Source organism: Kitasatospora sp. NPDC042419 (assembly GCF_056437345.1).
In genome coordinates, this window is sequence record NZ_JBWKAW010000018.1 from 170,157 (window position 1) to 213,034 (window position 42,878).

A 42,878-nucleotide genomic window follows, 5' to 3' on the forward strand; every position below is an offset into this window, starting at 1 on the left:
GAGGGCCGTGCCACCCATGGACCCCTGAACACCAGCGTTGCCGAGCAGCGTGAAGGCGGCAGTAGCCTCCTCGATGCTCATCGACGCCATTTTTGCTGTAGTGGCGCCGTACTTGAACGACTCGCCGAGCATGTCGACGTCCACGTTTCCGGCGTTGGCTGCGGCCACCAGGATGTCTGTCGCGCGGGCGGCCTCGGTGGCCTGCAACCCGTACCCGGTCATGATGTTGCTGACGATGTCGGCCGTGCGCCCCAGCTCCAGACCGGACGCCGCAGCGCCGTTCAGGATGGCCGGGACGGCCTGCATGATCTCGGTCGTCTTGAAACCGGCCTGCGCCAGGAAGCCCATTGCGTCCGCCGCGTCGGTCGCGGAGAACTTCGTGGTGGCGCCCAGTTCCTTGGCCTGGTCACGGAGTTGGGTGAACTCCTCCCCGGTGGCGCCGCTCAGCGCCTTGACCCGGGTCATGCCGTACTCAAAGTCGGCCGACGTCTTGATGACGGCCGTGCCGGCTGCCAGCAGAGGAACCGTCAAGTTCTTGCTGAGCGTGGTTCCCACGCTGGTGAGCGACGACCCCGCCCGGGACAGCCCGGAGGATAGCGACTGTGCCATGGTCGCGGAGGCCGCTTCACCGGCCCGCCGCGCCTGTTCGGTCACGTCACTGAGGAGTCGGTCCCCACGGGCCGTCAGCTCGATGTATGCGGACCCTGCGCGTATGCCCGCAGACATGTCTCACCGCCCTACGTCAGGCGCGGAGTTGGCCGCGCGCCCATCTTCTCGGCGAGGGCCTTGAAGCCCTTGCCCTTCCGCTCCTCGGCGGGCATCTCGACGCCGGGCCGCTTGATCGGCTCCGGCGGAGGTACCGGGTTGCGCTTGACCCCGTTGGCGACCAGCAGGCCGCCGAGCAGGTAGTTCGTTCCCCGAAGGTGATCCACGACAGACGCCATCAGGTGACGGTCCGTCGTCCACTCGGACTCCTCCGCACCGACCACCGCGCGGGCGTAACAGCCCTCGCGCGGAAGTCGGTTGACCAGGGCGCCGAGCCGACGCCACGTCAGTCCGGTCGTCCCCACATCGGCCACGTCCAGGCCGTAGTACCGGCGGAAGTCCGCGTCAAGGTCGTCCCCGTGCTGGTCGATCAGCCCAGCAAGGGCGATCATTCCCCCAGGGTGACGCCCTGGTCCTCGGCGTACTGGCGGATGATCAGCATGAGGTCAGTCGACCGGCCGCCCGCCTCGATGAACGGGGCATACCGGTCGGCCAGGAGTGCCCGACCGGCGCCCGGCAGATCCTCGGCCCGAAGCGCCTCGTGCACGGCGTCCGACCAGAACGCCGGAGCGGGCACCTCGTACACCTCGCCGTCCAGGTGCTCGAACTCGATCACGGAAGTCTCGTTGGCGGTCGCCTTGGCGCGGATGGCCTCCAGGCGGAAACGGGCCTTGTTCGGCTTGCTCATGTGACGCTCTCTCAATCTCTCGCGAAGTCAGAAAGGGGACCGGGCAATCCCTCACGTGAGGGATTGCCCGGAGGGCGACGCCTAGCGCGTCACGGGTTGGTCGGCGGGGTGCCGCCGAACGCGAGCGCCGCAATGTCGGCGTCGTGGATCTCCCACGTGCCGAGCGGGGTGTTCGCGTCCACGCCGAGGGCCTTGACGGTCATGCCCCACGAAATGGCCTCGCTGTTGGTGAACTTGGGGCTCTCGACCTCGCTCACCTGCGACTTGTCCATATGGAGCACCCACAGGGACTCACCGTCGTGCAGCACGAACAGCGCGGCGAACGGCTTGCGCTTCTCGGCGGCCTTGATCTCGAACCGGACCGACTTGCCGTCAGTGCTCTTGATGCTGCCGGGAGCCAGGCCGTAGAACGACTCAAGGACGGCGGGTCGGGACTCCAGGGCGGAGAACTTGAGGGTGAGGTCACGGCCGGTCACCAGCGTGCGAACTACGCCCGCCTGCCAGGACTTGATGTCCTCGGTGTCCTCGGAGAACTCGTGCTCCACGCCGTCTTCACTGAACAGGCCGAGCGTGGTCCAGTTCTCAAGCGCCTGAGTGTCGGCGAGCTGAACGCCGGTCAGCGCGGGCATGGGGGTCCGGGGCGGTGCCACGTACAGCGTGCCGGTCGTGGCTACCCGGAGGGTGTCCTTAGTCAGGTCGGGGGTCGGCACTGCCGGTCTCCTCGCGTATGGGGCGGAGGCTGACGCCATAGGTCGCCGTCCACCGGTGAAGGGATGTGTCCGCCTCGTCCCGGGCGTGGTGAGCCCCCATCACGACGTAGACCCGGGTAACCCCGAGGTTCTGCGGCGGGAGGCTCATCAACACGCCCTCGGCGGTTCTGAGTGCGTCGTGCGCGGTGGCACGATCGGGGCCGAGCGCCCGGAGGCCCAGGAGGGCCGTCTCAAGGGCGGGCCACTTCATGTACCCGCCGACGCGCTCAACGGCGACGAACGGGCGGGCGATCTTCTCGGGGAAGTCCACCCCGCAGTCCAGTCCGGCCGCGCGAAGGTGGGCGAGGACGAACGCCTCGGCGTCGGGGAACTTGACCACGGGTCAGCTCCCGTCGCCGAATGCCGACACGGCCCGACGGAGCGGGTGTTGGGCAACGTCCTTGTAGGTGCCCAGCTCAACAAAGGTCGAGTGCCGGGCAGTTGCCACGACCCAGACCGCGCGCCGGCCGACCCGGACGCTCACGGAGCCCGCGAGGGCGCCGGACCGACGGGGCATCAGGGATCGTGCTGCGGCTGCGGCATGCTCGCCGCGCTGGCGCAACATCTCCTTGACGTCGGCCGATTCGCTGAGCTGCCGGATAGCGTCGGGGGAGATTTCCACCATGAGGTCAGGCATGGGTCACCCCTCCGTTCTGGCAAGGCGGGCGGTGTTCGCCCAGCGCTTGCCGTACATGCCGGTTCGGGGCAGTGATGGCCCCTTGACGTCGAACTCCACCCCGTTGACCCGGACCCGCTCACGGCCCGTCAGGGCCACGTCCGGGGTCAGCACAAGCTGAAACCCGGCGCTCTGTGCGTCGCGCCCGGACTCCTCGACCTCACGGCCCGAGGGGTGGATCAGGCGGCAGGCAATCGGAGTTGGGTCCGGACGCCAGGAGGGGACCGGCTTGCCGTATCGGTCAAGCTCGGCCCCCTCGGTCCGGCGGAGAATCACGCCGGAGTCGGACAGCAGGTGTCGGCCTATCAGGTCGCCTCGCCCCCCTCGTCCGTAGGCACCACCCATGCCACGTCCTCGGGCCTCGGCCCGGCGTAGATGCTGGTGCTGGCGTACAGGGCGGCGCCGAGCGCCTGGCGGAGGAACTTGACCTCCTCGGGCGTCAGCGACATTCCTGCCTGCGCCTCGCGCGTCCGGCGGTAGGAGTAGTCACCCACCGATTCGGACGCGATCCCCGCGGGGTTGTCGAGCGACCGGAGGACCAGCCGACACACCATCATCTTGACGATGTGCGGGGCCGGTTCGGGGATCGGCCGTCCGGCCGCCAGCCGGACTACCGCCTCGGCGTCCTCCAGGAGGGCCGAGGCCCGGTCGATCTCGTCCCCCGTCAGTCCACCGGGGCGGCGGGCCGACAGGTCGTCAATCGTGGCGAGCAACGGCCCTCCTCGGGTCACCCACCGGCCTTGGTGGTCTCCTTGGTCACGGTGGCCTTGACCGACCGGCACATGACGGCCTTGCCCTTGAGCGCCTCCAGCGTCTCGGCGCCGGTCAGCTTGGCGTACTCGGCCGCCGGAATGTCCGTCACCATGCCCAGGCCCGCGTAGGTGTTGACGATCGAGCGCTCACGCCGGGCGTTCGCGTCGTAGTCCTTCTGGACAGTCAGCGCAACGCCACCGTAGGACTTGGACGAGCCCACCGGGCCGCCGGACGGGATCGCCGGGGCACGCGAGATCAGAATGAACGCGGACGGGTGGAACGCGATCATCTCGGACTCGCCGAGGTGCTGCACGGTGACGATGCGGAAGCCGTACAGGGCGCCCAGGAGGGCGCTCCGCAGGGCCTCGCCGGTGCCGGACTCGTCAAGCTTGGTCAGGTGGTCGTCACCCAGGAGCGCGGCCTCAACGGCCGTGCCGATGGCCAGGATTCGGCCGGCGGCCGGGACGCCCTCGGAGTTGAGAGCCTTCCGGAGCTGGACGATTGCGGCGCGGATCGCAGCGCCGTCGCTGGTGACGGCGCCGTCAGCGTCCGTGGTCAGCTTGGCGGTCTTGACGGCCGGGGACTGCGCGGACACGTACTTGGCGAGAGCCAGTTCGATGTGATCGGCCACGGCCACGGTCTGAGGGTCGATCACCTGCGCGCCGTAGCTCGCAACGTCGAGATCGAGCTCAGCCGGAGTCAGACCCACAGCATGGTAGACCTCACGGTCTAGCGTGACGTCGATCGAGTACTCGTTCAGCTTGTCGAGCTGAATCGACGCATCGGCACGGTGCGCCTTGAGCGACAGCTCACGCGCCTTGAGCTTGGACGGGCGCTTGAAGTTGACGCGGTCACCCTCGGCGCCGGTGTAGTTCGCGCCGCCGTCACGGGTCACCAGACCGGTAAGGACGATCTCCTCGTTCAGCAGGCCGAGCGCCTGCGATGCCCACGCCTCGGGCTTGAGAGTGCCGGTCTTCGACTGCTCCATAGTGCTCCCCTATCGGGTAGTTGGTGTGTCAGTACTTGCGGAGCCTGCGGATTGCGGCCGCGAGCTTCCGGGGGTCGACGGCCGCGCCGTCGTCCGGCACGCCACCGCCGCCACCACCGGCCACCGGGGCCGGGCGGGTCCGGAGCTTCGGGCGAGCACCGAGCAGCGCCGCGAGCGCCGTGGCGTCCGCGCGCATCTCGTCCTCGGTCGCGCCCTGAATGCGCGTCATCGCATCGGCGGGCAGACCCGTCTCATCGGCGAGGGTTCGCAGTAGGGCCGAGCGCTCCAGCTCGGCCGCCTTGCGCTCCGCAGCGGCAGCACGGTCGGTTGCGCGCTGTAGGTCCGTCTTGGCCGCCTCCTCGGCGTCGGCATGGGCCTTGAGAATCGGCTCGGCCTCGGCCAGGCGGGCAGTCAGCTCGGCCACCTGCGCGGCGAGCTGATCAGAGTTCGGCAATCCCTCACGTGAGGGATTGCCCGGAGTCTCCTCGGGGGCCTCCTCGGTCGGCGCGCTCTCCACGCGCTCACCCTCGGGAGTCTCGGGGGTGTCAGTCACTCGCTCTCCTTGAAGTAGAGTTCCGGGCGCTCATAGGCCCGGCGGAAGTCGTGGCGGCCCACATCGCCGTAGAGGTCGGCCCACTCGCGCGCCTGGCTCGCCGATCGGGTGCCCGGGAACGCGGGCTCGGTCGAGCACTTGCAATGGCCGTGGAACCAATTGCCCGCCCGGCGTTCGGTCTTGTACTTGATCCCGCGACTCGCCTGCATGGCGCACCATGAGCACGGGCGACCCCGGGTCTTGACCTGGTAGCCCTGGCACCGCCTGTCGTTCCAGACGGCGTCAAGGACAGTACCCCGGCCGCCCCACAGGGCCTCTTTGACGGCCTGTCCGGCCGCCATGGTGATGCCCGTCTCCGGGGTCGTGGCCAGGGCGAACGCCTGTAGGGTCGGGGTCGCGCCGGGCGACGACCACCGGAGAGCATCCGGGACCACTAGCGAGGCGTCGATGCCCTCAGCCATCGTGAACCGACCGTAGTACCGGGCGCCGAGGTCGGCGGACTTGTCGAACGCCTTGCCCGTCAACTCATCGACGATGTCCCCGAATTCGACCAGGGCGCGAGGGTCTTCAAGGTCGAGCTTGAAGCCCTCGCGGACCACGGCCTGAGCGAGGGCGGCGCCAATGCGGGCCTGTCCCTCGTACTGAGCGCTGGTCAGAACCGCTCCGGCGTCAGTGATCGCCATCCGGCACCCCCGCACTCACCAGCCGTCCGGCGGAAGGGCCGGGGCCTTGGAACATCAGGTCGGCCACCGTGTCCAGCGCCGCCTGTTCGTCGCGCATCCGGCCCCAGCGTCCGACGTCGGCCGCCGTGGCGCCGGGCCACATCTCCCAAGCCGCCTGCTGCGGAAGACCCAGCATCGTGACCCCCTTGCCCAGCGCATCCACGGTCTGAGCCAGCGAACGGGCCTCGGTGTCGCGCCAGAGGATCACGGCGTCCGTGGCCTCGGCTGACGCCTTGTCACCGACCAGGCCGGCGGCCAGGCGGAAGACCTTCCCCCACGCCTCTCCAAAGAGGGCCTGACGCTCCGCCACACGGGCCCGCAGCCCGTTCTCACTGGCGGCCAGCGCCTCGGCGGAGATGTTGGTCATGCCCCCCAGCAGCATCGCCGGGGGCACCTGGGAAACCGCGCTGAGATGCTGGATGTGCATCTCGACGGACTTGAGATAGCCCGTCAGATCGGTGGCGCCGAACTCGCCGAACTTCACCGACTCGTCGGCCGCCACCCACAGTTCGCCGGGGTGGGACTTGAACGGGTTGATCGGGTTGCCGTCGATGTCCTCGGGGAGCGTCATCCCGGCCGCCCACTTCTGACGGTGGGCGGCGGCGGTCTGCGCGACCGCAAGTGACACCTTCGTGTCGTTCAGCGCGTCCTGAGTGGATATCAGCGGCCATACCTCGCCCTGTTCGACCGCAGAGGCGAACGGCGAGTCAGCCCACTGATTCCGGAAGGGCACCACCGGGACAACGCCCAAGTTGTGGGTGACGGTGCTGAGTTCGGCTACCTCGGGCTCCGACTCCTCGCCGTCGTCACCGGCCTCGGCCACCCATACGTCCTTGATGGCCGTCTCGTCGTAGAGCCGCCACACCTTGCCCAGGACGCCATTGCGGCTTTCCGGGCGCAGGTAGCGGCCAGCGGCGGACAGCCATTCGGCGTCGGGTTCCTCGGCCACGCCGGTCATGACCAGCGGGGAGTGCGGGCGGATGGACGGCCCGGCGTCCCCCGGCTCCACGGCGACATACGAGACGCCGTAAGTCAGGGAGGCTCGGTGAGCGAGGCTCTGACGGCTCGCCATGTCGTTTCGGGCCCAGTGCGGCCAGGCCGGAGAGGACTCCTGTCCCTCGGCGTCGCGGTAGCCCTCGACGTAGAGCCGCTGTGCCACGGTGCCAACGACCAGCGGCAGCCAGTTGGTTACCGCCCGCTGCACCAGCTCCGCGTATTCACGCTGGCTCTTCTTCGGCATGTAGCTGGGGGCGTGCTGCCCCCGCATGTAGCGGTCGACCCTGCGAAGGTCGTTCCACTCGGATTCGCGCTGTGCCATGACGGCGGACAGCACCGAACGGCTGTCAGCCATCAGCACCTCTAAAAGACGTAGACCTTGCCCGAACGGGCCTTGCGCTTCTCCATGACCCCGGCGTCAACCGCCTTGCGAGCCATGGCGCGAGAGAGCAGCAGCGCATGTGTCGCGTCGACCTTGCGCACGCTGTCCTTGTTCTCCTTCACCGGGAAGGCGCCCCAACTGTTCGGCCGGCGCTTGGCGTTCTTGAGATGCCGGATCAGCGCGGCCTCGGGGCCAATGGTCAACTTCCGCTCGGCAAAGGCCGATGCGGTCGATTCCGCGGTGTAGGTCAGATCCTTCATCTGCGCCGCCATGTCCCAAGCGGTCATGTGCTTACCGGCCCTGACATGCAGTGAGGTCCGGTGCCGCTGTGCCCAGATGTCGAGCCAGCCATCCCAGAGGAACCGGTCCCCCGCGAAGGCGCAGACGTCGAACCGCTCGAAGGCGGCGGCCACGGCGGCGTCCACCTCGGCGGCCGGTACTTCCCAGTCCTTGGCCTCGGGCCCGTCCGGGCACTCCCACAGGTTGAGAAGCTGAGAGTGCATCGTGCGAACGTCGGTGGCCACAAGGGCTGTTGCGTCGCGTTTGCGGCTCCCGTCGAACCCGAGGGTGACCAGGGCGCCCGGGGGTATCTCGTCGGGCCGTACGGCGGCGTCCACGTCCACGTGGGACAACCAGCCGTCCGACGCGCTCACGATCTGGTTCAAGTAGAACCGGCGCATCTGCCCGGCGTCCGAGCCCGGGTCGTAGATCTCATCCACGATGCGGTCCAGGCCCTCCCAGTTGGGAGCGCCACCCGCCCAGTGCGAGTCTCCGTAAGCCTGACGGAGCGCCAGCCTGACTGACTCCTCGTCGGCCAAGTCGACGTCCGGGGACGCCTCCAGGCAGTCGTAGAGCAACCCGGCATGTCCGCCAGCCTTTTGGGCCTCTAGGAATGCTTCGTGCGTCCGCTCCGCAACGGAGCCGTAGCCCGGCGAGAACGCGTTGGTGGACTCCACCGAACGCCCGCCGACCTTGCCCAGGTTGCGTGAGATCACTTCCCAGAGGCGGTGGCCGCCCGTGGATTCCTGCCAATGATGGGTTTCGTCCATCACGCAGAACGATGGACGCCCGCCCTCCAAGGAGGAGCTGGACGCCGTAACCGGCTCGATTCGGCCGGGCCGCCCGTCGCGGAACTGGATGGACAGCTTGCCGATGTCCAGGGCCCTGGCCTCGGGGTGCTGACTCTCGATCAGCATGCCCCGGATCATGTCCATGGTGTTGGCCGTCTGCGCGTACGTCGTGGCAGCGAGCTGCACGTGCGGCGCCTTGACGGCCTTGCCTATCGGCAGCCCGAAGGCGTCCCAACCGGCGAAGCGCACGGGACCGATGAACTCGGCCACGGCCAGGGCGGCGAGCAACGGTGTCTTGCCGTGGCCCTTGGCCCGGCGGAGGCACGCGCGGCGGTAGGTGAAACGTCCTCGGTCGTCAATGGCGTAGAGCCAGACTATGAACAGGAGTTGTTCACGACTGAACCGGAACGGCTCCCCCGCGCGTTCGCCGTCCGGCTGAACCGCGACCTCTTGCAGGAAGCGGATCACGCCATAGCCGAGCGAGCGGTTCGGGGGTGGGACGCCCTCCGGGATGTTGCCCGTCTGAGGGTTCCAATCCGACACGGCGTCAGCCCCCGCTCAGGAGGCGGTACAGCTCGGCGTCCATGTCGGCACCTCGGGGCGCCTCGGTCGTCACCTCGGAGCGAGGGCCCGCAGAGGCCCCTACGCGGCCTTTCAGGCGGTCGACGTGGGTGAAGCTCAACCGGCCCTCGTAACGCTCCATACGGGCGTCCAGCTTGACCCAGAGGGCCGGGTCCGGCTTGGCTCGCTCCCGCATGTCGTGACAGACCAGGGCGGCCTTGGCCACCTCCCAGTCCGTAGACGCGTAGGTGTGCGCAGCAGGGCCCGCACAGAGCGAAGCCCACCAGGCTCGGGAGGCTGGCCGAAGGCGCGTCAGTTGATCGCCCGTCAGCTCGGGCGCCGGCTGTCCGACTGCCGGAGGGGCTTCGAAGGTGTCCGCGTTGCGTCGCCGGGCGTTCTCGCTCGGCACGGGGCCAGTGATGGCCACGGGGGCACCTCCGATCTCAGGGGAACCGCAATGCGCGCTTCGCGCGGGGCGGCGAGTTGATCAAGGGCCGACCTCGCGCCCGGCTGTGCGCCCGCGCGTAGAGGCCGGATCGGCCCTGGTCAGCGGGTTGGCCGGTCGGCTCGAACCCGTACAGATGTTTTTTCGCTTTGACATGGTGCTGCGGGAAGGAAGCGGAGGGGGGTCACCCCCCACCCCTTCGGATTGGCAGCCATGGTCAGAGAGAGGACGCGAGAGGGCCCCAGCGAGCGGCCGGTTCGGGCCAGCGCGCGCCGGGCCAAGGTGGCGGCTCAGCGCTCGCTCAAGCGGCGCGCGAGGCGCTGCGCGTAGGCGCTTGGCTCGGCTTCGCGTTGCTTCACAGCGAAGGTGCGAGCATTCACGCTCTGAGCGTGCGTCAGCTTGGCATGGTGGTAGTGGCACAGCGTGCGCAGATTGGCTAGCGCATGGTCGTCGCGGTCGCCCGCGTGGTCGACCTCAAGGCGCTTGCGCTCGGCGCATCGCTGTTCGGTGTCCTCGCGCAGCCAGGTGCACTGGAACTCGTCACGTCGCAGCACAGCGAGGCGGATGCGCTTCCAGCCCGGAGGTAGGGGCGAGGCGCGCCATTCGGTAGAGCCCCCCACGTGACACCCCCTCAGAATGGGGGCCACCCCCGAAAGGCCACCCCCATGTGACGCCCCCTCAGAGCAGGGGCCCCCGATGAGGGCACCCCCCTTTCGAAGGCGCCCCCTCGCATGAGGCCCCCATGCGGGACCCCGGCCAATCCCTCACGTGAGGGATTGCAATAGGTGCGCCGCCGAGGAATCGAACCTCGCTAGCCCCGATCACGGGCCAGGGCTTTACAGGCCCCGCTGTGTCCCAGCACTCAACGCTTGGTCCCCCGGGTCGGATTCGAACCGACATCAAACGGCACCTGAAGCCGTCGCCTCTGGCCAGTTGGGCTACCAGGGGGAGTCAATCCGGCATCGGGCTTGCGGGGCCCTAGCCGGTCCGCGCGGCCGGTCTTCCACCGACTCTTCCCGCCGTTTCGGTGTCGTGCCCCGCCGGGCGCGCCTACTCGGGCCGGAGTGCGCACTACACCGCACACGGAAGCATGAGAGCCCGTCAGGGTCTCAACCGGGGAGAGAGGACCGGGAGTCGACCTGACGGGCGAGGGCGCCGGACATGCCGTGAGCTACGCGCATGCGCGCGAACCGCCCTCAGACTGATTAAAGAGCGGTGGTTAACACCACGTCAGCGCGCTGGCGCCGCAGGCGAGTTGACCACTCTCCGTACACGGCAGAAAAACTGCCGTCCGCCTAAACCCCTATACGCATGTAGGGAGTTAGGTGGAACGGCAACTTTTCTACCGTGCCCCTGACCTGCGCTTTTACCAGGGCTCCGCCTGGGGCGCCGACCGAGGGCGATCTCATCACTTCGTACGGTGTTCGCATACGAACACTGAGTGCAAACGAAAGGGCGCGCCCGGCGGACCTTGATCCACCGAACGCACCCCTCGATCAAGCTATGTGACGCTCCGTCAGGCAGCAGCCGGCACGGCAGCGGACGCCTCGGCGGGGTCCTTCTCTCCGTGCCACAGGATCGTCACGCGGCTGTCGCCGTCGAACGCCTCGGGCGTACCCCGGCGGGTGTTCTCCTTCGGCGCCTTGGTCACGTAGACCTTGCGGATCATGAGCTGTACCAGGGCCCGCTTTCCGTTCTTGTCTGCGGCGTCCCAAGCCTTCTGGGCGGCCTTGGGCTCATGCGCGAAGGGCGGAAGCTTCAACGAGTCGCCAGCGGTCGCCTTTAGGGCCTCCTGGGCCACCCTGCGGGCCTCCTCGGCGTCCTCGACCAGGCCGGGCCAGAGAGTAGCCATGTATCCCGTCCTGTAGGTCGTTTTGCGGTCGGCTGCGAGCTGCGCCAAGTCGGCCTCGGCACGCTGTACGACCGCCAGGGCCTCCGCCGATGCCTCGGCCGTCTCGGGGTCCTGCAACACCTGCCAGCGAAGCGCCAGCTCATGCAACAGCGGATCGTCCATCTCCAGGCCGCCGACACGGGCAACCCACAGTCCGCCCACGTATTCGTCCAGGCGGACCACGTTGACGCTCGCACGGGCCGGGCAGACCTCCTTGCGGTCCGGGTGGCACCTGTAGCTTGTCCCCCCGCACTGCATGCGCCCCTTGCACCCGGGGCACCACAGAGAGCCCGTCATGACGTTCGTGGCCTTGCCCTTGTTCGCGATGTTGGCAGCCAGCATGGCCACCGGGGCCCGTCCGGCGCGCGCTGCTCGGGCGTTCTCGAATTGGGCGTCGGTCACGGTCGGCTTGCCGAGCAGGCGCACGGGCTTGCCGGTCCGAGGGTGCAGATACTTGGCGTGGCGCTGCCCGGGGATGTCGTTGCCGTCTTCGTCCTTGCCTCGGAGTACCTGCCACCCCGCAAGAGCGGGGTTGTTGAGCATGTCGGATATGGCCGTCGTGGACCACCGATCCCTGCCCCGGGCCGTGGGGATCCCCTTCTCGAACAGCAGCTCTTGAATGCGTGAGGTGCTGTGCCCCTTGCCGTTCCAGTCGAACACCCAGTTTGCGACGTCTGAGCGGGTCTCTGAGCGCTCCGGGTCATCCGGGACGGCCGGAAGCTCGCAGGGGATGAGTCCGCCCGTCTCAGGGTCCTTGGCGGTCCCGTACGGCACGTTTCCGTTGATCCAGTGACCGAGCTGGCGGTATTCCTCGCGCGCGTCGTGCAGGCGCTCCCCCAGGTTCACGGAGTACTCGCGCGCCTCCTCGGCCCGGTTGATGATCTCGCGCCGGTGGCCGGGCACGGAGGAGTCAAGGCGGTCCATGTGGAACACGACGCGCTTGCGCCCCGTGACGATGCCCATGACGTCCTCGGCGCCCTTACGCGTGAAGCGGTCCAGCTTGTACAGCCACAGGCACGGCACCTCGCCGTCCATGATCGCTGCCATGGCGAAGTTGAAGCCGTGCCGCACCTTGTCCTTGAACGCCGACAGGATGTCCCGCCAGACGTTGCGGACCCGCATGCCGTTCTCATGTGCCCACTCGTGACCCTGGTCCCGCTGTACGTCGGTGGACACCTCTCGGCGCCGCCCGGACACCTGGGCCGACTTCCGGCAGTAGAGATCTACCTCAGGCGATCCGGGGGGCGGGCAGTCGGCACACGGCCCCGACTTGGGGTCCAGCGCAACCTTGATCAAAGCATCCATAACGGACATTCTCTCGCATCGTCGCAGGTCACATGTCCCCGGGTGGGGTGATGTGACGTTGCCGGTGCTTCGAGAAGTTCCTGGTCTCGCCGGACGGCACCGTGGCCGCCCGGATCCGGCCGCGCACCGAGCCGGAGTCGGACGAGGTCGTCGCCGCGATCGAGGCCGTGCTCCCGGCCTGACGCCGACCACCGAAGGGCCCGGGGCACCGCCCCCGGGCCCTTTCGCGTGCCCGCGAACCCGGCCGGTGGAGCGGCCGGACGGTGGACCGGCCGGCCGGTGGAGCGGCCGGACGGTGGACCGGCGTCGCACGCCGGACGGGAGCCGGACAACGGACGGGACCGGACGCCGGCACGCGGGCCCGCCCGTGGGTCAGGAGCAGCGGTAGGGGAACGAGGTGGCGGCGGTCCGGACCTCCGGTGCGAGGATCTCCAGGGTCGCGGTGGCCTCCAGCGAGCCCCGGCCCTCGAAGCTCCAGCGCAGCACCAGCTCGGTGCGGTGCGCGCCGGAGCGGACGTCCTGGCCGATCTCTCCGGAGGTGGTGCCGTCGCTGCGCAGCCAGCGGTACCGGACGGTTCCGGCCCCGCCGTTGGTCTCCACCACGGCCGTGATCACCGCCGTGCCTCCGCAGCCGGGGCCCGCCGGGTCGCCGGTGGTCACACCGACGCCGGTGACCGCCAGGTCGGGGCCCTGGAAACGCCAGAACAGGAACGCCAGGACCGCCGCCAGCACCACGACGGGTGCCAGCCACCGCCACGCCCTGCGGCGTCGGGGCGGCTGCTCCGCGCCCGGCAGGGCCTGGCCGTGCCAGACGGCGGCGGCCTGCGGCGGGACTCCCGGTCCGAACCGCCGCAACTCGCCCGGAGCGAAGGGTCGTTCGCCCTCCGCGCCGTCGCCGGACGCCTCGGTGGACGCGAGTGCCGCGGTGGTGCCCGGCGCCGCGGTCACGGCCGGTTCCGCGCCGGGCGCGTGCGGAGCGGCGGTGGCGTACGGAGCGGCGCCGACGGCCGGAGCGGCGCCGACGGCGGTACCGCGGGCCGGGGTCTCGACCAGGGTGACGCTCTCCCCCGGGTCCGGGGCGCCTCCCCAGACCCGGGGGTCGAGGAACGTCGCGCTCGCGGCCTCGCTGTCGTCGAGCCGCACCGTGGCCTCGGCGTCCGGGCCTCCCCCGGCCTGGAGCGCGGCGGCGCGCTCCAGCCGGACGGTCCGCTCCGCTGCCGCCGGGTCGGACCCGAGCCGGACGGTCCCCTCACCGCCTTCCCCTCCCGGGGGGAGGCGGACGGTCACCTCGTCGGCCGTGGCCGGGACCTGCGGCGCGACCTCCCCACCGGCCCCACCGGCCTCGCCGGCCGGGGCGAGGCGGACGGTCCGGTCGGCGTCCGGGCCCGGTGCCGGGGCGGAGTCGGGTCGGGGCGTGGACATGGCTCCTCCAGTGAGCGGGATCGGGACGGGTCGGCGGGGGGCCACGGGTCACGGGCCGGCGCGCCGAGGGGGTGGCCGGGGATGGCCGGGACGGCCGGGGTGCGGATCAGCGGGGCGGATCGCAGACGTAGGCGGCGACCTCGGAGGACGTCCTGCCCGGCTTGGCCGCGGCCGGGGTGGTGCCGATGCGCACGCCCCAGGTCGGGAAGGTGTCGGCCGAGCCGAAGTCGTGCGTCCGGGTCACGGTGGCGCGACCGTTCACGAGCGCGACCGTCTCGGTCGCGACGGTGACCGCCCGGCCGCCCGAGCTGTGGTACCAGCTCAGGGTCAGCGTCCCGGTGCCGGTGCCCTGGGCGACCACCGTGATCACTGCCGTCAGGCTCCAGCGCCCGCCGCAGGCCAGTGAGTCCAGGTTCACGGAACCGACCGCGAGGGTCGGCGTCGCGCTCGGGCTCGGCCCCGGGGTGCTGGGGCCGGGGCCGACCGGCGGGGTCGAGGGCGGCGCGACGGTGTTGGTCGCGGTGGGGGCGACGGTCGGGGTGGCGGTGCCGGGCGGGGCCGGCGGCAGGCCGGTCGTCGGGGCGGCGGTGCCGGGCGGGAGCCCCGGGGGCGTGGGGGTCTTGCCGGTCGGCACGGCCGTGGGACCGCCACCGGGGCTGCCCGGGCCCGCCGAAGGGCCGGCGGTGGGAACGGAGGGCTTCGGCCCCGGAGTACCCGGGCTCGCCGACGGACCGGCCGTCGACGCGGACGGCTCCGGGCCCGTGGTCTCCGGACCGGCCGACGGTGCGGCCGCCGAGGGGTCGCCGGGGTCGCCGGGGCCGCCCGTGGCGGGGCCGCCCGTCGGGTCGGGCGCGCCGAGGCTGGTGGTCGCTTCCGGGGAGGCGCCGCCGACAGCCGTGCGGGCGCCTCCGTCGGCGGCCCCGGCCATGGCCATGCCCGCCAGGGTGGCGAGGGTCAGCACGCCGGCCGCGACGCCGACCAGGGCCTTGCCGCGGGTGCCGAGACGCGCTCCACGGCGGGCCAGGGTCACCCGGGCGGCGGCCGGGACGGTGTCGGCACCGGGTGCGGGTGCGGTCTGCGCCGCCGGTGCCTCGGTGGCCCCCAGCGAGGTGTGGGCCAGCGAGGTGCCGCCGGCCGCGCCGCCCGCACCGGGCAGCAGCAGCGCGAGCAGGGCGAGCAGCGCCGTCAGGTCGAGCCGCCCCTTCTCCTCCCACTGCGGTCCGTACCCGGCCGCCGCGACCGCCTCCAGCTCCTCGACGAGCGCGGCCGCGCTGTCGGGCCGGTCGGCCGGGTCCTTGGCGAGGCCGGACAGGATCAGCGGCCGGACCGGGTCCGGGGCCAGCTCGGCCGGGATCGGTGCCTCGGTGTGCTGGACGGCGAGTTCGGCGATCGTGGTGCCGCCGTAGGGGCGGGCGCCGGTGAGGCACTCGAAGAAGGTGACGGTCGCGGCGTAGACGTCGCCGGCCGGGGAGGCGGGCCGGCCCGCCCACTGCTCGGGCGGCATGTAGGCGGGGGTCCCGGAGACGTCGCGGTCGTCGCCGCTCGGCACCGCGATGCCGAAGTCGACCAGCTTGGACGTCCCGGCGGTGTCCACCAGGACGTTGGCGGGCTTGTAGTCGCGGTGCACCACGCCGGCCCCGTGCGCGGCGGCCAGGCCGAGCAGTGAGCCCTTCAGCACGACCAGGGCGGCCTCCGGGGTGGTGGCGCCCTCCGCGCGGAGCAGGTCGCGCAGCGCGATCCCGTCCACCAGCTCCATCACGATGGCCGAGCCCCGCTCGCCCTCCACGTACTCGTAGAGCCGGGTGACGTGCGGGGAGTCGATTCCGGCGAGGACCTCGGCCTCCGCGCGCAGGCCGGGCGTGCCGACGGAACCGTGGAGGTACTTGATCGCGACGGGGGTGCCGGTCGCCCGGTGGCGGGCGAGCACGACCCGGCCGCTCGCCCCGGATCCGAGCTCCCGCTCGTGGAGGTACTCGGGAAGCTCCCAGGGCCGCGCGTCCGCGGGCACCCGGGCGCTGCCCGCGGCGGGGGCGTCTCCGCCCCCGGTCGGTCTGTGGTCCTGCTGCTTCCGGTCGTCCATCGCTTCGCGCTCTCCCCGTCGCTGCCTCGGCTCTGCGGCGTCGCACCTTACGGCACCACCGCCGCTGCCTGGGACGCAGCCCGTGAACAGCGGGTTCCGGGCCGGTGGGTCCGCGAGGTCACGATTCGGGTGATTCGCACACCGTGCCAACCGTTCGGCCGGGCCGCCGCGTTCGCCGGGCGGGGCACCGGAGGCGGAGGGGGGAAGGGCGGGACGGGGCGGGGGCCGGGCGCCGGCGGCGGTCCCGCGCGCTCACGCCAGCAGCAGCCTCGTGCCCGGCGGCAGTTCACCGGAGCGGGCCGCGTCGCGCAGGTGGGCCAGCAGGGTCGTCCGCAGCGCCTCCGCGGCCCGGGTGAGCGGCACCTCCGAGCCGTGCGCCACCGCGATGGTCCGGCCCAGGCCGGGCGCGGCGAACGGGGTCACCGCCAGCCCCGAGCGGGCCGCCACCATGCCGGGCAGCACGGCGGGCCCCAGCCCGGCCCGGACGAAGCCGAGCACCGCGTCCATCTCCCCGCCCTCGACCGCGAGCTCCGGCTCGAACCCGGCCGCGCGGCAGGCCGCCAGGGTGGCCTCGCGCAGGTCGTAGCCCTCGCGGAACATCACCAGCGGCCGCCCGCGCAGTTCCGCGACCCGGACCTTCCGCCGCCGCGCGGGGGCCCGTCCGGCGGCGGACCGTCCGGCGCCGGACGGTCCGGCCGCGGAAGGCCCTGCGGCGGCCCGGTCGCCGCGGCCCCCCTCCGCGGGATCGCGCTCGACCAGCACCAGTTCCTCGTGCAGCAGTTCGGTGACGGCCAGCGGGTGCCCGGCCTGGTCGGCCGCGCCGCCCGACCGGGTGATGACGAGGGCGAGGTCCAGCTCCCCCGAGGTCAGCGCCGGCACCAGGTCGCCCGAGCCGCCCTCGCGGACCACCAGCGCGACCCCCGGGTGGCGGTCCCGGAAGACCCGCAGGACGTCCGGCACCAGGCTGGTGCAGAGGCTCGGCGGCGCACCGAGCCGGACCCGGCCGCGGCGCAGCTGGAGGGTCTCCTGGACGGCGAGGCGTGCGCTCTCGGTGTCGGCGATGATGCGCCGGGCGAGCGGCAGGAGGGCCTCACCGGCGTCGGTCAGGGCGATGTTGCCGCGCGTGCGGTGGAACAGTTCGGCGCCCAACTCCCTTTCGAGGGAGCGGATCTGTTGCGAGAGTGAGGGCTGTGCCACATGCGCCGCCTCGGCGGCGCGGGTGAAGTGGCGGGTCTCGGCGACGGCCAGGAAGTAGCGGAGTTGCTGGAGCTGCACCGGGCCAGGATAGGCCCGCCCGGCTGCCCCGCACGATAGGCACAGGCTATGGTCGTGAGCCGCATCATGTCTTGGACGCACCGTCGTCCGTGTCCTTACCGTTGGCGCCATGACAACCGCGACACGGACGGCCCGGTATCCGTCCATCCTGCTGACCCTGTGGCGGTCGACCGTCGGCAAGAAGGCGGTCATGGCCGTCAGCGGACTGGTCATGCTGCTCTACCTGGTCGCGCACATGCTGGGCAACCTCAAGGTCTTCTTCGGGCCGGAGGACATCAACGGCTACGCGGCCTGGCTGCGGACCCTCGGGCAGCCCTTCCTCGGGCACGAGTGGTTCCTCTGGATCGCCCGGGTCGGTCTGCTGGCCGCCGTGGTGCTGCACGGCGTGGCCGCGTACCAGCTGAGCCGGCGCGACCTCGCGGCCCGTCCGAGCAAGTACGCGCACCGGCGGCGCCGGGCGAGCTACGCGACCCGGACGATGCGCTGGGGCGGGGTGATCCTGGCGCTGTTCATCGTCTGGCACATCCTCGACCTGACCACGCTGACCGTGAACCCCAACGCCGAGCACGGCAAGCCGTACCAGAACATCGTGGCCTCGTTCGGGACGTGGTACGGCTGCGCGATCTACATCGTCGCGATGCTCGCCGTCGGCCTGCACGTCCGGCACGGCTTCTGGAGCGCCGCGCAGACCCTCGGCGCCAACAACGCCCGCCGGGACCGCGCGCTGAAGCTGACCGCCGACGGCCTGGCGCTGCTGCTGACCGCGGGTTTCCTGTCCGTCCCCGTGGCCGTGATGACCGGAGTGGTGAGTTGAGCACCGACGACAGCGACTACAGCGACTACCGGACCGGCGAGCCGGTCGCCGACACCCGGGCCCCCGCCGGGCCGATCGAACAGCGCTGGGACCAGCGGCGGTTCGACGCCAAGCTGGTCAACCCGGCCAACCGGCGCAAGCACACCGTGATCGTGGTCGGCACCGGCCTCGCGGGCGGCGCGGCCGGCGCCACCCTCGCCGAACAGGGCTACCACGTCGTCCAGTTCTGCTTCCAGGACTCCCCCCGGCGGGCCCACTCGATCGCCGCCCAGGGCGGCATCAACGCCGCCAAGAACTACCGCAACGACGGCGACTCGGTCCGCCGGCTGTTCTACGACACCGTCAAGGGCGGCGACTTCCGGGCCCGCGAGTCGAACGTGCACCGCCTCGCCCAGGTCTCGGTGGAGATCATCGACCAGTGCGTGGCCCAGGGCGTACCGTTCGCCCGCGAGTACGGCGGCCTGCTGGACACCCGCTCGTTCGGCGGCGTCCAGGTCTCCCGGACCTTCTACGCCCGCGGCCAGACCGGCCAGCAGCTGCTGCTCGGCGCCTACCAGGCGCTGTCCCGGCAGATCGCCGCCGGGAACGTCGAGATGCACGCCCGCACCGAGATGCTCGACCTGCTGGTGGTCGACGGCCGGGCGCGCGGGATCGTCGCCCGCGACCTGGTCACCGGCGAGGTCTCGACGTACACCGCCGACGCGGTCGTCCTCGCCAGCGGCGGCTACGGCAACGTCTTCTACCTCTCCACCAACGCCAAGAACTCCAACGCCACCGCGATCTGGCGGGCGCACCGGCGCGGCGCGTACTTCGCCAACCCGTGCTTCACCCAGATCCACCCGACCTGCATCCCGCGCTCCGGCGACCACCAGTCCAAGCTCACCCTGATGAGCGAGTCGCTGCGCAACGACGGCCGGATCTGGGTGCCGAAGGCGAAGGGCGACGCCCGGCCGCCGGCCGAGATCCCGGAGGACGAGCGGGACTACTACCTGGAGCGGATCTACCCGGCGTTCGGCAACCTGGTGCCGCGCGACATCGCCTCCCGGGCCGCCAAGAACGTCTGCGACGAGGGCCGCGGCGTCGGCCCCGGCGGGCAGGGCGTCTACCTGGACTTCGCCGACGCCATCCGCCGGCTGGGCCGGGACGCCGTGGAGGCCAGGTACGGCAACCTGTTCGAGATGTACGAGCGGATCACCGCCGAGGACCCGTACCGGGTGCCGATGCGGATCTACCCGGCGATCCACTACACCATGGGCGGCCTCTGGGTCGACTACGACCTGCAGACCACCGTCCCGGGGCTGTTCGCGATCGGCGAGGCCAACTTCTCCGACCACGGCGCCAACCGGCTCGGTGCCAGCGCGCTGATGCAGGGCCTGGCCGACGGCTACTTCGTGCTCCCGCCGGTCCTCAACGACTACCTGGCCCGGGAGAAGCTCCCCGCCGTCCCGGCCGACCACGAGGAGATCGCCTCGGTGGAGGCCGAGGTGGCGGACCGGCTGAACCTGATCCTCGCGGTGGACGGCGACCGCACGCCCGACTCCTTCCACCGGGAGCTCGGCGAACTGCTCTGGGACGAGTGCGGGATGGCCCGTGACGCGGCCGGGCTGCGCCGGGCCCTGGCGCGGATCCCGCAGCTGCGCGAGGAGTTCTGGCGCCGGATCAAGGTGCCAGGGACCGGCGCGGAGCTGAACCAGTCGCTGGAGAAGGCCAACCGGCTGGTCGACTACTTCGAGCTCGCCGAGCTGATGTGCCTGGACGCGCTGCACCGCGCCGAGTCCTGCGGCGGCCACTTCCGCACCGAGAGCCAGACCGCGGACGGCGAGGCCGCCCGGCGCGACGAGGAGTTCTCCTACGCCGCCGCCTGGGAGTTCACCGGCACCGGCGAGGCGCCCGTGCTCCACCGCGAGCACCTCGACTTCGAGCACGTCCACCCCACCCAGCGGAGCTACGCGTGAACCTCACCCTTCGGATCTGGCGCCAGGCGGGCCCCGACACGCCCGGCTCGATGACGACCTACCAGGTCGGCGGGATCAGCCCGGACATGTCCTTCCTGGAGATGCTCGACACCCTCAACGAGGAGCTGATCACCCGCGGCGACACGCCCGTCGCCTTCGACCACGACTGCCGCGAGGGCATCTGCGGCGCCTGCGGCATGGTCATCAACGGCCGCGCGCACGGCCCCGAGCGGACCACCACCTGCCAGCTGCACATGCGGCACTTCGAGGACGGCGACACCATCGACGTCGAACCGTGGCGCGCGGCGGCGTTCCCGGTGGTCAAGGACCTGGTGGTGGACCGCTCGGCGTTCGACCGGATCATCGGCGCGGGCGGCTACATCACCGCCCCGACCGGCAGCGCGCCCGACGCGCACGCCACCCCGGTGCCCAAGGAGGCCGCCGACACCGCCTTCGAGCACGCCGAGTGCATCGGCTGCGGCGCGTGCGTGGCCGCCTGCCCGAACGGCTCGGCGATGCTCTTCACCTCCGCGAAGGTGGTCCACCTCAACGTCCTTCCGCAGGGCGCCCCGGAGCGGAGGTCGCGGGTGCGCGACATGGTCTCCGCGATGGACGCCGAGGGCTTCGGCGGCTGCACCAACACCGGCGAGTGCGCCACCGCCTGCCCGAAGGGCATCCCGCTGCCCAGCATCGCCGCGATGAACCGCGAGTTCCTGCGCAGCACGCTGGGGGGCTGAGGCACCCGCCGCGCCCCCGGTCCGGCCTCCGGCCGTCCGCGGCCCCTCCCGTCGGGGAGGGGCCGCGGACGGCCGGCGCCGTTCGGCGGGGCACTCGGGGGCGCCTGGGGTTCGGCGTCCGGCCGGGCGTCAGCCGCGCGGCGGGGGGAAGGCGTGGCGCCGGGCGAACAGGGCGGTCAACGTCGCGGCGGCGAGCAGGGCCGCGGCCGTCCACGGCAGGGCGGTGGTCCCGGCACCGTCCAGGACCACCCCGCCGAGGAGCGAGCCGCCCGCCATCGCGACGTTCCAGCCCGTGACCCAGAGGGAGTTGGCGGTGTCGGCGAGGAGCGGCGCGGCCCGCACTCCGGCGGTCTGCATCAGGGTCGGGATGCCGCCGTGGGTCACGCCCCAGAGCACCGAGGCCGCCAGGACGGCCGGGGTGTTCCCGCCGAGGAGGCCGAAGACGGCCAGGGCGGCCGTGGCGAGCGCCAGCAGGGTGACGGTCGCCGTGCGCAGCCGGCGGTCGGCCGTCGCGCCGGCGGTCCAGACGCCGAACATCGAGCCGAGTCCGAAGAGGAACAGCAGGGTCCCGGTGGACGCCCCGAGTCCGGCGCGCTCCACGAACGGCGCGATGTACGTGTACAGCGTGTAGAAGCCGAGCACCATGGTGACCGAGGCCAGGTTGACCGCGGCGATCCCGGGCGTGCGCAGCGTCGCGAGCAGCCCGGCCCCGGCCTGCGGGCGTTCCCCCGCCGGCTGCGGCAGCCACCGGAGCGCCGCGGCGGCCAGGACCAGGGCCAGCACGCTGAGCAGGCCGAACGCCGCCCGCCAGCCGGCCAGGCCGCCGAGCGCGGTGCCCGCCGGCATGCCGAGCGAGAGGCCGACCGTCATCCCGGCCAGCGCGACCGCGATCGCCCGGCCGGACCGCTCCGGGTCCAGCCGGGCGGCGAAGGCCGGGACCATCGCCCAGAGGAGCCCGGCGAAGACCCCGGAGAGCAGCCGGGCGGCGGTGGTCAGGGCGAAGGAGCCGGAGAGCGCCGTGACGGCGTTGGTGGCGGCGAAGCCCGCCAGCAGGCCCACCAGCAGGGTCCGCCGGGGCAGTCGCAGGGTCCAGGCGGTCATCGGGATCGCGGTGACGGCGGCGGCCAGCGCGTAGACGGTGACCAGCAGGCCGGCCCGTGACTCGCCGACGCCGAGGCCTTCGCCGATGGCGGGGAGCAGCCCGGCGGGGAGGGCCTCGGTGAGGACGGTGACGAAGGCGGAGCCGGAGAGGACGAGCAGCCCGGGGAGCGTGCGGCGTCCCTCGCTACCCGGATGAGCTGGGGAAACAGTGGTCGCTGTGGTCATGCCGGGACGGTAGAACCCTCACGTATGCGTGAGGGTCAAGTCGGCTCTCCGGGCTGCCGGCCCGGGCCCGCGGCGAGGCCGGGCCGGGGCCAGGCGGGCGGACGGCCGGGCGGCGACGGGGCGGCGACGGGGCCGGGCGGGCGGGGCCCAGGTCAGCCGTCGGCGCCGGCACGGGCGGTTCGGGCGGCGAGCAGGTAGGTGTCCATGGCGTCCCGGTTGCGGGTGAGGCAGCGGATCCGCCGGTCGAGCTGGTCCCGTTCGCGGGTCACCTGGTCCAGCATGTCGTCGCACGGCCGCTCCGGGACGAGTGCGGCCGGGCCGTCCAGGTAGGGGAGGATGTCGCGGATGATCCGGGTGGGCAGCCCGCATTCGATCAGGCCGCGGATCTGCCGGACGATCTCGTCGGCCCCCTCGCAGTAGTCGCGGTAGCCGTTGCCGTGACGTGCGGGCCTGATCAGGCCCTCCTCCTCGTAGTAGCGCAGGGCGCGGACGCTCACGCCGGTCCGCCGGGACAGCTCGCCGATCTTCATGCGGGCACGGTACTGCACCCGGTCGCGGGGCCCGGTCGGTGCCGGGCCCGCGTCCGGGGCGGTACCGCGCCGGACGCCGCGCCGCCTTCCGCTGCGCCGCCCGGGCGCTACTCGGCCGGCGCGGCCGGGGCGGGCAGCTCGCCGAGGGCGTCGGCGAGGGCGCGCAGGTCGGCGGGCCGCACGGACGGGCCCATGGCGGCGAGCCGGAACGGGGAGAGCGCGCCGAGCATCGCCCGCAGGCCGGGGGCGGCCAGCATGGGCAGCCGCTCCAGCACGGCGGCGGCGGCCCGGTCGTCCTCCAGCAGGGTGCGCAGCGGGGTGTGCACGGAGAGCGGGGTGTCGGGGAAGTCGCCGGCCTCCGGGAGGGGTTCGGCGGCGGCGAGCGCCTGCGGCCGCTGGGCGCGGACCTGGAGGTGGTCGGCGGTGACCGGCCCCTCGGCGGGCAGGCCGAGCCGTTCGAACTGGTCGGCCGGGGCGTCCGCGTCGCGCAGCGCCTGGGTGAGCAGTGCGGCCAGCTGGAGCTCCAACTCGTCGTCGACCAGGGGCTGTTCCTGTTCCGGGTCGGTGTAGAGGTCGAACAGCTGGGTGCCGAAGGCGTACGGGTTGCCCCAGGCGGTGGCGGGCAGGCGCAGGACGGGCATGCCCTTGGTGAAGGGCAGCGGTCCGGCCAGGGTCGCGGGGGCCAGCTCCTGCGGGGTGAAGTGGCCGCGCATGTGGGTGGGCATCAGGGTGTGCTCGTACAGCGGCCGGTTGCCGGCGTCCTTGCAGGCGCGCATGTAGACGTACCGGCCGTCGGTGATGTTGACGTGCCCGCCGAAGACGCCGAACAGGCCGTGCAGCCGGACGGGGGTGTCGTGGGCGACGGTGTCGGCGAGCGGGCGGCCCTGCATGTCGGGGGTGCGCGGGACGCCGAAGTACTCCAGCAGGGTGGGCCCGAGGTCGATGGTCTGGACGAGGGCGGCGCGGCGGCCGGTGGCGCGGGTGCGCGGGTCCCAGACGAACAGCGGGGTGTGGATGTTCTCGTCGTACCAGGGCTGGATGTTCTTGCCCCACCAGCCGCGCTCGCCCAGCAGCAGTCCGTGGTCGGTGCAGACGATCAGCAGGGTGTCGTCCCACAGGTCGTGCTCGTCGAAGGCGTCGAGGACCCTGCCGAGCGAGTCGTCGCACATGGTGAGCAGCGCGGCGTACTCGTTGCGGGCGTGCTCGACGGCCTCTGGGCTCTCGGTGACGCGCTTGTAGTCGGGCCAGTCGAAGTGCGGGCCGTCCCAGTCGTGCGGGTAGTGCTTCTTGTGCTCGGCGTAGGAGTAGAACGGCTCGTGCGGGTCGAAGCACTCGATCTGCAGGAACCAGCGGTCCTGGTCGCGGTTGGTGGCGATGAACTCCAGGCCGGCGTCGAAGGTGCGGGTCTGCGGGTGGTCGGCGATGTCCTGCAGGTACTGGCGGTTGACCCAGTCCTGGCGCCAGGCCGGGCCGTCGCGCCAGGAGAGCGTCTCGGGGATGTCCGGGTCGGCGACGTGTCCCTTCCACTTGTCGCCCTCCTGGCCGCGGAAGAACTCGTAGCTGTCGTACCGGTTGTGGTAGGTGGCGCCGCCGTCCTCCCAGTAGTGCTGGTGGTCGGTGACCAGATGGGTGTAGACGCCGCCCTTGCCCAGCAGGTCGGGGACGGAGTCGTCGAAGGGCTCCAGCGGGCCCCAGGAGCGGTGCAGGAAGTTGTACCGGCCGGTGTGCATCTCACGGCGGGCCGGCATGCAGGGCATCGAGCCGCCGTAGCAGTTGTCGAAGGTGGCGGCGCGGGCGGCGAGGCGGCTGAAGTTCGGGGCCAGGGTCCAGTCGCAGCCGTAGGGCGGCAGGAAGCGGCGGTTGAGGCTGTCGAACATGACCAGGACGGCTTTCACCGGGCGGATTCTCCTTCGGTGGGCGCGGGGCGGGTTTCGGTTGCGGGGTCGGGCAGCGCGTCCTGGAGGAGGCGGCGGGTGCGCTCCAGCCAGTCGAGCCAGGCGTCGACGGCGGACGCCCCGTACTGGTGGGTGAGTTCGCGGAGCAGGCGGACCCGGTGGGCGTCCGCCTCCGGGACGCCCTCGGCGAAGGCGACGGACCGGTCGCGTCCGCGCATGGTCGCCACCTGACGGCGGCGGTAGGCGAGTTCGGTGTCGATCAGGTCGATCAGGCGGTCCGGGGCGACCAGGCCGGTGAAGTAGAACCGGGCCATGAAGTCCGGGTCCTGGAATCGGCTGGTCGGCCGGTACGGCGAGCGGGCCTCGGTGACCAGTTCGGCGTGGCCCGCGTCGGTCAGCCGGTACACCTTGGCGTCCGGGCGGCCGTCGCGGGGGTCGGTCTCGAAGGCGACCCAGCCCTGGTCGGCCATCCGGTTGAGCAGCCGGTAGATCTGGCTCTGGTGGGCGTTCGAGCGGACGAACTGCCCCTCCCCCGCCAGCCACTGCTTGAGGTCCCAGCCGCTGCGGGGGTGGATGGCCAGCAGGCCGAGCAGGACGTGGTCGAACTTCACCGGTGGTTCTTCTCCTCTTTCCGTGACGGCCGCGGGGCCACGACGACCGCGGGGTTCGCGGGGTCCGCCGCGGGCCGCGGGGTTCGCCGCGCCCGCCCGGTCCGCCGGGTCCGTCGGGGCCGCCGGTCTTGCTAGGTGCATTCTCACCTAGGTGAAAAGTGCTATAGCTTGGCCCCATGAGTCAACCCCCCGCCGCGCACGCCTGCTGCCTGCCGTCGGCCCGGGGCGCCGACGCGCCCGTCCTCCCGCTCCCCTCCGTGCCGTCCGCCGCCCGGCCCGCGCACCCCGAAGTGTCCCTTCCCGGAGGCGTGTTCGCGATGGGGGACGCCCACGGCGAGGGCTACCCCGCCGACGGCGAGACACCGGTGCACGAGGTGGAACTGCCGCCGTTCACCATCGACACCGAGCCCGTCACCACCGCCAGGTTCGCGGCTTTCGCCGAGTCCACCGGCTACCGCACCGACGCCGAACGGGCCGGCTCCTCCGCCGTCTTCCACCTGTTCGCCCTCGCCGAGCCCGCCGACCTGCTCGGCCGCTCCCCCGCCGCGCCCTGGTGGCTGGAGGTCCGCGGCGCCGACTGGCGCCACCCGTACGGCCCGCTCGGGGACGCCGCCGACCTGCTCGACCACCCCGTGGTGCACGTCAGCCACCGCGACGCGCTCGCCTACTGCCGCTGGGCCGGCCGCCGGCTGCCCACCGAGGCCGAGTGGGAGTACGCCGCCCGCGGCCCGCTGGCCGGCCGCCGCTACCCGTGGGGCGACGAGCTGCGCCCCGACGGCGAGCACCGCTGCCGGATCTGGCAGGGCCGCTTCCCCGACCTGCCGACCGGCGAGGACGGCTGGTACGCGACCGCGCCGGTCGGCAGCTACCCGCCCAACGGCTTCGGCCTGTCCGACGTGGCCGGGAACGTCTGGGAGTGGTGCGCCGACCGCTTCGACCCCGGCTGGTACGCCCGCTCGCCGCGCCGCGATCCGCGCGGGCCGGAGTCCTGCCCGGACGGCACCGGGCGCCGGGTGCTGCGCGGCGGCTCCTACCTGTGCCACGACTCGTACTGCAACCGCTACCGGGTCGCCGCGCGCACCGGCAACACCCCGGAGTCGACCAGCGGCAACTGCGGCTTCCGGACGGTGGCCTGCTGAGCGTGCGGCGGGGCGCGCGCCCCGCCCGTGCGCGCCCCGCTTCTTCGACGGTTCGTCAGGATCGGTGCTGGGGAGCAGGAATTCGCGCTACCGTGGTGCCCGCCCCGAGGAGGAACGCATATGCCCGAGGTTCAGTCCTGCTCCGGGTGCGGCGGTTCCGGGGGGACCGAGAAGACCGAGGCCACGGTCGAGCTCGATGAGGAAGGGAGCATGGTGCCGAGGATCCACACCTTCTGGTCGCCATGCGGTCGGTGCCACGGTTCCGGGACGGTGATCGTCGGATGAGGCTGGTCTTCGAATGCGTCGAGTGCGGCAGCCACTACCTGCCGCCCGAGGGGATGGCCTACCCGGACGGACCCGCCTCGCCGCTCTGGTGCACGCGGTGCCAGGCGGCGAAGCGGGCGGCGGGCGTCCGGGAGGACCCGCTGATGGCGCGGATCGCGCTGGCGGCGGCCCGGGCCGCGCGCGCCGGTGCCGCGCCGGAGGAGCCGGCGGGCGCGCGGACGGACGTCCGGCCGTCGCGGCCGCCGCTGTCACGGCGGGCGCGCTCCGGGCCGGGCGGGGTGCGCGGCAAGCTCGCGTAGCCGGGCCCGCGCCCCGGCGGACCGGGCCGCGGTGGACCGGACGCCGTTCGGGTCAGGCGCTGTTCCAGTCAGCCAGCGTTCCAGTCAGGCGCCGTTCGGCCCAGGCGCCGTTGACTCGGCAGCGTTCGGCTCAGGCGCCGTTCGGGCCGGCGGCCGCCGGAGTCGCCCCCGGGGCGGCGGCGGCCGGGTCGGTCTCGGCCAGGAAGCGCCCGATCAGGTCGGCGACGGCCTCCGGGGCGTCCTCCGGGCTGTAGTGACCGACCCCCGGCAGTTCGGCGACCCGCCCGGCCGGGAAGGCCGCGCGGAACAGCGGGAGGAAGTGCCGGGCGTTCAGCGTCCGGTCGGCCGTACCCCAGACGGCCAGCGCGGGAACGGCGGCCAGCGCGGCGCGGGCCTCGTCCGAGGGCGTCTCGAAGCGGTGCGCGCCGGTCGCGAATCCCTTCGCCCAGCCGATCGCGCCGCGGCTCTCCTCCGGCGTCGGGAACGGCGCGCCGTACGCGCGCAGCCAGGTGTCGGTGACCACGGCGGGGTTCTCGAAGCCGTTGAGCCGCAGGGTGGCGAGGACGCCACGACCGAGGTCCCCGAGGACGGTGTCGAGGGTGCCGTCGGCGTGGGCGCGGGCGATCCAGGTGAACCACGGGGAGTCGGCGGCGTTGGCGGCCAGCACCTCGGCGAGGTCGGGCTGGCCGAACGGGGTGGGGCCGTTGACGCTGACGACCCGCGCGATCAGGTCGGGGCGCCGGGCCGCCAGGCCCATGCCGACCGGGCCGCCGAAGTCGTGCACGACCAGGGTGATCCCGCTCAGGCCGAGGTCGAGGACGAGGGCCTCGGCGTTGTCGACGTGGTCCTGCAGCCAGTACGTGCGGTCGGCGGGGGTCTCGCTCCTGCCGAAGCCCATGTGGTCGGGAACGACGACCCGGTGGGTGGGTGCGAGGCGGCGGACGAGGTCGCGGAAGAGGTAGCCCCAGGTCGGTTCGCCGTGCAGGCAGAGGAGGACCGGGCCGGCGCCTTCGTCGACGTAGTGCATCCGGAAGCCGGGGGCACCGGTGAAGCGCGGGCGGTACGGGAAGGTGCCATCGAAGGTCTCGTGGGCGGCGGTCATGGCGGGCCTCTCGGGATCGGACGCACGGAGTGGTAGCAAAGTAAAACCAGGCAGGGCCGAGCCTAGGTCCACCGGTTTTTATTTGCAACCACAGGCGGGGGCCGGAGCGACCCGCGGGGCGCGCGTGCCGGACGACGGCGGACGGGTCCGGCGGTGCACGAGTCGACCGGTGGCCGAGGCGGCACGGCACGGTGGCGCGAAGATGGCCGCGAGCTTTCGTGGTCTTGTGGCGGACATGTCGCGCGGGTCATACTCCCAACACGGACCACTTTGCGTGATCGACTCATGCCTCTTCGTGGCGACCAATCGTCGGTGTGGCGGCCCTGGACGGGCTCACCGCCGCCTGAAGTCTGGATGATCCGTGAATCCCCTTGAACCCGTTGCCGAACGATCCGTCGCGCCCGGCTGCGCGTCCCGTCGACCGAGGGAGGTGAGTCGGTTCGGTGCCGCGATCTCCCGGAGGGCTTGAGACCCTCGACCTCACGCGACAGCAGCAGTTCTCGGAATCCGGCTACCTGGTCCTTCCGGGCTTCCTGCCGGAACCCCTCCGGGCGAGGCTCGTACCCGAGGTGGACCACTGGGTGGACGAGGGCCTGCGCGCCCGCTCCATCGCCGCGAGCGCCGGCCCGGCGGCCGGCGGCCCGCCCCCGGTCCTGGAGCTGGAGCTGGCGGCCCACGGCGAACTCCTCACCCACCCGCCGCTCCTGCGGACCCTCACCCAGCTCATGGGGCCGTCGTTCGTCTTCCACCACCTGCACAGCGACCGCCACGCCCCCGGCATCGCGGGAAAACCGTGGCACCACGACTGCGAGCCCAACGACCGCTCCGACCCCTCGCTGCAGATGGTCCACGCACTGCACTACCTCGGCGGCCTCGACGAGAAGGTCGGCAGCCTCGCGATCCTGCCGGGCTCCCACCGCCGCGCCGCCGACAAGACCGCGCTCGCCCATCTCGGCACCGGCGAAGTGCCCGGTGAGACGGTCATCGACCGGCTGCCGGCCGGTTCGACCGTCCTCCTCAACTCCGCTCTCTTCCACACCCGCAGACCGGCCCCCGAAGGCCCCGGCAGTCCCCGGTACTTCATCGACGCGTCCTACTGCCAGACGGGCGCACGGTGGCGTCCGGTGAAGCCGTACTGGAGACACATGCTGGCCCGGGCCCGCGAACTGGGCCTCTCCGACAGCCGGTGGCCGGAGCTGTTCGCGGAACGGCACTTCACCGAGTACACCGGAACCGTCTGAGGAGAACCGCCGTGGAGATCGTCACCGCCGTCGCCTTCGCCGAGGTCCTCGACGCCTACCGGCGCGACCACCCGGCGGAACGCACCCACGAGGCGAACAGCAACCAAGCCGGGGAGGAGAACCTCGACCGGGCCGACCGGAGCGCCGACGACTGGTGGCGGGTGCGGCTCTCCCGGGCGGACGTCCTCGGCGTGGTCCTGCCCTGGCACCTCAGCGAGGGGGGTGCGCTCGAACTCGTCCCCCGGAGCGGCCTGACGGTGGAGGAGGCGGTCGAGCGCGTCCGCGCGGGCGGGACGGCGTGGACGAACGCGAACCCCGTCTGCGCGGCGAAGCTCCGGCTCCTGAGATGGGCGCCGTTCACACCCGTCTACCTCAGCACCGACGCGGTCGACCACTCCGACTACACGGACCTCCGGGTCCGGGAGGGACTGATCCACCTGGACGGCCTGCACCGCATGATCGCCTGGGAACTGGCCGGACGGCTCCCCGCCCGGGCCCGGCTGGACGGGTACCTCGCGGGCGATCCACGGGCCGCCCTCTCCGCCCGGGTGGAGGCACGACCCACCCGGGCGGCACGGAAGGGGGACGAGCAGGCGTGACCTCCGCGACGCGGTACGTCGGATCGACGCGGTCCACCGGGTCCCTGCCCGGGCTGCTGTCGCGCATCGCCCGTCTCCACCCGCACCGGCCCGCCCTGGCGGACGGCGTCCGCGCGTTCGACTACCGGACGCTCGACGCCGTGACGGGCCGGATCGCGGCCCGCCTGGGCGGGGCCGGTGTCGGCCGCGGCGACCGGGTGGCCCTGCTCGGCCCCAGGGACGCCCGGATGCTCGCGCTGCTGCACGGCGTCCTGCGCTCGGGAGCCGCCGCGGTGATGGCCGATCCCCAGTGGTCCGGGCCGGACCTGCGCCGGCGTCTCGACTCCGTCCGGGTCCGCCTCGCACTCACCACGGAGGCCTCGGTCCGCGGCCCGGACCGCTGTCCCACCGAGCCGGTCGACATCGACGCGCTGGCCGCCGACGGCCCCCGTCCGCAGCGGGCGGCCACCGTCGGCGCGGACACCGACCCGGCCCACCTCGCGGGCACCGACCTGGCCTACCTCTCGTTCACCTCGGGTTCGAGCGGAGAGCCGAAGGCCGTGGCCGTCACCCACGCCAACGGCGTGCACTACGCGCGGGCGCTGGCGGACCGGCTGCGGTTCACCGAGGCCGACGCCCCGCGGATCGCGCACGTCACCACGCTCGCCGCCGACCTCGGCCACACCGCCTGGCTGCTCGCGCTCGCGACCGGCGGGTCGGTCCACGTCGTACCGGACGACGACTCGCGCGCCCCGGACGCCTTCTGGACATCACTGCGCGGCGCCGGAGTGTCGGTGCTGAAGACGACGCCGTCCCACCTCACCGCACTCCTGGAGGCCCGGACGGCCGCCGGTCCGCCGGCCGTACCGGCCCTGCACACCGTGCTCCTGGGCGGTGAGGCGCTGCCGCGCGCGCTCGCCGCCGACCTGCTCGACACCGGCGTCGCCGCCCGGGTCGTCAACCACTACGGCCCGACCGAGACCACCGTCGGCGCCACCTGCTTCCTCGCCACGACGGCCGACCAACTGCCCCCGGACGAACCGGCGGTCCCGATCGGCACCGCGATCGGCGAGGTGGTGCTCACGGTGGTCGACGGCGACGGCCGTCCGGCGGCCGACGGCGCGGCGGGGGAACTGCTCATCGGCGGCAAGGGGGTCACCGCCGGATACTTCGGCAGGCCCGCCGAGACCGCGCGCGGCTTCACCCGGCACGACGGCCGGCTGATGTACCGGACGGGCGACCTGTGCCGCCGCCGACCGGACGGGAACCTCGTCTTCCTCGGCCGGTCGGACCGTCAGGTCAAGATCAGAGGATTCCGGGTCGACCTCGCGGAGGTCGAACGGGCCGTGGAGGAGTTCCCGGGCGTCCGCCGCTCGTCCGCCCTCGTCCGCGACACCACCATGGGCGGCCAACTGCTCGCCGCGATAACCCTGGCGGAGGACGCCGCCCCGAACGGCGTGGCCGACCGGCTCACCGCCTTCCTGCGCGACCGACTGCCCGGGTACTCCGTCCCGCAGCCGATCCTGGTGCTGCCGGACTTCCCCGTCGGCCCGAACGGGAAGCTCGACCGGGAGCGGCTCGGGGCCCTGGTCGCCGAGGCCGTCGAGGCCCGGGCCGCCGGGCCGGAAGCCCCGGTCGACGCGCGGCTCGGCGCGGTGACCCGGTCGATCACCGACTTCTGGGCGAGTGCGCTCGGCCTGCCCAAGGTCGGGCCGCACGCCGACGTGCTGAGCCTCGGCGGCGACTCGATCCTCGCCATGCGCACCATCGCGCTGCTGCGCAGGTCGGGCCTGACCGTCAGGCCCGACGAGTTCTACCGCCACCCCACCGCGACCGGGCTGGCCTCGGCCGCCACACCCGTGCGCGCCGCCGCCCCGGCCCCCGCCGCCGGCCCCGGCCGGGGCGCCGGTGGGAGCCTGCCGCTCGCCCCGGCCCAGCGGTGGCTGTTCCGGCAGCCCGTCGAGGACCCGCGCCACTGGAACCAGTCCGTCCTCCTGAGGTGCCGGACGGCGGTCGACCCGCCGGCCCTGTCGGCCGCCGTCGCGGCCGTCCTGGAACGGCACCCGGCACTGCGCCGGGCCGTCCGCCCGGACGGCTACGGCGACGCCCGGCCGGTGCCCGACCTCGACCCGGTGTCCTTCTCGCGACTGCCCGGACCGGCGGGCCCCGTCGCGGAGACCGTCACCGAGGTCTGCACCGAACTCCACCGCAGCCTGGATCCGGCCGCGGCGCGGCTGGTCCGCTTCCACCTCTTCTGCGGGCCGCCCGGCACCGACGACCGGTTGGCCCTGATCGCCCACCACCTGGTCGTCGACGGCCTCTCCTGGCGCGTCCTGCTGGACGACCTCGCCCACGCCTACCGGGCGGCCCTCGACAACAAGCCGGCCGACCTGCCGCCGACCGCGGACTTCTACCAGTGGGCCGCGACGGCGCCCCCGGCCCCCGGCCCCGAGCCCGCCCCCGGCCCGGTCGCGGCCGTCTCCACGGCGGTCTCCGCAGTCGGGGCCGCAGCCGTGGCCGCAGCCGTGGCCCGGCCACGGACCGAGGCAGGGGCGGCGGGGGCGGTGGTAGGGGCGGCGGCCACCGGGCAGGCCACCACGCCGGCCCCGGCCGCCGTCGCCTGGACGCTCGGCGAGCGCGGCACCGCGGCACTCGTCGGCCGCCACGGCGCGGGGCCGGGCCTCGAAGCCTTCCTGCTGTCGGCGTTCGCCGACGCCGTGTCCGGCTGGACCGGCCGCCCCCGGCTCGCCGTGGAGGTCGAGACCCACGGCCGCGACAGCACCGCCGACACCGGTGAACACCTCGACACCGTCGGCTGGTTCACCGCCGTCAAACGACTGGTGGTCGAAGCCCCCGACGGGCGGGTGGACTCCGCCGACACCCGGCTGCGGGAGGTCGGACGCCGGCTCTCGGAGGCGCCGGTGCTGCCGATGGACACGACGGGAGTCCGCCCGGACACCGGCTTCAACTTCCTGGGGACCTTCCACCTGCCCGACGAACCCGCACTGGACTGGACAGTCGCGGACGAGCAGCCCGGCGCCGCCCGCTGCGCCGGCGGCGACCCCCTGTACGCCCTGCGCCTCACCACCCGCATCGTCGAGAAGAGGCTGGTGGCCGACCTCGTCTACGCCCCGCCCGGACCGGACCACCGCGCCGCGGAACGCATCGTCACCTCCTTCGCCCGGACGGTGGCGGCGGCGGCCGGGACCGCCGCGGCCGCGCCGGTCCGGCCCCCGCTGTCCACCTCCGGCCACCTGCTCCACCGCGGCGGCCCCGCGCCCACCGCTCCGCCCACCTCCGCGCCCGCGCCCACGCCCGCGGTCGGCCCCGCGGTCGGCCGCCTCACGGTCGCCGAACCCGCCCGGGTGCTGCTCACCGGCGCCACCGGCTACCTGGGCGGCCACCTGCTCACCGAACTCGTCCGGCGCGGCGCCCACGTCACCTGCCTGGTACGCGCGGAAGGCGACCTCGACGCGGCCCGGCGACTCGACCCGGCCCGGCGGACCGGCGCCCGCCACGACCGGATCGAGGTCGTCGCCGGTGACATCGACCGCGAGGGACTCGGCCTGTCCCGGACCGGCCTGTCCCGGGCCCGAAGCGCCCGGATCGTCCTGCACGCCGCGGCGGACGTCCGCCTGGTGGCCTCGCCCGCCGACCTGGAACGGACCAACCACACCTCGGTCCGCCGACTGCTCGCCTGGATCGACGAACACGTCCCCACGGCCCGGTTCCACCACATCTCGACGCTCGCCGTCGCGGGCGGCGTCGACGGAGCCGCCCGCAGGTTCAGCGAGGCCGACCTGCGGATCGGCCAGCGCTTCCGCACGCCCTACGAGCAGGCGAAGTTCCGCGCCGAGGAGACCGTCCGCGCCTGGGCGGCGACCGGCCGCCCGTGCTACGTCCACCGCAGCGGGCACATCGCGGCGCACAGCCTGACCGGGGCCTTCCAGGCCAACGTCGGGGACAACCGGATCTACCAGCTCATCCACGGCTACCTGCTGGCCGGCGCGGCGCCCCGACGCCCGGCGACCACCTTCGCGTTCTCCCACGTCGACACGGTGGCCGCCGGAATCGCCGCGATCGCCACCGACCCGTTCGCCGCACCCGGCACCTACCACGTCGAGACCCCCTACGAGACGCCGCACGACGAGCTCGTCCGGTGGCTCGCCGCCCACGGCCACCCGGTCGCGCTCACCGACGACGAGGGGTTCGCCACCGCGATCGCCGAGGCCGAACGGAGCCACCCGACCGCGGCCGGACTGGCCGCGGCGTGGTCCCTCCAGGACGAGCGCAACATCGTCGTCGACCGCTCCTACACGACGGCCGTACTCGACCGGTTGGGTGTCCGGTTCACCGCTCCGACCCGGCAGTGGTGGTCCGCCGCACTCTCCTGGGCGGCCGAGGCGGGCTACCTCCCGCCCGCCGGGTCCCCGACCGCACGACCCGGCCGCACGACCTGACCGCGCGACCTGACCGCGCCTCCCGGCCGCTCGACCGGCCGCACGACCTGACCGCGTGCCGGACCATCGGACCGCTCGACCCGACCGCAGCCCCCGACCCGCCGCCGCATCCGCCGACAGAAGGCAGACCCCGTGTCCCAGCTCTCCCCGGTGCTCAAGCAGGCCACCCCCGTCGTCGCCACCCGCGGCGAGGGGATCCACCTCTTCGACACCGACGGCCGTCGCTACCTCGACTTCACCTCCGGCGTGGGGGTGACCGGCACCGGCCACTGCCACCCGCGTGTGGTCGAGGCGGTGCGTGACCAGGCCGGCAGGCTGCTGCACGGCCAGTACACCACCGTGCTGCACCACCCCCTGCTCACGCTCACCGAACGGCTGGGCGAGGTGCTCCCGCCCGGCCTCGACTCGCTGTTCTACGCCACCGCCGGAACCGAGGCCGTCGAAGCCGCGCTGCGGCTCGCCCGGCACGCCACCGGCCGGCAGAACGTGATCGTCTTCGAGGGCTCCTTCCACGGACGCACCATGGGCGCGGCCGCCCTCACCACCGCCGGTACGCGCTTCCGCGCCGGCATCGGCCCGGTGATGCCGGGCGTCGCCGTGGCCCCGTTCCCGTCCGCCTTCCGGCTCGGGCTGAGCGAGGAGGACGCGGTCGCGTACGCCCTGCGCGGACTGGACCTGGTCCTGGCCACCGTCAGCGCACCCGCCGAGACCGCCGCGATGTTCGTCGAGCCGGTACTCGGGGAGGGCGGCTACGTACCGGCGCCGCCCGGCTTCCTGACCGGGCTGCGGGAGCGCGCCGACCGTCACGGAATCCTCCTGGTCGTCGACGAGATCCAGACCGGCTTCGGACGGACCGGCAGGTTCTGGGCCCACCAGCACGACGGCGAGGCCGTCCCGGACGTCCTGATCACGGCCAAGGGCCTGGCCAGCGGCCTACCGCTCTCCGCGATCGCCGCGCCCGCCGCGCTGATGCAGCGGGCCTGGCCGGGTTCGCAGGGCGGCACCTACGGCGGCAACCCGTTGGCCTGCGCCGCCGCGCTGGCGACGCTCGACGTCATCCGGGACGAACGGCTCGTCGAGAACGCGGCGGACCAGGGGCGGCGACTGCTCGACGGGCTCCGCACGGTCGCCTCCGGCGCCCCGGCCGTCGCCGACGTCCGGGGCCTCGGACTGATGGCGGGCAGCGAGTTCTGCCACCCGGACGGCTCCCCGGACCCGGACACCGCCCGGCACGCCCAACAGGCGGCGGCCGAACTCGGCCTGCTGCTGCTCACCTGCGGCATCCACCTCAATGTGGTCAGGATGGTCCCGCCGCTGATCGTCACGGCGGAGCAGGTCGACGAGGCACTGGCGGTCTGGTCGAAGGCCGTCGCCGCCGCCACGGCCACGACGACCGGCTAGGCCCCGTCCGGGCAGCTCGACGACAAACCGGCGACAGACCGGCGACAGACCGGCGAGGACAACGACGAAGGGAGTGGTCGCCCCATGCCGGACGACACCGTGCAGGAGATCGGCTGGAGCAGCGCGGACCTGGCCGCACGGCGTGACATCTGGTCGCTCGCCCTCGGCGAGGACGACCGACGGCTGCTCTGGGCCGATGCGCGGACCGGGCGGTGGGACCGGGCCGAACCGGTTCGCGCCAGGCTCCGCGAATTCGTGCGGCGCAGCACCCGGTCCGCGGGTCTCACGCACATCAGCGGGCTGATGGACCCGACGGCGCCGCAGGACGAGCTCGTGGCGGCCCTGTCGTTCACGCTCGGCGACTTCGGCGGGATCGTCCCCCAGAACGGGCGGGGCGACCTGACCCAGGTGCTCCGCGACCAGGACGGCGACGGGAACACCGAACTGGGGTTCCACTGCGACACCTGCGACCTGCTCGTCCTGTTCTGCCTGCAACCCGCGGTGAGGGGCGGAGGGCTCACCAAGCTGGCGAGCGCGCGCCACGTCCGCGACATCATCGCGCGGGAGCGGCCCGACGTCCTCGCCACCCTCGGCGAGGACTGGACCTTCGACCGGACCGGCCGGGCGGGCCCGCAGGTGGTCGTCTCCCCGATCCTCTTCACCCAGAAGGACGGGACCGTCGGCTGCTACTACCAGACCCGTACGGTGCGGTCCTCCCCCGAGCGGGGAGGGCCACCCCTGACGGACCGCCAGTGGGAGGCCCTCGACGTGCTCGACGAGGTGCTCTACCGCCCCGAGATCGCCTTCGGCCTGCCGATGGCCGCCTCCGACCTGCTGATCATCCGCAACAGCCGGGTCCTGCACGGTCGTTCCCCCTACGTCGACGAGCCCGGGCCGAAGTCCCGCCGCATGCTGCGGATCTGGATGAACACGGAGGACCTGTGACCGCCCCCGACACCGTCACCGCCCCTGGGACCGTCCCCGGGGCGGCCCGCGAGTCCGCCCCCCAGTCCGCCCCCGAGTCCGCCCCCGCCGACGTTCCCGAGCAGCCCGGCCGGATCGCCCTCGTCACCGGTGGCGGCAGCGGCCTCGGACGGGCGAGCGCGCTCGCCCTGCTCGGCGCCGGCTGGTCGGTCGCCGTCGCCGGGCGACGCAAGGACGCCCTGGAGGAGACCGTCGCCCTCGCGGCCGTCGAGCCGTCCCGCGTGTTGGCCGTCCCGGCCGACATCAGGGACCCCGACCAGGTCGCCGCGCTCTTCGGGACCGTCCGCCGCCGGTTCGGCCGGGTGGACCTGCTGTTCAACAACGCCGGAGCGGCCGCCCCGCGCCGGCCGATCACGGACACACCCGTCGAGGACTGGAACCTGGTGATGGACACCATCGTCACCGGCAGCTTCCTCTGCGCGAGGGAGGCGTTCCGCGTGATGGGCGCCCAGTCCCCGGCCGGCGGACGCATCATCAACAACGGTGCGCCGTCCGCCCACGCGCCCCGGCCGAACTCCGTCGCCTACACGGCCGCCAAGCACGCCGTCCTCGGACTGACCCGGGTGCTGTCGCTGGACGGCCGCCGGCACGGCATCGCCGTCGGGCAGATCGACGTCGGCAACGTGGCTCCGCCCGACGGCCGCCCGCAGCCGGCGGCCGCGCAGGCCGACGGGTCGCTGGCCGTGGAGGCGACCATCCCGGTGGAGCGCTTCACCGAAGCGCTGCTGCTGATGGCCTCGATGCCGCTGGACACCAACGTCCAGTCCCTGACCGTCCTGCCGACCACCATGCCGTTCGTCGGGCGCGGCTGAGCGATGCTGATCAGCGCCCGTTCCTTCGACGAGTACCGAGCGATGTTCGCGCTCACCGAGCGCGACCTCCGGCTCCGGATCCTGGACTGCCCGGGCGGCGCCGCGAGCTTCGTCGCCGAGGCCGGACGGCGCGGGACCGACGCCGTCGCCGTCGACCCCGCCTACGCCGACGGCCGGGACAGCCTCGGCGCACTGGTCCTGCGCGAGATCCGGTACAAGCACGCGGCCCTGGTGCGGGACGCCCCCGAATACGTCTGGACCTGGTTCGGCGACCCCGGGCGCCTCACCCGGCTGCGCAGCCGGGCCGCCCGCGCCTTCGCCGCCGACCTCGCCGCCCGCCCGGACCGCTACGTCGCCGGCTCCCTTCCCCGGCTGCCCTTCACCGACCGGTCGTTCGACCTCGTGCTCAGCTCCCACCTGCTGTTCTCCTACGGGGCACGGCTCGACGAGGGCTTCCACCTGGACGCCCTGCTCGACCTGGCACGGGTCGCCCGATGGCAGGTGCGGCTGTTCCCGGTCCTGCTGCACACCAGTAACCTCCCGTACCGCCCGCTGGACCGCGTCAGGTCCGCACTGGCCGGGCACGGCATCCCGAGCCGGCTGGAGCGGGTCGGCTACGAGTTCCAGCCCGGCGGGGACGAGATGCTCGTGCTGTCGACCGCGGGCTACCGGCCGCCCGCCGCCGCGGCGCCGCCCGTGCGCGGTCCGGCGGCCGGGGTGCTCGACCCGGTGCGCTGGCGGCACCGGGAGGCAGCGGAAGGCCGCGCGGGCCCGGGACCGGACGCGGACCGGGGCCCGGGACCGGTCGCGGACCCCGTCGCGGACCCGGACCAGCGGGGCGCCGTCGGCCGGAGCGGTGCCTAGAAGAGCGCCTCCTGGGTGTCCGGGGCCTCCGGGCGGACCCGCAGGCTCAGGGAGAGCCCGGACGGCGGCCGGCCGGGCGCCGGGGCGAGCGTCCAGCCGGTGAGCAGGCGGGTGTCGAGGAGCAGCGGCTCGGCGCCGTCGGCCTGGTCGAGCAGCAGGTGGCGCCCGATCGCCGGGCGCAGCCGGCCGGAGACCACCGCGCCCGGTGCGAGCGCGTCGATCTGCCGGTAGGCGGCCGGGGCGCCGCCGGTCAGGCCGAAGACTTCGACGTGGTCGGTGACGGGGTGGTCGGCCGACAGTTCCACCGCGTGGCCGTGGAGCAGTTCGTGGGCCCGGGCGCGGGCCGCGGTGAGCAGGGCGCGGCGGTGCGCGATGTCGCCGTGCTCCCACCAGTGGGCCGGCTTGACCCGGCTGTTGAACCGTTCGCGGGCCAGCCCGGAGGCGGCGACGGTCAGTTCGGCCCGGCGCACGGCGGGGAGCGCGCCCCGGGCGGCGAAGGTCCAGGCCAGCGCGCCCTGTTCGAGCAGTCGGGTGGTGCCGCGCTGTTCGGCGGTCAGGCCGACCTTCAGCAGGCCCTCGCCGAACCAGGCGAGGTAGAGCCGGTAGGTGCGTCCGTCGTCGAGGATCTGGTCCCGGGCCAGTGCCAGGCCCCGGTCGACGCTCTGGCAGGGCGCGCACTGCACGGCGCCGCCGTCCGGGGCGATCTCGGCGTGGTGCGGGCACGGCGTGCGCTCGCTCCGGCCCGCCAGGAGGGCGCCGGTGCAGCGGCGCGGCCCGCCGAGCAGCCAGCCGACCTCCGTGCCGGGGGCCGCCTCGCGCTCGTGCACGAGGTGGCCGCGGACGGCGCTCAGCACCGGCCTGCCGTCCCGCCACCGCAGGCCGGTGGAGATCCAGCCGGTCGCCGGGCCCGCCTGTCGTTCTGCCACGTTCACCTCTCCGGTCCGAGCCATCGAGGCTACCCGCCGGGTCCGACAACGGGGCTCGGCAGGGATCGGCGGGGTCCGGTGGGGTCCGGCGGGGCGTCCTCCGGAACGTCCGGCCGCGACGGTCGCACGGGCCGCACCGGCCGCGACGGCGGCTCCTGGCCCGCCTGGCCTGCCGGACACGGCGTCGACCGGCTAGCGTCACGGGCATGATCACCGACACCGCCCGGCCCGGGCCCGTGACCCCCGACGACCTCGCGACCGTGCTCCGGCTCGCCGTCGCCGCGCTGCGCTCCGCGCCCGCCGACGCCGACTGGTCGCGCCCCGCCGGCTCGATCAGCTGGGACTGCTGGAGCACCGTCGAGCACCTCGCGGACGACCTGCTCGCGTACGCCGCCCAGCTGGGCCCGGCGGAGCCGCCGCGCGACCGCTACGTGCCGTTCGTCTCGGTGCGCCGCTTCCCCGGCGGGCCGAACAGCTTCGTGTTCGCCGAGCGCGCGGGCGGGCCGGACGCGCTGCTGCAGGTGCTGGAGGCGAGCGGCGCGCTGATGGTCGCGATCGCCCGCACCGCCGCGCCCGAGGTGCGGGCGTACCACCCGTGGGGTCTCGCCGATCCGGCCGGTTTCAGCGCGATGAGCCTGGTGGAGACCCTGGTCCACCTGCACGACGTCGCCGAGGGGCTCGGTCTGCCCTGGCGGCCTCCGGCCGGCGTCTGCCACCGCGTGCTGGCCCGGCTCTTCCCGGACGTCCCGCTCGACGACGACGCCGGCCCGTGGGCGACCCTGCTCTGGGCCACCGGCCGGACCGGCCTGCCCGGCCGGCCGCGGCGGACCGACTGGCGCTGGTACGCGGAGGTGCGGGAGGACGCTCCGCCCGTCTGACCCCGCGAGCCACCCGTCCGCTGCCTCGGGCCGCCGGCCCGCCCGCGGCCGCCGCCGGGTGACACCGCCGGGTGACGCCGCCTCACCCCCGGCAGCACCGCAGGTCGCGGGCGCTTTGCACGGTCCCCCCGTCCACGTTCTATTGTGGCGGGCGCGGCGGTGGCACGGCCGGGAGGCGGACGCAGCGCCGGACGGACGTGGAACGAAGGGGTGGACGTGGCGGGGCGGCGGAACGACGGGGTGCTGGCGGTCTGGGCGGAGGCGCAGCGGCAGGAGCAGCGCCGTGAGGAGGCCCGGTGGCGCGCCCAGGCCGCCGAGCAGCGCCGGCGGGAGCGGGAGGAGCGGGAGGCCCAGAAGGCGGCCGCCCGCGGCGAGCGGGAGGCGCAGCGTGCCTACCAGCAGGCCCGGGAGGCGGAGGCGGCCCGGCGGACGGCCGAACTGGACGCCCGGGTGGAGGAGTTGCGCGGTCTGCTGACCGCCGGGCTGGGGCGGGCGGCGTTCCGGCCGCAGTCCCTGCTGGCGGCGCGCCCGGTGCCGCCGTTCGAGCCGGGCCGGCTCGGTGAGCCGGTGCCGATGCCGGACCAGGCCCGGTACCAGGTGCCGCCGCCGGATCCGGCGCAGGCGCGGAACCGCGGTGTCTGGCAGCAGTACGAGCAGTACGTGGCGCAGGCCCGGGCCCGGTTCGAGCAGGACTGGTACGCGGCGCAGGCGGCCGAGGCGGACCGGCAGCGGCGCCTCGCCGAGTACCACGGGCAGTACCTGGAGTGGGTGGCCCGGTTCCGCCGGGAGGACGAGGAGCGGGCCGCCCGGACCCAGGAGCTGCTGCGCCGGCTGCGGTCCGGCGACGCGGAGGCGGTGCAGGAGTACTTCACCGCCGTGCTGTACGCCTCGGCGGCGTGGCCGGAGGGGTTCCCGCACCGGCTGGTGGCGGCCTGGGAGGCGTCGAGCCGTCAGCTGGTGGTGAACTGGGAGCTGCCGGGCCCGGACGTGGTGCCGTCGGCGGGCCGGGTGCGGTACGTGAAGACCGACGACCGGGAGGCGGAGGTGGCCCGTCCGGCCACCGAGCGCAAGGCCCTGTACCGGGAGGTGCTGGCGCAGAGCGCGCTGCGGGTGGTGACCGAGCTGTACCGGGCGGACGGGGACGGGCTGCTGGCCTCGGTGGTGCTGAACGGCTTCGTCCAGGGCATCGACCCGGCGACCGGCCGGGAGGCGGAGCGGTTCCTGACCACGGTGACGGTGGACCGGGCCGAGTTCGCCGGGCTGACGCTGGACCGGGTGGCGGCGGTGGAGTGCTTCCAGGGTCTGGGCGGCGTGCTGTCGGCCCGGCCGGAGCGGCTGGACGAGGTGCGCCCGGACCGCTTGCCGGAGACGGTCGGCGGCAGTGTCGCGGGGCAGGGCGGCGAGGACGAGCCGGACCTCTTCGAGATGGACCCGATCGAGTTCGAGGAGCTGATCGCCGAGCTGTTCCGGCTGCGCGGGTTCCGGGTGATGACGACGGCCCGCAGCGGGGACGCCGGGGTGGACGTGGTCGCCGAGGACCTCGATCCGGTGACCGGCGGACGGATCGTCATCCAGGCGAAGCGCTACCGTTCGACGGTCTCCCCCACCGCGGTGCGCGACCTCGACTCGACGGTCCGCCACCACGGTGCGATCAAGGGCATCCTGGTGACCACGGCCGGTTTCGGGCCGGGCTCGTACGAGTACATCCGGAACAAGCCGCTGACCCTGGTGAGCGGGCCGGAGCTGGTGGAGCTGCTGGCCGAGCAGGGGCTGCGCGGCCGGCTGGGCGGCGGGAGCGGTTCGCCGGGCGGCGGCCGGGCGGGGAGCGGCACGTCGGGGAGCGGCACGTCGGGGAGCGGCGCGCCGAACGGCGGGCGGCCGGGCGGCGGGTCGGCCGCGGAGGGCTCCGCGACCACGGTGGCGCTCTCCTGGCGGAGCCGGACGGCCGGCGGGGACGCGGTCGAACTCGACGTCTCGGCCTTCCTGTGCACCGGCGGCAAGGTGCTGAGCGACGAGCACTTCGTCTTCTTCAACAACCCGCAGGACCCGGACGGCGCCGTCCGGCTGCACCCCACCCGTTCGGTGCCCGGCGAGCCGGTGCGCCGCGCCGAACTGACGCTGGAGCCGGGCCGGTTGGCGCCGGGCGTGGACGAGGTGGTGGTCGCGGTGTCGACCGAGGAGGACGAGCAGCCGGCGCTGCCGCTCGGCTACGTGCACGGGCTGTCCACGGCGGTGTCGTTCGGTCCGGACGCGACCGGTCCGGCGGCCTGGACGGCCGACACCGGCGGGGTGCCGGAGAGCGCCATGCTGGTCGGCTCCTTCCAACGGCGGGGCGGTGTCTGGCGGTTCACTCCGAGCGGTACGGCGGTGGCGGACGGCCTGGCCGGGCTCGCGGTGCGCTGGGGCGTCGCGATCGAGTGACGGACGGCGTCCGCCTCAGGGCCGAGGTCATACCTGAGGAGGAGGGAGGCCCCCCGCACGTACGCCGGGACGACGGGGGGCTGCCGTACCCGGGAGCGACATTCCGGGCCCGAACGGGTTGGGAGAATCGAACGGAACACATTCGTCCGTTTCGTTCGCAGCCCTCAGGAGTACCTCGTGACGATGTCCGCAACCGCCGTCCGTACCGGCCGGGCGGCCGCCCGCGCCACCGGCCTCAACAAGGTCTACGGGGAGGGCGAGACCCGCGTCGTCGCCCTGGACAACGTCAGCGTCACCTT

At 73.4% G+C, this 42,878-nt stretch carries 39 protein-coding genes, 1 tRNA gene and 2 pseudogenes (1 of these 42 only partly in view); 16 read left to right on the forward strand and 26 right to left on the reverse strand.

What is annotated here, in order from left to right:
• From AC067J_RS28875 to AC067J_RS28955, 17 genes are all read right to left on the reverse strand, one after another.
• Positions 1 to 654, reverse strand: the 5' portion of a protein-coding gene (locus AC067J_RS28875; RefSeq protein ID WP_478304045.1) for a phage tail tape measure protein. Its footprint begins 2,298 nt before the window's first position; only the first 654 of its 2,952 coding nucleotides appear in the window; it begins with the start codon at positions 652 to 654; its stop codon lies off the left edge, out of view.
• 83 nt (positions 655 to 737) lie between these two features.
• Positions 738 to 1,157: a hypothetical protein gene (locus AC067J_RS28880; RefSeq protein ID WP_478304047.1), complete on the reverse strand. Its 420-nt coding sequence runs from the start codon at positions 1,155 to 1,157 to the stop codon at positions 738 to 740.
• A complete protein-coding gene (locus AC067J_RS28885) occupies positions 1,154 to 1,453 on the reverse strand; it encodes a hypothetical protein (RefSeq protein WP_478304049.1) in 300 nt (99 codons plus the stop codon). Before AC067J_RS28885 ends, AC067J_RS28880 begins: the two co-directional genes overlap by 4 nt.
• A gap of 89 nt (positions 1,454 to 1,542) precedes the next feature.
• Positions 1,543 to 2,163: a phage tail tube protein gene (locus AC067J_RS28890; protein ID WP_478304051.1), complete on the reverse strand. Its 621-nt coding sequence runs from the start codon at positions 2,161 to 2,163 to the stop codon at positions 1,543 to 1,545.
• Positions 2,141 to 2,542 carry a hypothetical protein gene (locus AC067J_RS28895; protein WP_478304053.1) on the reverse strand — a complete coding sequence of 134 codons (402 nt, stop codon included), beginning with the start codon at positions 2,540 to 2,542 and terminating at the stop codon, positions 2,141 to 2,143. The genes AC067J_RS28890 and AC067J_RS28895 overlap by 23 nt, the downstream gene beginning before the upstream one ends.
• A gap of 3 nt (positions 2,543 to 2,545) precedes the next feature.
• On the reverse strand, positions 2,546 to 2,839 hold the full coding sequence (locus AC067J_RS28900) for a hypothetical protein (protein ID WP_478304055.1): 294 nt from the start codon (positions 2,837 to 2,839) through the stop codon (positions 2,546 to 2,548).
• 3 nt (positions 2,840 to 2,842) lie between these two features.
• Positions 2,843 to 3,223 (reverse strand): hypothetical protein, encoded by a 381-nt coding sequence (locus AC067J_RS28905; RefSeq protein ID WP_478304125.1) that lies wholly within the window; start codon positions 3,221 to 3,223, stop codon positions 2,843 to 2,845.
• Entirely contained in the window at positions 3,184 to 3,591 is a 408-nt protein-coding gene (locus AC067J_RS28910) for a Gp19/Gp15/Gp42 family protein (RefSeq protein WP_478304056.1), read from the reverse strand. Before AC067J_RS28910 ends, AC067J_RS28905 begins: the two co-directional genes overlap by 40 nt.
• Before the next feature lie 14 nt (positions 3,592 to 3,605).
• Entirely contained in the window at positions 3,606 to 4,619 is a 1,014-nt protein-coding gene (locus AC067J_RS28915) for a major capsid protein (RefSeq protein ID WP_478304058.1), read from the reverse strand.
• A 28-nt stretch (positions 4,620 to 4,647) separates the two neighbouring features.
• Positions 4,648 to 5,172 carry a hypothetical protein gene (locus AC067J_RS28920; protein WP_478304060.1) on the reverse strand — a complete coding sequence of 175 codons (525 nt, stop codon included), beginning with the start codon at positions 5,170 to 5,172 and terminating at the stop codon, positions 4,648 to 4,650.
• Positions 5,169 to 5,855, reverse strand: coding sequence for a VG15 protein (locus AC067J_RS28925; protein WP_478304062.1), 687 nt, complete (start codon positions 5,853 to 5,855; stop codon positions 5,169 to 5,171). Before AC067J_RS28925 ends, AC067J_RS28920 begins: the two co-directional genes overlap by 4 nt.
• Positions 5,842 to 7,245 carry a phage portal protein gene (locus AC067J_RS28930; RefSeq protein ID WP_478304064.1) on the reverse strand — a complete coding sequence of 468 codons (1,404 nt, stop codon included), beginning with the start codon at positions 7,243 to 7,245 and terminating at the stop codon, positions 5,842 to 5,844. The genes AC067J_RS28925 and AC067J_RS28930 overlap by 14 nt, the downstream gene beginning before the upstream one ends.
• Positions 7,246 to 7,253: 8 nt before the next feature.
• Complete coding sequence (locus AC067J_RS28935; RefSeq protein ID WP_478304066.1) at positions 7,254 to 8,885, reverse strand: terminase; 1,632 nt, start codon at positions 8,883 to 8,885, stop codon at positions 7,254 to 7,256.
• A 4-nt stretch (positions 8,886 to 8,889) separates the two neighbouring features.
• Positions 8,890 to 9,330 carry a phage terminase small subunit gene (locus tag AC067J_RS28940; RefSeq protein WP_478304068.1) on the reverse strand — a complete coding sequence of 147 codons (441 nt, stop codon included), beginning with the start codon at positions 9,328 to 9,330 and terminating at the stop codon, positions 8,890 to 8,892.
• Positions 9,331 to 9,638: 308 nt separating this feature from the next.
• On the reverse strand, positions 9,639 to 9,902 hold the full coding sequence (locus AC067J_RS28945) for a hypothetical protein (RefSeq protein WP_400649688.1): 264 nt from the start codon (positions 9,900 to 9,902) through the stop codon (positions 9,639 to 9,641).
• A gap of 316 nt (positions 9,903 to 10,218) precedes the next feature.
• A tRNA-Leu gene (locus AC067J_RS28950) sits at positions 10,219 to 10,296 on the reverse strand.
• Positions 10,297 to 10,864: 568 nt separating this feature from the next.
• Positions 10,865 to 12,553 (reverse strand): recombinase family protein, encoded by a 1,689-nt coding sequence (locus AC067J_RS28955; protein ID WP_478304071.1) that lies wholly within the window; start codon positions 12,551 to 12,553, stop codon positions 10,865 to 10,867.
• 59 nt (positions 12,554 to 12,612) lie between these two features.
• On the opposite strand from AC067J_RS28955, the pseudogene AC067J_RS28960 reads away from it, so the two are divergent.
• A pseudogene (locus AC067J_RS28960) lies at positions 12,613 to 12,726 on the forward strand (glutathione peroxidase); the annotation flags it as partial.
• Positions 12,727 to 12,916: 190 nt separating this feature from the next.
• On the opposite strand, the gene AC067J_RS28965 reads toward AC067J_RS28960, so the two are convergent.
• The 3 genes from AC067J_RS28965 to AC067J_RS28975 all read right to left on the reverse strand — a co-directional run bounded on the left by AC067J_RS28965 (position 12,917) and on the right by AC067J_RS28975 (position 17,321).
• Positions 12,917 to 13,966, reverse strand: coding sequence for a hypothetical protein (locus tag AC067J_RS28965; RefSeq protein WP_478304073.1), 1,050 nt, complete (start codon positions 13,964 to 13,966; stop codon positions 12,917 to 12,919).
• A 106-nt stretch (positions 13,967 to 14,072) separates the two neighbouring features.
• Positions 14,073 to 16,046, reverse strand: coding sequence for a protein kinase domain-containing protein (locus AC067J_RS28970; RefSeq protein WP_478304075.1), 1,974 nt, complete (start codon positions 16,044 to 16,046; stop codon positions 14,073 to 14,075).
• A 252-nt stretch (positions 16,047 to 16,298) separates the two neighbouring features.
• Entirely contained in the window at positions 16,299 to 17,321 is a 1,023-nt protein-coding gene (locus AC067J_RS28975; protein WP_478304077.1) for a LysR family transcriptional regulator, read from the reverse strand.
• A 109-nt stretch (positions 17,322 to 17,430) separates the two neighbouring features.
• On the opposite strand from AC067J_RS28975, the gene AC067J_RS28980 reads away from it, so the two are divergent.
• The 3 genes from AC067J_RS28980 to AC067J_RS28990 are packed head-to-tail and all read left to right on the forward strand — an operon-like array spanning position 17,431 to position 20,827.
• Complete coding sequence (locus AC067J_RS28980) at positions 17,431 to 18,135, forward strand: succinate dehydrogenase cytochrome b subunit (protein WP_478304079.1); 705 nt, start codon at positions 17,431 to 17,433, stop codon at positions 18,133 to 18,135.
• A complete protein-coding gene (locus tag AC067J_RS28985) occupies positions 18,132 to 20,090 on the forward strand; it encodes a fumarate reductase/succinate dehydrogenase flavoprotein subunit (protein ID WP_478304081.1) in 1,959 nt (652 codons plus the stop codon). Before AC067J_RS28980 ends, AC067J_RS28985 begins: the two co-directional genes overlap by 4 nt.
• Complete coding sequence (locus AC067J_RS28990) at positions 20,087 to 20,827, forward strand: succinate dehydrogenase/fumarate reductase iron-sulfur subunit (RefSeq protein WP_478304082.1); 741 nt, start codon at positions 20,087 to 20,089, stop codon at positions 20,825 to 20,827. The genes AC067J_RS28985 and AC067J_RS28990 overlap by 4 nt, the downstream gene beginning before the upstream one ends.
• Before the next feature lie 129 nt (positions 20,828 to 20,956).
• Here the strand turns inward: AC067J_RS28990 and AC067J_RS28995 are convergent, their stop codons facing one another.
• The 4 genes from AC067J_RS28995 to AC067J_RS29010 all read right to left on the reverse strand — a co-directional run bounded on the left by AC067J_RS28995 (position 20,957) and on the right by AC067J_RS29010 (position 25,189).
• Positions 20,957 to 22,153 carry an MFS transporter gene (locus AC067J_RS28995; protein ID WP_478304084.1) on the reverse strand — a complete coding sequence of 399 codons (1,197 nt, stop codon included), beginning with the start codon at positions 22,151 to 22,153 and terminating at the stop codon, positions 20,957 to 20,959.
• A 152-nt stretch (positions 22,154 to 22,305) separates the two neighbouring features.
• Positions 22,306 to 22,683 (reverse strand): MerR family transcriptional regulator, encoded by a 378-nt coding sequence (locus AC067J_RS29000; RefSeq protein WP_478304086.1) that lies wholly within the window; start codon positions 22,681 to 22,683, stop codon positions 22,306 to 22,308.
• Positions 22,684 to 22,790: 107 nt separating this feature from the next.
• Positions 22,791 to 24,578, reverse strand: a complete 1,788-nt coding sequence (locus tag AC067J_RS29005; protein ID WP_478304088.1) for a sulfatase — start codon at positions 24,576 to 24,578, stop codon at positions 22,791 to 22,793.
• Positions 24,575 to 25,189, reverse strand: a complete 615-nt coding sequence (locus AC067J_RS29010) for a PadR family transcriptional regulator (RefSeq protein ID WP_478304090.1) — start codon at positions 25,187 to 25,189, stop codon at positions 24,575 to 24,577. Before AC067J_RS29010 ends, AC067J_RS29005 begins: the two co-directional genes overlap by 4 nt.
• 176 nt (positions 25,190 to 25,365) lie before the next feature.
• On the opposite strand from AC067J_RS29010, the gene AC067J_RS29015 reads away from it, so the two are divergent.
• Both AC067J_RS29015 and AC067J_RS29020 read left to right on the forward strand, forming a co-directional pair.
• Entirely contained in the window at positions 25,366 to 26,328 is a 963-nt protein-coding gene (locus AC067J_RS29015; protein WP_478304092.1) for a formylglycine-generating enzyme family protein, read from the forward strand.
• A gap of 281 nt (positions 26,329 to 26,609) precedes the next feature.
• Positions 26,610 to 26,912 (forward strand): hypothetical protein, encoded by a 303-nt coding sequence (locus AC067J_RS29020; protein WP_478304094.1) that lies wholly within the window; start codon positions 26,610 to 26,612, stop codon positions 26,910 to 26,912.
• Positions 26,913 to 27,042: 130 nt separating this feature from the next.
• On the opposite strand, the gene AC067J_RS29025 is transcribed toward AC067J_RS29020, so the two are convergent.
• Positions 27,043 to 28,014 carry an alpha/beta fold hydrolase gene (locus tag AC067J_RS29025; RefSeq protein ID WP_478304096.1) on the reverse strand — a complete coding sequence of 324 codons (972 nt, stop codon included), beginning with the start codon at positions 28,012 to 28,014 and terminating at the stop codon, positions 27,043 to 27,045.
• A 443-nt stretch (positions 28,015 to 28,457) separates the two neighbouring features.
• Here AC067J_RS29025 and AC067J_RS29030 point away from each other — a divergent pair, with 443 nt between their 5' ends.
• The 7 genes from AC067J_RS29030 (at position 28,458) to AC067J_RS29060 (ending at position 38,354) form a co-directional block, all read left to right on the forward strand.
• Positions 28,458 to 29,255 carry a phytanoyl-CoA dioxygenase family protein gene (locus AC067J_RS29030; RefSeq protein ID WP_478304098.1) on the forward strand — a complete coding sequence of 266 codons (798 nt, stop codon included), beginning with the start codon at positions 28,458 to 28,460 and terminating at the stop codon, positions 29,253 to 29,255.
• An 11-nt stretch (positions 29,256 to 29,266) separates the two neighbouring features.
• Complete coding sequence (locus AC067J_RS29035) at positions 29,267 to 29,854, forward strand: DUF6309 family protein (protein WP_478304099.1); 588 nt, start codon at positions 29,267 to 29,269, stop codon at positions 29,852 to 29,854.
• Positions 29,851 to 34,293: an amino acid adenylation domain-containing protein gene (locus tag AC067J_RS29040; protein ID WP_478304101.1), complete on the forward strand. Its 4,443-nt coding sequence runs from the start codon at positions 29,851 to 29,853 to the stop codon at positions 34,291 to 34,293. The genes AC067J_RS29035 and AC067J_RS29040 overlap by 4 nt, the downstream gene beginning before the upstream one ends.
• Before the next feature lie 132 nt (positions 34,294 to 34,425).
• Positions 34,426 to 35,694: an aspartate aminotransferase family protein gene (locus AC067J_RS29045; RefSeq protein ID WP_478304103.1), complete on the forward strand. Its 1,269-nt coding sequence runs from the start codon at positions 34,426 to 34,428 to the stop codon at positions 35,692 to 35,694.
• 84 nt (positions 35,695 to 35,778) lie between these two features.
• Positions 35,779 to 36,639, forward strand: coding sequence for a TauD/TfdA family dioxygenase (locus AC067J_RS29050; RefSeq protein ID WP_478304105.1), 861 nt, complete (start codon positions 35,779 to 35,781; stop codon positions 36,637 to 36,639).
• Positions 36,636 to 37,490 carry an SDR family oxidoreductase gene (locus AC067J_RS29055; protein ID WP_478304107.1) on the forward strand — a complete coding sequence of 285 codons (855 nt, stop codon included), beginning with the start codon at positions 36,636 to 36,638 and terminating at the stop codon, positions 37,488 to 37,490. Before AC067J_RS29050 ends, AC067J_RS29055 begins: the two co-directional genes overlap by 4 nt.
• A gap of 3 nt (positions 37,491 to 37,493) precedes the next feature.
• The gene (locus tag AC067J_RS29060) at positions 37,494 to 38,354 is read left to right on the forward strand and encodes a hypothetical protein (protein ID WP_478304108.1); all 861 of its coding nucleotides are present in this window, start codon (positions 37,494 to 37,496) and stop codon (positions 38,352 to 38,354) included.
• Here AC067J_RS29060 and AC067J_RS29065 read toward each other — a convergent pair.
• Positions 38,351 to 39,280 carry a DUF2797 domain-containing protein gene (locus AC067J_RS29065; RefSeq protein ID WP_478304110.1) on the reverse strand — a complete coding sequence of 310 codons (930 nt, stop codon included), beginning with the start codon at positions 39,278 to 39,280 and terminating at the stop codon, positions 38,351 to 38,353. The two genes, AC067J_RS29060 and AC067J_RS29065, sit on opposite strands and share 4 nt — an antisense overlap.
• Positions 39,281 to 39,486: 206 nt before the next feature.
• Here AC067J_RS29065 and AC067J_RS29070 point away from each other — a divergent pair, with 206 nt between their 5' ends.
• From AC067J_RS29070 to AC067J_RS29080, 3 genes and pseudogenes are all read left to right on the forward strand, one after another.
• Positions 39,487 to 40,158: a maleylpyruvate isomerase N-terminal domain-containing protein gene (locus AC067J_RS29070; RefSeq protein ID WP_478304112.1), complete on the forward strand. Its 672-nt coding sequence runs from the start codon at positions 39,487 to 39,489 to the stop codon at positions 40,156 to 40,158.
• Positions 40,159 to 40,374: 216 nt separating this feature from the next.
• Positions 40,375 to 42,579: a restriction endonuclease gene (locus AC067J_RS29075; protein WP_478304114.1), complete on the forward strand. Its 2,205-nt coding sequence runs from the start codon at positions 40,375 to 40,377 to the stop codon at positions 42,577 to 42,579.
• Between the two features lie 177 nt (positions 42,580 to 42,756).
• Positions 42,757 to 42,878: pseudogene (locus tag AC067J_RS29080) on the forward strand (ABC transporter ATP-binding protein); the annotation flags it as partial.

Coding starts and splice junctions, on each gene's coding strand:
- AC067J_RS28905 (WP_478304125.1), bottom strand. CDS start 3,223: ATGGGTGGTGCCTACGGACGAGGGGGGCGAGGCGACCTGATAGGCCGA.
- AC067J_RS28955 (WP_478304071.1), bottom strand. CDS start 12,553: ATGTCCGTTATGGATGCTTTGATCAAGGTTGCGCTGGACCCCAAGTCG.
- AC067J_RS28995 (WP_478304084.1), bottom strand. CDS start 22,153: ATGACCACAGCGACCACTGTTTCCCCAGCTCATCCGGGTAGCGAGGGA.
- AC067J_RS29060 (WP_478304108.1), top strand. CDS start 37,494: ATGCTGATCAGCGCCCGTTCCTTCGACGAGTACCGAGCGATGTTCGCG.
- AC067J_RS28880 (WP_478304047.1), bottom strand. CDS start 1,157: ATGATCGCCCTTGCTGGGCTGATCGACCAGCACGGGGACGACCTTGAC.
- AC067J_RS28970 (WP_478304075.1), bottom strand. CDS start 16,046: ATGGACGACCGGAAGCAGCAGGACCACAGACCGACCGGGGGCGGAGAC.
- AC067J_RS28900 (WP_478304055.1), bottom strand. CDS start 2,839: ATGCCTGACCTCATGGTGGAAATCTCCCCCGACGCTATCCGGCAGCTC.
- AC067J_RS28980 (WP_478304079.1), top strand. CDS start 17,431: ATGACAACCGCGACACGGACGGCCCGGTATCCGTCCATCCTGCTGACC.
- AC067J_RS29025 (WP_478304096.1), bottom strand. CDS start 28,014: ATGACCGCCGCCCACGAGACCTTCGATGGCACCTTCCCGTACCGCCCG.
- AC067J_RS28915 (WP_478304058.1), bottom strand. CDS start 4,619: ATGGAGCAGTCGAAGACCGGCACTCTCAAGCCCGAGGCGTGGGCATCG.
- AC067J_RS28885 (WP_478304049.1), bottom strand. CDS start 1,453: ATGAGCAAGCCGAACAAGGCCCGTTTCCGCCTGGAGGCCATCCGCGCC.
- AC067J_RS29000 (WP_478304086.1), bottom strand. CDS start 22,683: ATGAAGATCGGCGAGCTGTCCCGGCGGACCGGCGTGAGCGTCCGCGCC.
- AC067J_RS28965 (WP_478304073.1), bottom strand. CDS start 13,966: ATGTCCACGCCCCGACCCGACTCCGCCCCGGCACCGGGCCCGGACGCC.
- AC067J_RS29070 (WP_478304112.1), top strand. CDS start 39,487: ATGATCACCGACACCGCCCGGCCCGGGCCCGTGACCCCCGACGACCTC.
- AC067J_RS28930 (WP_478304064.1), bottom strand. CDS start 7,245: ATGGCTGACAGCCGTTCGGTGCTGTCCGCCGTCATGGCACAGCGCGAA.
- AC067J_RS29050 (WP_478304105.1), top strand. CDS start 35,779: ATGCCGGACGACACCGTGCAGGAGATCGGCTGGAGCAGCGCGGACCTG.
- AC067J_RS29015 (WP_478304092.1), top strand. CDS start 25,366: ATGAGTCAACCCCCCGCCGCGCACGCCTGCTGCCTGCCGTCGGCCCGG.
- AC067J_RS28925 (WP_478304062.1), bottom strand. CDS start 5,855: ATGGCGATCACTGACGCCGGAGCGGTTCTGACCAGCGCTCAGTACGAG.
- AC067J_RS29020 (WP_478304094.1), top strand. CDS start 26,610: ATGAGGCTGGTCTTCGAATGCGTCGAGTGCGGCAGCCACTACCTGCCG.